This is a genomic window from Pseudomonas sp. NPDC088890 (assembly GCF_044900155.1).
Taxonomy (GTDB): Bacteria; Pseudomonadota; Gammaproteobacteria; order Pseudomonadales; family Pseudomonadaceae; genus Aquipseudomonas; species Aquipseudomonas urmiensis.
Genome location: NZ_JBJDNG010000008.1, coordinates 176,558 through 233,342, shown reverse-complemented (window position 1 = coordinate 233,342; position 56,785 = coordinate 176,558). Strand labels below are relative to the sequence as shown.

Sequence of the window (56,785 nt, the reverse complement as noted above, 5' to 3'; positions counted from 1 at the left end):
GCAGGCTTTCGAGCATCTCGGCCAGCGCCGCATGGCTGCGCTTGAGCAGCTCGAACAGCGCCGCGCTGGGGCCCAGGCGGCGATCCACCAGGCCCTCGTAGAGCAGCGCCAGCTCCTGGGCGAGAATCTCCACCGCGCCTACCGCAGCCATCTGCGCGCCGCCCTTGAGGGTTTGCACCTCATGCTGCAACGCCGACAGGTTCGACGCGCTTTCGCTGTCCTGCTGCCACTGCTGCAGCGCCTGGTCGGCACTGTCGAGGATATCCCCGGCCTCTTCGAGAAACAGTTCCACCAACGCCGGTTCCGTGCTGCTGTCCACAGTCGGCAATGCAGTAACCCCGTCGCGCCCGACCAGCCCGGTAGCATCAGGCGCCAGCGCCGTGTCCAACAGCGCGCGCAGGGCATCGAGGCGTTCTGGACGCGGGGTCACTTCCTGCCCGGCAGCGACCTCGTCGAGCATGTCGATCAGCTCGTCATGGGCTTGTTGGGCCTGGGCAAAGAACGCTGGGTCAGCCGCCAGGCTGCCCTCTTCCACCGCCCCGTACAGATCGAGCAGGCCTTCGCAGAGCTCATCCAGCTGCCACAGATCCGCCAGGTGGGCGCCATGGCTGAGCGTGGTCAGCTCGTCGAGCAGGGTCTCCAGCGCCTGGCGTTGCCCCGGATGCTGCTGCCAGCTCGATAGCAACGACTCGGCATCGAGCAGGATGTCCATGCCCTGGGCGAGGAAGTTAGCGATCAGCTGAGGGTCGCGGCGCCGGCGACTGTGATGGGGCTCGTCCTGCAAGCTGGCCAAACGGCCATCGACACCTTGACCGACTTGCTCGATCAGCTCGGCAGCGCCGGGAATGGCTGCCAGCGGCGTGCTGCCCAGTTGGCTCAGGCCCAACTGGAACAGCGTGCGCCCCGCTTCCAGCCAGTCGATCTCGGCCAGCTGCAACGGCAGCTGGTGGCCTTTGTATTCTCGCGCAAGGCGGTCGAAGGCGGTGGCCAGCTCGGCGATCGGCATCACCCCGGCCATCGCGGCGCTGCCCTTGAGCGTGTGCAGGGCGCGCTGCAAGCTGTCGCTGACCGGTGTGTCCTGGCCATGCGTCTCCTGCAAAAACGCCTCGAGGCTGGCCATGTGGCCCTGGGCCTCGTTACGGAAGATCTCCAGCAGCTGCGGGTCGAGCCCGTCTACTTCGGCGGCGCTGCTGGCCTGGTTGTTGGCCAAGCCATGCAAGTGCGCCGACAACGGCTCGACCTCTACCAGCGGTGGTAAATGGCCGACGGCAAAATCAGCGAGCAGGTCTGGCAAACGCACGAACACCTGCTGCAAGGCAACCACACCCTCGCCCGCCAGGCTCACCCGTCCTTCCAGCGCGCGGTTGATCAGGTGCTCGGCCCCCCAGGCCAATTCGGCGAGTGCCTGGGCATGGACCATCCGCCCACTGCCCTTGAGCGTATGCAGCGCACGCCGGACTTCGATCAGGGCGTCGCGCAAGCTGTTGTCGGCGCGCCAGCGCAGCCAGTGCCGCTCAAGGTCTGGCAACAGCTCGTTGGCTTCTTCGAGAAACACCTCGCGCAGCTCGGCATCGATTTCCTCGACCTCATCGGCCAGCCCGCCAATGCGACAAGTCACACCCAGCGCAGCCAGGCTGGCACGGGCCATTTCAATGAATGGCTGAGCATCGGCCAGCGGGTCGGCCACCCGCCATTGCAGGTAGCATTCGCCAGCGCTGAGGGCGTCGGCCAGGTGGGTCAGTTCAGCCTGCGGCGGCTCTTCGTCCAGGTGCGCCAGCCAGCCCTGCACATAGCCTGCCGCACCAGCGAACAGCTCGGCGGCGGCAGGCAGCATGAGCATCGACAGTGCCCCGCGCACCTGGTGCAGCAAGCCCGGCAGCGCCTGCAAGCGCTGGCGGGGCCAGCCGGATTCAAGGCAGTCGCCGATCAGGTCCTTGGCCTGCTGCAGCACCGATACCGCTTCGCTCAGCACCTGCTGGCGAATCTGTGCCAGGTCCGAGCCCGGCATGCTGCCTTGGCCACTCTCTTCCAACGGGCCAACCATGCCGTTGAGGGTCGCCTCGACGTACAGCAGCGCCCCGGCGACGTCCATCAACAGCGCATCATCCACCGGTTGCTGGTCTTGGGCCAGGGCCTGCAAGGCCAGCACCTGGTCGATGATCACCCGCCGCGGCTGTTGGAAATTCAGCACCGCCAAGGTATCGGCGACCTGGCGCAACGGCGATACCAGGGCATCGAGTTGCTCACGCGACTGCTCGCCGCGCACGAATTGGTCCAGGCAATCCTTGATGCGCATGAGGTCGTCGCACAGCGCGCTGACCACCGAGCGCAGGGCATCGCGGCCTTGACCGGCCTGCAATTGTTCGCGCCAGTTGCCCAGCGACAAGTCGAGGTCGGCCAGATCCGCCGCGCCAGCCAGGCGCTGCGCCGCTTCGCCCATCAGGCTGCCCTGGGCCAAGGCCTCGACGCCGCGACACTCGCGCAGGCGGTTGAGCAGCGGCAGCATGACTAGCGGCAGGTCATGGCGGGCGCCGCGCAGGCGTTCAAGATACGGCGGCAGCTGCTCCAGACCACGGAACATCGCGCCCAGGCAATCGCCCCGCGGGGTGATCTGGCCGTCAGCCATGGCCCGGCCAAGCAGCTCGAGTTCTTCGGCCAAACGCGTTGCGCCACGCAGCTCAAGCATGCGCAGGCAGCCATGCACCTGGTGCAGGTTATCCACAAAGAAGGTCAGCATCGACAGATCGCCGGGGTCGCCGGCAAAGCGCTCCAGGGCCTGGCGCGCCTGCGCCAGGCAATCGAGAATCGGCGCCTTGGTCCAGGCCAGGGCGACCGTGTCGTGGCGTTCGGGGCTCACTGCGGCAGAGGCCATGGGTGATTCCTCAACGCGGCTCGGCGGGTGCCGGCAGGGTGAAACCGGAAACCGAGCGGCGCATCTCACTGGCCATGCGCGCCAGGTGGCGAATGCTGTCGGCGGTGGCACCGGAGCCGGCGGAGGTCTGCGCGGTGATTTGCTGGATCACCGCCATGGTGTGGGAAATCTGCCCGGCCGATGAAGTCTGCAACTGAGCGGCGTCGGAGATACTGTGGATAAGATCTGCTAACGTCTGCGAAACGCCCTCGATTTCAGCCAAGGCAACCCCGGCATCCTGGGCCAGGCGCGCACCACGTACCACCTCGGCGGTGGTCTGCTCCATGGAAATCACCGCTTCGTTGGTGTCGTTCTGGATGGTACGCACCAGCGCTTCGATCTGACGGGTGGCCGACGAGGAGCGCTCAGCCAGGCGCTGCACTTCGTCGGCGACCACCGCAAACCCGCGCCCCGCCTCCCCGGCCAGCGAGGCCTGGATCGCGGCGTTGAGCGCGAGGATGTTGGTCTGCTCGGCAATGTCGTCGATTAGGCTGACGATATCGCCGATCTCCTGCGACGACTCCCCTAGGCGCTTGATGCGTTTGGCGGTGTCCTGGATCTGCTCGCGGATGTTGTCCATGCCTTGGATGGTGTTGTGCACCACCTCGTTGCCCTTGTTGGCGATGGCCACCGACCGCTCGGCGACCTTGGCCGACTCATAGGCATGTGCCGAGACGCGGTCGATCGACTCGACCATGTCGCCGACCGCCAGCGACGCTTCGCTGATCTGGTCGGCCTGGTGCTCGGAGGCCTTGGCCAACTGTCGGGCAGTGTTTTGCGTGTCTTGTACCGCAGCGGCCACTTGCACGGCGCTGTGGATGATGGTCGCGACCAGGTCGCGCAACTGGTCGACGGAATAGTTGATCGAGTCGGCGATCGCTCCGGTGAAGTCCTCGGTTACCGAAACCGTCACGGTCAGGTCGCCGTCGGCCAGTTCTTCGATTTCATCGAGCAGGCGCATGATCGCCTGCTGGTTGCGTTCGTTCTTCTCGGCGGTTTCGCGCAGCTGGCGGTTAGTGGCACGAACCATCACCGAACCGATGAGGATGATCGAGGCCAGGGCAATCAGGCCCAGTACGTAGCCGCCGACAGTATCCAGGGTGCGCCCGTTGGCCAGGTTCTCGAAACCGTTGGCCAGGTGCGAGGCCTCATCGAGCAAGGTCTGCGACAGGCTGAAGATGTTGCTCGCGGCCTCGCGCACGCGAAACAGCTCAGGCGAGGTCTGGAGGATTTCATCAACGCTGCCGGCTACGAACTGGAACAACTCGGCGATCTCGGCCAGCCGCGCGCGAGCGTCGGCATCCTCGACCCGGGTGACCTGGATCGCCGGGTTGCCGCCGAGCATGCCTTCGAGCACCTGACCGAAGCGACTGGCATCGCGGCCAAAGGCGTCTGCTGCCTGCACCGCAGTGTCATCGCCGGCCAGCACGGTGTTGACCGAACCGAGAATGCGCTCAGCCAACAGCAACTGACGCTGAGCCACCGCCACCTGACTGGCGGGCGCGCCGCTCTGCAGGAGGATTTCCACCACCTTTTCGTACTCGACCTGCAACTGCGGCACGGTTTCGGCCAGGGTCGCCGCCACCTGGTGCAGCGACAATACGGTCTGCTCGCTGGCCAGGATGGTGTCGGTGTTCTTGCGCAGGTTTTCCCAATCCTGGCGGACCGCCTCCATTTCATCGCGCATTTTCGCCGGAGCTGCTGGCAACGCCGTGGTCTTGTCGCCTTCGCGCAGGTAACTCCAGCGACGCTCGAAGTCGTTGCGCGCATCCGACAGCAACCTGAACGCCAGGGCCTTGCCTGCGGCAGCCTCGGTGGCGTTCTTGGCGATGCGCTGGGACAGCACGCGCAGCTCGCCGGCATGGCCGATGTACTGCTTGTCGTAGTTGGACTGGGTATTGAGGTAGGCGAAGTTGGCGAACAGCAAGACGATCGACAGGATCAGCACCACGAACAGCACGGTGATCTGCGCACTGCTGCGCGCACGCGCAGTCACGGCGGGTGGAGTGACGGGGCTGGCGGGCTTGTTCACGGTCGATCCTCTACAACGCTACATCAAGAAAGCCTGGCGCCTGGGCCAGGGCGAACGGACTGAAGATCGCCCAATTGCGCTCCCGCGGGAAATGCCCCTGAACGAACGGTGCAGCGGCGCGCAACAGCGGCTGCGGCGGCGACAGGTCGAGGCTGCTCAGAGTGAAGTGCTGCAAACCCAGCACCTCATCGACCAACAGCCCGGCGAACAGGTCCTCGTGGTCCAACACCAGCACGCGCCGCTGCTTGCCGGGCGCTACCGGGCCGAGGCCGAAGAAGCTGCTCAGGTCCATCACCGGCAGCAGCCGTCCACGCAGGTTGGCAACGCCGCAGACCCACGGTTGCACCCCCGGCACACGGCTGCTGCGCGGCTCACGCAAGACTTCGGCGACTTCGCCCATCGGCGCCACGAACCACTGCCCGGCAATCCGAAAACCGATCCCGCTCCACTGCTGCAAGCGGTTGTCCTGCAACGGCTGGTCGGCCACCAGCAGGCGGCAGCGCCGGTCGATATCCAGCAGCAACTCGAAGGCGGTCAGCGACGCGCCTTGCGGGCGGGTGGTCAACCTGCGAGCACTTCTTTGAGTTTGGCGATCAGCGCCTCTTCTTCCACCGGCTTGATCAGAAAATCACGGGCGCCCTGACGCGATGCCCAGATGCGGTCGGTATCCTGGTCTTTGGCGGTGATGACAATCACCGGAATGGCGCTGGTCGCCGGGTCCTTGGCCAACTGGCGAGTGGCCTGGAAACCATTGAGGATCGGCATGACGATATCCATTAGGACCACGTCGGGCTTCTCCTGACGGGCCAGGGCTACGCCGTTGGCGCCGTTTTCCGCTTTAAGGACCTCATGGCCATGCTTTACCAGTATTGCGGTCAGTTTGTGCAACTCTGTCGGCGAGTCGTCGACAATCAGAACTCGGGCCATGCTGTTTCCCCATCAAGGAAAAGTGACGCCGCCAGCACCGGCGGGGTCAGGGTGCGTGTTGTTCCTGCGCGGCGAATTCGGGCACATGCGCCCTGATCGCATCGAGCAGTTCTTCTTTGCTGAAGGGTTTGGTCAAGAATTGATCGGAGCCGACCACCCGCCCGCGGGCCTTGTCGAACAGGCCGTCGCGTGACGACAGCAGGATCACCGGGGTGTCCTTGAAGGCGCTGTTGTGCTTGATCACGGCGCAGGTCTGGTAACCGTCCAGGCGCGGCATCAGCACATCGACGAAGATGATCCGTGGCATGTGGTCGACGATCTTGGCCAGCGCATCGAAACCGTCGCTGGCGGTGATCACCTCACAGCCGGCTTCGCTCAGCAGCATCTGGGCGGTGCGGCGGATCGTGCGCGAGTCGTCGATCACCATCACCTTCAGGGGTTGTTCCATAATCGCGTTGAGTCCGCTTATCGCGAGGCTTGCCCGCGATTGAATCGCCCGAAGGCCTATGCAGGCATTTTTAGCACACTCCGGGTGGCCATTCCATCTGCTGCACCCCTTGACCATCCACGCGTGCGGCGCCACCCTGAGCCACTTTTCTTTCCAGTCATCGCGGCCAGGCGCCGCCAAGAGGAAACTACCGATGAGCGTTCGCCTCGGGATTGTCATGGACCCCATCGCGTCCATCTCCTACAAGAAAGACAGCTCGCTGGCCATGCTGCTGGCAGCCCAGGAGCGCGGCTGGACGCTGTTCTACATGGAACAGCAGGACCTCTACCAGAACCAGGGCGTGGCCCGCGCCAAGGTGCGCGGGCTCAAGGTGTTCGCCGACCCGGCGCACTGGTTCGAGCTGGACGCCGAAGCCGATCTGCCCCTGAGCGACCTGGATGTGATCCTGATGCGCAAGGATCCGCCGTTCGACATGGAGTTCGTCTACAGCACCTACCTGCTGGAGCAGGCCGAGGCCGCCGGCGTGCTGGTGGTCAACCGCCCGCAGAGCCTGCGCGATTGCAACGAAAAGCTGTTCGCCACGCTGTTCCCGCAGTGCACCCCGCCGACCTTGGTCAGCCGTCGCCCGGACATCATTCGCCAATTCGCCGCCGAGCATGGCGATGTGATCCTCAAGCCGCTGGATGGCATGGGCGGCACCTCGATCTTCCGCCACCGGGTCGGCGACCCCAACTTGTCGGTGATTCTTGAGACCCTGACTGCGCTGGGCAGCCAGCAGATCATGGCCCAGGCCTACCTGCCGGCGATCAAGGATGGCGACAAGCGCATCCTGATGATCGACGGCGAGCCAGTGCCATACTGCCTGGCGCGCATTCCGGCCAGCGGCGAGACCCGTGGCAACCTGGCTGCCGGTGGCCGTGGCGAGGCGCGCCCGTTGACCGAGCGCGACCGCTGGATTGCCGCCCAGGTCGGCCCGACCCTGCGTGAGAAGGGCCTGCTGTTCGTCGGCCTGGACGTAATCGGCGAGCACCTGACCGAGATCAACGTCACCAGCCCGACCTGCATCCGCGAGATCGACAACGCCTTTGGCACCCAGATTGGTGTGCAACTGATGGACGCCATTGATCGCAAGCTCAAGGCGCGCTGACCACCAACGCGGAGCAAAACCGCGCAGTGGGGTATGATGCGGGTCTTTTTCACCTGACCTGCTGCCCCGCTTTGCGGTTGCTGGATACCTGATGACGCTGCCCGCCGACATCCCTGCCGACATGCTGCCACCCCGCGTTCGCTCGGTGGATCGGCTCGGCTTTACCCTGTTCCTGGCTGCCCTGGTGCACCTGGCGCTGATCCTTGGCGTCGGTTTTACCGTGGTCAAGCCCAGTGAAATCCGCCACACCATGGACATCACCCTGGCCACCTTCAAGAGCGAGAAACCGCCCGAGAAGGCCGACTTCCAGGCCCAGGACAATCAGCAAGGCAGCGGTACCCTGGACAAGAAGGCGGTGCCCAAGACCACCGAGCTTGCACCGTTCCAGGACAGCAAGATCAACAAGGTCACCCCGCCCCCTGCGGCCAAGCCCGAGACTCCGCCGGCGCCACACAAGTCAGCGGTGGCCACGCAGGCGAGCAAGGTGCACAAGGTCGAGCCCAAGCCCAAGGAAAGCAAGCCGCAGCCCAAGCCTGCCGCGGCCACGCCCGACTTCGACAGCTCGCAGCTGTCCAGCCAGATCGCCAGCCTTGAGGCAGAGCTGTCCAACGAACAACAGCTGTACGCCAAGCGCCCACGCATCCACCGCCTCAATGCCGCCTCGACCATGCGCGACAAGGGCGCCTGGTACAAAGAGGAATGGCGCAAGAAGGTCGAGCGGGTCGGCAACCTCAATTATCCAGACGATGCCCGCCGCCAGCAGATCTACGGCAATTTGCGCATGATGGTGTCGATCAATCGCGATGGTTCGCTGTATGAGGTGTTGGTCCTGGAGTCATCTGGCCAGCCAGTGCTCGACCAGGCCGCCCAACGCATTGTGCGCCTGGCAGCGCCATTTGCGCCGTTTACCGGAGATCTGGCCGAGTTCGACCGCCTGGAGATCATCCGCACCTGGCGCTTTGCCCGCGGTGACCGCTTGTCGAGCAATTAGGCCATCACTGAAGCCATGCTGATGGGTTGATCTGACACCCACCCTGTGGGAACGGGCCTGTGGGAGCGGGCTTGCCCGCGAACGAGGGCGAAGCCCTCGCCATCCACAAGGGTGCTCAAACCGGTCTCTGCGCGGGCAAGCCCGCTCCCACAAGGACGGGCAGCGCTGCCAATGACCTATCCAATGCACGACAGTGTGCGGTCGGGACTGGAGACACTGTGCAGCACCTTGTCAGCCTCGCCACCTGGCGCCACACTATCCCCCATGAAAAACCTCACGCCGAGTTACCTCAAGCATCAGTTCCTGATCGCCATGCCACACATGGCCGATCCGAACTTTGCCCAGACCCTGACCTACATCGTCGAGCACAACGCCAATGGCGCCATGGGCCTGGTGGTCAACCGGCCCCAGGAGCTGAACCTGGCCGACATCCTCGAGCAATTGCGCCCGGACGATGAGGCGCCTGCCAGCACCCTGCAGATCCCGATCTACCAAGGCGGCCCGGTACAAACCGACCGCGGCTTCGTCCTGCACACCCCGGAGCGCAGCTTCCAGGCCACCATCGAGCTCGACGGCCTGTCGCTGTCCACCTCGCAGGATGTGCTGTTCGCCATCGCTGAAGGCAACGGGCCGAAACAGAGCCTGATTACCTTGGGTTACGCCGGCTGGGAAGCAGGTCAACTGGAAGCGGAGCTGGCCGACAACGCCTGGCTCAACTGCCCGTTCGATGCCGAGATCATCTTTGGCCTGGCCAGCGAGCAGCGCCTGGAAGCTGCCGCTGCACTGCTGGGGATCAACCTCAGCCTGCTGACCAGCCAGGCGGGCCACGCCTGATGAGTGAGCTACGCCTGCTGCTGGGTTTTGACTACGGCACCAAACAGATCGGCGTCGCGGTGGGTCAGGTGATCACCGGCCAAGCCCGCGAACTGTGCACCCTCAAAGCCCAGGACGGCATCCCCGACTGGGCCCAGGTAGAAAAACTGATCAAAGAATGGAAGCCCGATGCCATCGTCGTCGGCCTGCCATTGAACATGGACGGCACGCCCAGCGACATGAGCGCCCGCGCGCAAAAATTCGCCAATCGCTTGCACGGGCGCTACAACCTGCCGGTGCACACCCACGACGAACGCCTGACCACCTTCGAAGCCAAGGGCGAGCGCATGGCCCGTGGCGGCCAGCGCGGCAGCTACCGTGACAATCCGGTCGACGCCATCGCCGCAGCGCTGCTGTTGCAGGGCTGGCTGGAGGCCAACACCTGATTCCTTCATTCGCTTTGCCGCCGGGCCAACCCGGCGCCCCGAGGAGCACGCAATGAGCCTACCCAATCCCGCCGAGCTGATCCGGCAGATGGCCGTCGACCTACGCGCCCACCTGGCCCGCCGCGCCATTGCCGAGCCACGCTTCATCGGCATCCGTACCGGTGGCGTGTGGGTAGCCCAGGCCCTGCAACAGGAGCTGGCCGACACAAGCCCGCTCGGCACCCTCGACGTGTCGTTCTACCGCGATGATTTCAGCCAGAACGGCTTGCACCCGCAGGTGCGTCCCTCCGAGTTGCCCTTCGAAGTCGAAGGCCAGCATCTGGTGCTGGTCGATGACGTGCTGATGAGCGGTCGCACCATTCGCGCCGCGCTCAACGAACTGTTCGATTATGGCCGCCCCGCCAGTGTCACGCTGGTCTGCCTGCTGGACCTGGATGCCGGCGAATTGCCGATCCGTCCCAATGTGCTCGGTGCCACCCTGTCGCTGGCCGCCCATGAGCGGGTAAAATTGACCGGACCCGCACCGCTCGCCCTCGAGCGCCAGGACCTCGCCACCGCTTCCGCCCTTTAAGAGTCCCCCGCGATGACGCCATTCGACGCCAAGCGCCCGCTGCAGCTCAATGATCAGGGCCAGCTGCGCCACTTCCTCTCGCTCGACGGTTTGCCTCGCGAACTGCTCACCGAGATCCTCGACACTGCCGACTCGTTCCTCGAAGTCGGCGCCCGGGCCGTCAAGAAAGTCCCGTTGCTGCGCGGCAAGACCGTGTGCAACGTGTTCTTCGAGAACTCGACCCGCACCCGCACCACCTTTGAACTGGCCGCCCAACGGCTGTCGGCCGACGTCATCAGCCTGAACGTGTCGACCTCTTCGACCAGCAAAGGCGAGACCCTGTTCGACACCCTGCGCAACCTCGAAGCGATGGCCGCTGACATGTTCGTCGTGCGCCATTCCGACTCTGGCGCGGCGCACTTCATCGCCGAACACGTCTGCCCGGATGTGGCAGTGATCAACGGCGGCGACGGCCGCCACGCGCACCCAACCCAGGGCATGCTCGACATGCTCACCATTCGTCGCCACAAGGGCAGCTTCGAGAACCTCTCGGTGGCCATCGTCGGCGACATCCTGCATTCGCGCGTGGCCCGCTCGGACATGCTCGCGCTCAAGGCCCTGGGTTGCCCGGACATCCGCGTGATCGGCCCGAAGACCCTGATTCCAGTAGGCATCGAGCAATACGGGGTGAAGGTCTATACCGATCTTGCCGAAGGCCTCAAGGACGTCGACGTGGTGATCATGCTGCGCCTGCAGCGTGAGCGCATGGCCGGCGGCCTGCTGCCCAGCGAAGGTGAGTTCTACCGCCTGTTCGGCCTGACCACCGCGCGCCTGGCTGGAGCCAAGCCGGATGCCATCGTCATGCACCCTGGCCCGATCAACCGCGGCGTGGAGATCGAATCGGCCGTGGCCGACGGCCAACACTCGGTGATCCTCAACCAGGTCACCTACGGTATTGCCGTACGCATGGCCGTGCTGTCGATGGCCATGAGCGGACAGAACGCGCAACGACTACTGGACCTGGAGAACGCCCTGTGAGTATCAGCATTCTTGGCGCCCGGGTGATTGACCCCAGCAGCGGCCTGGACACCATCACCGACCTGCACCTGGAAAACGGCCGGATCGTTGCGCTCGGCGCCGCCCCTGCCGGCTTCAGCCCCAGCCGCACGATCCAGGCCGATGGCCTGGTAGCAGCCCCTGGCCTGGTCGACCTCGATGTATCCCTGCGCGAGCCGGGCTACAGCCGCAAGGGCAACATCGCCAGCGAAACCCGCGCCGCAGTCGCCGGTGGCGTCACCAGCCTGTGCTGCCCGCCGCAGACCCGCCCGGTGCTGGATACCTCGGCAGTCGCCGAACTGGTGCTGGACCGCGCCCGCGAGGCCGGCAACAGCAAGGTTTACCCCATCGGCGCCCTGACCAAGGGCCTGGAAGGCGAGCAACTGGCCGAACTGGTCGCCCTGCGCGACACCGGTTGCGTGGCATTCGGCAACGGTTTGAAGGAAATCCCCAACAACCGCACCCTGGCCCGCGCCCTGGAATACGCCGCGACTTTCGACCTGACCGTGGTCTTTCACTCGCAGGATCGCGACCTGTCGCACGGCGGCCTGGCCCATGAAGGCGCCATGGCCAGCTTCCTCGGCCTGCCGGGTATTCCGGAAAGTGCCGAAACCGTGGCCCTGGCGCGCAACCTGCTGCTGGTCGAGCAAACCGGCGTGCGTGCGCACTTCACCCAGATCACCAGCGCCCGTGGCGCGCGGCTGATCGCCCAGGCGCAAGAGCTTGGCCTGCCGGTGACGGCCGATGTGGCGCTGTACCAGTTGATCCTCACCGACGAGGCGCTGCGGGATTTCTCCAGCCTGTACCACGTGCAGCCACCGCTGCGCACTGCGGCCGACCGTGACGGTCTGCGCGAGGCGGTCAAGTCGGGGGTTATCCAGGCGATCTCCAGCCATCACCAACCGCACGAGCGCGATGCCAAGCTGGCGCCGTTCGGCGCTACCGAGCCGGGTATCAGCAGTGTCGAGCTGTTGCTGCCGCTGGCGATGACCCTGGTCGAAGACGGCTTGCTCGATCTACCGACCCTGCTGGCACGCCTGACCACAGGCCCGGCGCAGGCGCTGCGTCTGCCGGCCGGAGAGCTGAAGGTCGGCGGTGCGGCGGACTTGGTACTGTTCGATCCAAAGGCATCGACCGTAGCTGGCGAACAATGGCTGTCACGCGGCGAGAACTGTCCATTCATCGGCCACTGCCTGCCGAGTGCGGTGCGTTATACCTTGGTCGATGGCCACGTCTGCCACGAGGCCTGATCCAGTAATGGGGCCGCGCTGCGGCCCTTCGCGGGCAAGCCCGCTCCCACAGGGTGGGCGCTGCTCTCATGGACGGCGCGGTACCTGTGGGAACGGGCTTGCCCGCGAAGGGCCGCAGCGCGGCCCCAAAGCAGCCTACTCAATCCATAGTGAAGGGCAAAGCACCGACGACCCTACGCCTGCCTTAGTCGACCATTCATCCTCCCCGGTTGAAATTCTTCCCCCCTCCCCCCATATGAGTCTGCATCAGGCATTTTCGCCCCGCTGCGTGGAGACTCTCCCTTGACTACCATCGTTTCAGTCCGCCGCCACGGCAAAGTCGTCATGGCGGGCGACGGCCAGGTTTCCCTCGGCAACACCGTGATGAAAGGCAACGCGAAAAAAGTTCGTCGCCTGTACCACGGCCAGGTCATCGCCGGCTTCGCCGGTGCCACTGCCGATGCCTTCACCCTGTTCGAGCGCTTTGAAGGCCAACTGGAAAAACACCAGGGCCACCTGGTCCGCGCCGCCGTCGAGCTGGCTAAGGAATGGCGTACCGATCGTTCCCTGAGCCGCCTGGAAGCCATGCTGGCAGTGGCCAACAAGGACGCTTCGCTGATCATCACCGGCAACGGTGACGTAGTCGAACCGGAAGACGGCCTGATCGCCATGGGCTCCGGCGGCGCCTTCGCCCAGGCCGCTGCCCGTGCGCTGCTGAACAAGACCGACCTCTCGGCCCGCGAAATCGCCGAGACCGCCCTGAATATCGCTGGCGACATCTGCGTGTTCACCAATCACAACCTGACCATCGAGGAGCAGGACCTGGCCGAGTGATCAGCTGTTTTGGCGCCCAACCCCGGTGGTTGGGCTTTCCCACGCTGACCCACTGCGCCCAAGGACCACATTGATCATGTCCATGACCCCCCGCGAGATCGTCCACGAACTCAACCGCCACATCATCGGCCAGGAAGACGCCAAGCGCGCTGTGGCCATCGCCCTGCGCAACCGCTGGCGGCGTATGCAGCTACCTGCAGAGCTGCGCGCTGAAGTGACGCCGAAGAATATCCTGATGATCGGCCCGACCGGCGTCGGCAAGACCGAAATCGCCCGTCGCCTGGCCAAGCTGGCCAACGCCCCGTTCATCAAGGTCGAAGCGACCAAGTTCACCGAAGTCGGCTACGTTGGCCGTGATGTCGAGTCGATCATCCGTGACCTGGCCGACGCTGCGCTGAAGATGCTCCGCGAGCAGGAAATCATTCGCGTGCGCCACCGCGCCGAAGACGCCGCCGAAGACCGCATCCTCGACGCCCTGCTGCCACAGGCGCGCAGCGCCAGCAGCTTCGCCGAAGAAGCTTCGCACTCGAGCAGCGACTCCAACACCCGTCAGCTGTTCCGCAAGCGCCTGCGCGAAGGCCAGCTGGACGACAAGGAAATCGAGATCGAAGTCGCCGAATCCATGGGCGTCGAGATCGCCGCGCCACCCGGCATGGAAGAGATGACCAACCAGCTGCAAAGCCTCTTTGCCAACATGGGCAAGGGCAAGCGCAAAGCCCGAAAGCTCAAGGTCAAGGAAGCGCTGAAGATGGTCCGCGAAGAAGAAGCGGGCCGTCTGGTCAACGAAGAAGAGCTCAAGGCCAAGGCCCTGGAAGCGGTCGAGCAGCACGGTATCGTGTTCATCGACGAAATCGACAAGGTTGCCAAGCGTGGCAATGTTGGCGGCGCCGACGTCTCCCGTGAAGGCGTGCAGCGCGACCTGCTGCCGCTGATCGAAGGCTGCACCGTCAACACCAAGCTGGGCATGGTCAAGACCGACCACATCCTGTTCATCGCTTCTGGCGCGTTCCACCTGAGCAAGCCGAGCGACCTGGTGCCGGAGCTGCAAGGCCGTCTGCCGATTCGCGTTGAACTCAAGGCACTGACCCCGGGCGACTTCGAGCGCATCCTGCAAGAGCCGCATGCCTCGCTGACCGAACAGTATCGCGAGCTGCTCAAGGTCGAAGGCCTCAACATCGAGTTCGTCGGCGACGGCATCCAGCGTCTGGCCGAGATTGCCTATCAGGTCAACGAGAAGACCGAGAACATCGGTGCGCGTCGCCTGCACACCCTGCTCGAGCGTTTGCTCGAAGAGGTGTCGTTCAGTGCTGGCGACCTGGCCAGCGCGCATGACGAAGCGCCGATTCGCATCGATGCCGCGTATGTGAACAGCCACCTCGGTGAGCTGGCGCAGAACGAAGATCTGTCGCGCTACATCCTGTAACACCTCTCCAGAGGGTAATGGGAGCGGCGCGTGGGAGCGGGCTTGCCCCGCGATAGCGTCGGCAGCAACGCCAGCTATCGCGGGGCAAGCCCGCTCCCACGCCTTCTGAAGGCTCCAGCGAATCAGCCCCCGCTTGAATCTAATCTCTCCAAGCCCGAAGCTTGCAGCATAAAGCCCCGAGAGATTCCGCCCATGGCCCGCCTGCCCACCGCAATCAACCTGCACAAAGCCTCGAAAACCCTGAGCCTGACCTACGGCCCAGATGAGGTCTATCACCTGCCCGCCGAGTTCTTGCGCGTGCACTCGCCCTCCGCCGAGGTCCAGGGCCACGGCAATCCCATCCTGCAATTTGGCAAGATCAACGTCGGCCTCACCGGCCTGGAACCGGCCGGTCAATATGCACTGAAATTGACCTTCGACGACGGCCATGACAGCGGATTGTTCACCTGGGAGTACCTTGAGCAACTGTGCCTGCGCCAAGCGCAGCTGTGGGCGGAGTATCTCGATGAACTGAGCAAGGCCGGAAAATCTCGCGACCCGTCCGAATCAGTGGTCAAACTGATGCTCTAGCTCAGGGCTCTCAAGGATTAGAGCGCATTTTCTAATTTGGTCTGCTTGAATGGCTGCACGAGCGCCAAGCAATGGCTGTCTTGCGCATTACATGAAAGTCGGGTAACCAATGGAGCTGGCAAGTTCCCTGCATTGCTTCTCGGGCAAGCAGGGCCAGGCCGGTTGTTGTAGAGGTCGCGAGCGAAAGCAGGCTGTCTTCACACGCAGAAAAACCCGCAGCTCATCACCGACACGCATCCGGTCGCAGCACCGCTGTTCCTTATCACTGGTCACCCGAGCAAGCAGTACCGGGCAGTCGTCTGTGTACCCGCCACAGCCAACCGGTACTCGTCTCAGGACAACGGAGCGTCGTAGATGAGTAACAAGAACAACGATGAGTTGCAGCGGCAAGCCTCGGAAAACACCCTGGGCCTGAACCCGGTGATCGGGATTCGCCGCAAGGATCTGCTGAGTTCAGCGCGCACCGTTCTGCGTCAAGCCGTGCGCCAGCCGCTGCACAGTGCCAAACATATTGCGCATTTCGGCCTGGAACTGAAGAACGTGCTGCTGGGCAAATCCAGCCTGCACCCCGAGGGCGACGACCGTCGCTTCAACGACCCCGCCTGGAGCCACAACCCGCTCTATCGGCGCTACCTGCAAACCTACCTGGCCTGGCGCAAGGAGCTCAACGACTGGATCAGCGAGAGCGATCTGTCGCCCCAGGACATCAGCCGCGGCCAGTTCGTCATCAACCTGATGACCGAGGCCATGGCACCGACCAACACCCTGTCCAACCCGCAAGCGGTCAAGCGCTTCTTCGAGACCGGCGGCAAGAGCCTGCTCGATGGCCTGTCCAACCTGGCCAAGGACATGGTCAACAACGGCGGCATGCCCAGCCAGGTCAACATGGACGCCTTCGAGGTCGGCAAGAACCTCGGCACCAGCGAAGGTGCAGTGGTCTATCGCAACGATGTGCTGGAGCTGATCCAGTACCGCCCGATCACCGAGCAGGTGCACGCCCGGCCGCTTTTGGTGGTGCCGCCGCAGATCAACAAGTTCTACGTCTTCGACCTTAGCCCGGAGAAGAGCCTGGCGCGCTTCTGCCTGCGCTCGCAGCAGCAGACCTTCATCATCAGCTGGCGCAACCCGACCAAGGCCCAGCGCGAGTGGGGCCTGTCGACCTACATCGATGCGCTCAAGGAAGCGGTCGACGCGGTGCTGGCGATTACCGGCGCCAAGGACCTGAACATGCTCGGCGCCTGCTCCGGTGGCATCACCTGCACCGCGCTGGTCGGCCACTACGCAGCCCTTGGCGAGAACAAGGTCAATGCCCTGACCCTGCTGGTCAGCGTGCTCGACACCACGGTCGACACCCAGGTCGCGCTGTTCGTCGACGAGCAGACCCTGGAAGCGGCCAAGCGCCACTCCTATCAGGCCGGCGTGCTCGAAGGCAGCGACATGGCCAAGGTGTTCGCCTGGATGCGCCCCAACGACCTGATCTGGAACTACTGGGTCAACAATTACCTGCTCGGCAATGAGCCGCCGGTATTCGACATCCTGTTCTGGAACAACGACACCACGCGCTTGCCGGCCGCCTTCCATGGCGACCTGATCGAGATGTTCAAGAACAACCCGCTGACCCGCTCCGAGGCCTTGGAGGTGTGCGGCACGGCCATCGACCTCAAACAGGTCAAGTGCGACATCTACAGCGTCGCCGGCACCGCCGACCACATCACGCCCTGGCAGTCGTGCTACCGCTCGGCGCACCTGTTCGGCGGCAAGATCGAGTTCGTGCTGTCCAACAGCGGGCACATCCAGAGCATTCTCAACCCACCAGGCAACCCCAAGGCGCGCTTCCTGACCGGTGAAGACCGGCCCAACGAGCCGCTGGTCTGGCAAGAGAACGCGAGCAAGCACGCCGACTCCTGGTGGCTGCACTGGCAGAGCTGGCTGGGCGAGCGCGCGGGTGAATTGAAAAAGGCCCCGACGCGCCTGGGCAACCGCGCCTACGCCGCTGGCGAAGCAGCGCCGGGCACCTACGTTCACGAGCGTTGAGCAGGACGCCGTGGCCGCTGCTGGGCGCCACGGTGATTGACCCCTTACCGAGTGTCGCGCATGTCGCAACCCTATGTTTACAGGACCGTCGAGCTGGACAACCAGTCCATCCGCACCGCGGTCCGCCCAGGCAAACCGCACCTGACGCCGCTGCTGATCTTCAACGGCATCGGCGCCAACCTGGAGCTGGTGTTCCCGTTCATCGAGGCGCTTGATCCGGACCTGGAAGTCATTGCCTTCGACGTGCCCGGCGTCGGCGGCTCCTCCACCCCGCGCCACCCCTATCGCTTTCCTGGGTTGGCCAGGCTGACCGCGCGGATGCTCGATTACCTGGACTACGGTCAGGTCAACGTCATAGGCGTGTCCTGGGGAGGCGCGCTGGCCCAGCAGTTTGCCTACGACTACCCCGAGCGCTGCAAGAAACTGGTGCTGGCTGCCACCGCGGCCGGGGCGGTGATGGTGCCGGGCAAGCCCAAGGTGCTGTGGATGATGGCCAGCCCGCGGCGCTACGTGCAGCCGTCCCATGTGATCCGCATCGCGCCAATGATTTATGGCGGTGGTTTTCGCCGCGACCCGGACCTGGCCATGCACCACGCGGCCAAGGTTCGCTCGGGCGGCAAGCTGGGCTACTACTGGCAGCTGTTCGCCGGGCTCGGCTGGACCAGCATTCACTGGCTGCACAAGATCAGCCAGCCGACCCTGGTGCTGGCCGGCGACGACGATCCGCTGATCCCGTTGATCAACATGCGCCTGTTGGCCTGGCGAATTCCCAATGCCCAGCTACACATAATCGACGACGGCCACTTGTTTCTGATCACCCGGGCCGAGGCCGTGGCCCCGATCATCATGAAGTTCCTCCAGCAAGAGCGTCAGCGTGCGGTCATGCATCCCCGTCCCGCCTCCGGTGGTTGAGTGGGGCGCTGTGCTTGGAGGCGCCAACTGGCTTGGTTGTGTCAGTGCCGGCCTTATCGCGGGGCAAGCCCGCTCCCACGCTAACCTGCTTCATCGCGGACTGCGTGGGAGCGGGCTTGCCCCGCGATGAGGCTGGGACGACCGACACCGTAACGACGAGGGAGTGTTGTCATGAAGGAAAAGCCGGCCAAAGGGACCGCACAGGTCCCCGCCACGATCATGAACGTGCAGAACGCCATCACTGGCCTGCGCGGCCGCGATCTGATCAGCACATTGCGCCACGTCGGCCGCCACGGCTTGACCAACCCCTTGCACACCGCCCGCCACTTGCTGGCCCTGGGCGGCCAACTAGGCCGGGTCATGCTGGGTGATACCCCTTACCAGCCGCACCCGCGCGACAGTCGCTTCAAGGACCCCACCTGGAGCCAGAACCCCTTCTACCGGCGCGGCCTGCAGGCCTATCTGGCCTGGCAGAAACAAACCCGGTTGTGGATCGAGGAAAGCTCGCTGTCCGATGACGACCGCGCCCGCGCGCATTTTCTGTTCAGCCTGATCAACGATGCCCTGGCCCCGAGTAACTCGCTGCTCAATCCGTTAGCGGTCAAGGAGCTGCTCAACACTGGCGGGCAGAGCCTGGTGCGCGGGTTGAGCCATCTGCTCGATGACCTGCGCCATAACGACGGCCTGCCGCGGCAGGTCGACGAACGCGCCTTCGAGGTCGGCGGCAATGTCGCCACCACCCCAGGTGCGGTGGTGTTTCGCAACGACCTGCTGGAGTTGATCCAGTACAAGCCGATGAGCGAAAAGCAGTACGCCCGGCCGCTGCTGGTGGTGCCACCACAAATAAACAAGTACTACATCTTCGACCTCAGCCCTAGCAACAGCTTCGTCCAGCACATGCTCAAGAATGGCCTACAGGTGTTCATGGTCAGCTGGCGCAACCCCGATCCGCGCCACCGCGAGTGGGGCCTGTCGAGCTACGTGCAGGCGCTGGAAGAAGCACTCAACGCCTGCCGCAGCATCAGCGGCAATCGCGATCCCAACCTGATGGGCGCCTGTGCCGGCGGCCTGACCATGGCCGCGCTGCAAGGCCACCTGCAGGCCAAGAAGCAGCTGCGCAAGGTGCGCAGCGCCACCTACCTGGTCAGCTTGCTCGACAGCCAGTTCGACAGCCCCGCCAGCCTGTTCGCCGATGAACAGACAGTCGAGGCGGCCAAGCGTCGCTCCTATCAACGCGGCGTGCTCGATGGCGGCGAGGTGGCGCGAATTTTCGCCTGGATGCGGCCCAACGACCTGATCTGGAACTATTGGGTCAACAACTACCTGCTCGGCAAGACGCCACCGGCTTTCGACATCCTCTACTGGAACGCCGACAACACCCGCCTGCCCGCCGCCCTGCATGGCGACCTGCTGGATTTTTTCAAACACAACCCGCTGACCCACCCCGACGGGCTGGAGGTGTGCGGCACGCCGATCAACCTCAAGCAGGTCGGGCTGGACAGCTTTCACGTCGCCGGCAGCAACGACCACATCACCCCGTGGGATGCGGTGTACCGCTCGGCGCAACTACTCGGTGGCGAGCGGCGCTTCGTACTGGCCAACAGCGGCCACATCCAGAGCATTATCAATCCGCCTGGCAACCCCAAGGCCTACTACCTGGACAACCCCAGGCTACCCAGCGATCCCCGGGCCTGGTTCCACGATGCCACACGCAGCGAAGGCAGTTGGTGGCCGCTGTGGCTGGAATGGATCAGCCAGCGTTCAGGGCCGCTCAAGGAGCCGCGCGTCGAGTTGGGCAACACCACCTATCCACCCCTGGAGTCGGCACCGGGCACTTACGTATTGGCGCGCTGAACGCATGAAGACCCGTGATCGTATCCTTGAATGCGCCTTGCAGTTGTTCAACCAGCAAGGCGAGCCGAATGTCTCGACCCTGGAAATTGCCAATGAGCTGGGGATCAGCCCAGGCAACCTGTACTACCACTTCCACGGCAAGGAGCCGTTGGTCCATGGCCTGTTCGAGCGCTTCGAAGAGGCATTGATGCCGCTGCTCGACCCGCCGCTGGATGTGCGCCTGGATGCCGAGGACTACTGGCTGTTCCTGCACCTGATCGTCGAACGCATGGCGCAGTACCGGTTTCTGTTTCAGGACTTGTCCAACCTGACCGGGCGCCTGCCCAAACTGGCGCGCGGCATGCGCAGCCTGATCAATGCGATCAAGCGCACGCTGGCGGCGCTGCTGGCCAGCCTCAAGTCGCAAGGACAGGTAACCAGCGAGACCCAGGCGCTGGGGCAACTGGTGGAGCAGATCACCTTGACCTTGATGTTCTCCCTGGATTACCAGCGTGTGCTGGGCCGTGAGGGCGATGTCGGGGTAGTGGTGTATCAGGTGATGATGCTGGTGGCGCCGCACTTGCAGGCACCGGCGCGCAAGGCCGCCGAGCAGTTGGCGATGAAGTATCTGGAGGGGTGAGCCTCAGCGGCATAGCGCCTGAAAGCATCGCGGGGCAAGCCCGCTCCCACGCAGCCCCGGATGAGTTGGGACTAACGTGGGAGCGGGCTTGCCCCGCGATAAGGACGACCCGGTATCAGGCCTGAGTGACCGCGCTCACCGGTGCCGACGGCGCGCTGCTAGCGGTAGCTGCGCTTGGCGCGGGTGCAGCAGTGGCGGCGGGTGCCGCGCTGGCTGCCGGAGCGGCTGGCTTGGCTGCTGCCGGTTTAGGCGCTGCCTTCTTCGCTGCTGGCTTTTTCGCCGCAGCAGGTTTGGCAGCAGCAGGCTTGGCTGCTGATTTCGCCGCAGCAGGCTTGGCTGCTGGTTTCGCCACAGCAGGTTTGGCCGCCGCGGTTTTCGCCGCAGGCTTGGCCGCAGGTTTCGCCGCGGCGGTCTTGGCAGCAGGTTTCGCCGCAGCCTTGGCCAGTGGTTTGGCGGCAGTCTTGCTCGCCGCCGTCTTGGACACCGGCGTAACCGAAGCGCCAGTCAGCTTCTCGATCTGCTTGGTCAGCGTATCGACCTGCTGATGCAGGGCCTTGATCTCGTTGCGGCTCGGCACACCCAGGCGCGAGATGGCGCTGTTCAGGCGTTTGTCGAAGGCCTCTTCAAGCTCGCTCCACTTGCCCAGCGCACGCTCTTTGACATCCGACACCCGCGAAGTGGTGGCAGACTTGGCGCCATCAGCGGCCGAGTCGACAGTCTTCTTCGCCTGCTTCTCGGCTTTCTCGCCATCCTTGACCAGTTGATCGAACAGCTTGGGGCCGTCTTGATCGACCTTGGAGTAGATACCCAGGCCAGCCAACCAGATCTTGCGGGAGTACTTCTCGATTCCGCCGATCCAGGAGCTGCCTTCTTTTTCGGTGTTCTTCTTGCCAGCCATCCTGCTCTCCTTATGGTTTGCGCGCGACACGCTCGAGCAACTCGTGCAGTTGTTCCAACTTGATGGACAACGCCTCAACGTCATGTTTAGACGGAATGCCGAGGCGATTCAAGCCACGAGCGACACGTGCATCGAAAGCTTTTTCGATCTTGTCGAGCTGAACCTCGACCTTGCCGCGTACGCGACTGACTTCTTCACCGGCTTCGTCGATCTGGTGATTGGCGGCATCGAGCTTCTTGTCGAGGGTTTTCTTGCCACGCTTCTCGACGCTTTCGCCAGCCTTCACCAGCTCTTTGAAGTACTCGCTGCCTTCCTGTCCGACACGGGCGTACGCACCAATGCCTGCCAGCCAGATTCGGCGCGCATAGCTACGCACCTCGCCCAGGGTGCCCTGGGCGTCGTCTTTTTTCTTCAAATTGATTTTGGCCATGCTCTGCACCTCACGCTCATAGGGGATGGAGGAACTGCCCATGGATTCAGGGCTTGAGCACAAAGGTAGGGAGAAAAATTAGAATCATCACCCTAAGCGGTGTTGGCTGACAGATTTTGGAGCTGCGTGGCAGCCCCAATACACGGACTCAGGCCAGCGCCTTATCCAGCGCCCGCTCGATCTCGCCCTTGATCGTGCCGCTCATCATCGACAGCATCATGCCCAGTTTGAGCTCGACGCGAATGCTGTCCTCACCAATGTGCACACTGCCATTGGCGCCGCTGCGCGACACATCCACCCGGTCGCCATTCCACTGGGCCTTGAGGTCGTATTCGCGGGTCAGCTTGTCCACCAGCGCCTCGGCCTTGGCGCGGGCGGCGTCGCGGCCGAGGGCGTGTTTGCGTTCAACGCTGATCTGGGTCATGCGGGCAATCCTGAATATGAAGACAATGCCCTCATTATGCCCGCCCCCGCCGCACGGCACACCCCGCCAAGACAAATCCGCCCGTTGCCCCTAGAATGGCGGTAATTTTTTCCGGTGATGCGATATGAACGACCAGCGCAAAGGCGAACACGCCGAACCCACCACTCATTTCGGCTTCAAGGACGTCCCAGAAAGCCAGAAGGCGAAGAAAGTCGCCGAGGTGTTCCACTCGGTGGCCGCCAAATACGACCTGATGAACGACGTTCTCTCCGGCGGCATGCACCGTCTGTGGAAGCGTTTCACCATCGAGCTGTCCGGCGTGCGCAGTGGCAATCGAGTGCTGGACATCGCCGGTGGCACCGGTGACCTGGCAGCCAAGTTCTCGCGCCTGGTCGGCCCTACCGGCCAAGTGGTGCTGGCAGACATCAACGAGTCGATGCTCAAGGTCGGCCGTGACCGCCTGCTCGACCGTGGCGTTGCCGGCAACATCGAGTTCGTCCAGGCCGACGCAGAAAAGCTGCCATTCCCGGACAACCATTTCGACTGTGTGACCATCGCCTTCGGCCTGCGCAACGTGACCCACAAGGACGAAGCCATTCGCTCCATGCTGCGCGTGCTCAAGCCAGGTGGCCGCTTGCTGGTGCTGGAATTCTCCAAGCCGACCAACAAGCTGATGTCCAAGGCCTACGACGCCTACTCGTTCGCCTTCATGCCGCTGGCAGGCAAGCTGATCACCAATGATTCGGAGAGCTACCGCTACCTGGCCGAGTCGATCCGCATGCACCCTGATCAAGAGACCTTGAAGGCCATGATGGTCGATGCCGGCTTCGACCGCGTCACCTACCACAACATGACCAGCGGCATCGTTGCCGTACACCGGGGGATCAAACCCTGATGCTGTTGGCCGGCCTTCTTGCCAGCGTCGAGCATGGCCTTAACCGCATCCTGCGCATGGACAGCACGGCCCTGCCGCGCCTGGCCGCGCTGGAAGGCAAGGTGATCGCCATCGACTGCGTGCAGCCGGCCTTGCAGCTGTACATCCTGCCCGACGCAGACGGTCTGATGCTTGCCGCTCACTGGGAAGGCGAAGCCGACTGCACCCTGCGCGCGCCTGCCGGCAGCCTGGTGCAATTGGCCTTGGCCAAGGACAAGAGCGCCGTGCTGCACAGCCCGCAAGTCCAGCTCCATGGCGACAGCGCCGTGCTGCTCGACCTGGTTGCGGTGCTGCAGGACCTGGAGCTGGACTGGGAGTACGAGCTGTCGCGCTGGCTAGGCCCAGTGCCCACGGCCATGCTCGCCGGCCACCTGCGCCTACGCGCACGCTGGACCCGCCAGGGCCTGGCGCGGTTCAGCCAGAACCTGTCCGAGTACCTCGCCGAAGAATCCCGTACCCTGGTCGGCCGCCGCGAAGCCGAAGCTGCATTCAGCGAGCTCGATACCGTGAAAATCGACATAGAACGCCTCGAGGCGCGCATCCGCCGCCTTGCCCGATCCCTTGATACCAGCGATAACGCATGAAGCTGCTCGCCGTCCGCCGTCTGTTGCGCATCCAGCGCGTCGTGATCCGCTACCGCCTCGATGACCTGCTGTTCGACCTGCCCCTGCCTTGGTGGCTGCGCAGCCTGCGCCTGCTCATGCCTTGGCGCTGGCTGCCGCGCAAGGCCTCCGAGCTCAGCCGCGGCGCGCGCCTGCGCCTGGCCCTGCAGGATCTGGGGCCGATCTTCATCAAGTTCGGCCAGTTGCTGTCGACCCGCCGCGACCTGCTGCCAATCGACATCGCCGATGAGTTGATGCTGCTGCAGGACCGCGTCCCGCCGTTCGACCCCAAGCAAGCGGTAGCACTGATCGAAGAGCAGCTCGGGGCCAAGGTCGGTGAAGTGTTCAGCCGCTTCGACGTCGAGCCGCTGGCTTCGGCATCCGTGGCCCAGGTACATGCGGCGCGCCTGAAAACCGGTGAAGAGGTGGTGGTCAAAGTGGTGCGTCCAGGCTTGAAGCCGGTGATCGCCCAAGACCTCGCCTGGCTGTTCCTGATCGCCAAGGGCGCCGAGCGGGTCTCCGCCGATGCCCGCCTGCTGCACCCGGTGGAAGTGGTCGGCGACTACGAAAAAACCATCTACGACGAGCTCGACCTGCTGCGTGAGGCGGCCAACGCCAGCCAACTGCGACGCAACTTCGAAGGCTCGGAGCTGATGTACGTGCCGCAAGTGTATTGGGACCTGTGCCGGCCAAAAGTGCTGGTGATGGAACGCATCTATGGGGTGCCGGTCACCGACATGGTGACCCTGGCCGACCAGCGCACCGACATGAAACTGCTGGCCGAGCGTGGCGTGGAGGTGTTCTTCACCCAGGTGTTCCGCGACAGTTTCTTCCATGCCGACATGCACCCAGGCAACATCTTCGTCAGCACGGTCAAGCCGTGGAGCCCGCAGTACATCGCCATCGACTGCGGCATCGTCGGCAGCCTCACCGCCGAAGACCAGGACTACCTCGCGCGCAACCTGATCGCCTTCTTCAAACGCGATTACCGCCGCGTAGCGCAGCTGCACATCGACTCCGGCTGGGTGCCAGCGCATACCAAGGTCAACGAATTCGAAGCGGCGATTCGCACCGTGTGCGAGCCGATCTTCGAAAAACCGCTCAAGGACATCTCCTTCGGCCAGGTGCTGATGCGCCTGTTCCAGACCGCCCGGCGCTTCAACATGGAAGTCCAGCCGCAGCTGGTACTGCTGCAAAAGACCTTGCTCAACATCGAAGGCCTGGGCCGCCAGTTGTACCCCGACCTGGACCTGTGGAGCACGGCCAAGCCGTATCTGGAGCGCTGGATGCGTGACCGCATGAGCCCCAAGGCCGTGCTCGGCAACCTGTACAGCCAGGCCGAGCAACTGCCACACCTGGCCGACATGACCCGCGACCTGCTCGAACGCCTGTCGCAGCCGCACCTGCACAACCCGCAACTGCCCGAGCGCCGTCGCCAAACCGACAACTGGGCGCTGCGCCTGCTCGGCGCCGGCCTGCTCGGCGGCGGCGCGACCCTGGCAGCCGGCGCGGTCAGCCTCAGCGCCCCCGCTGCCTGGCCGGCCTGGCTGATGCTCGCGGCGGGCCTTTACCTGATCGTGCGCCGATAGCCAGCCGCGCCGCTGGCTGGCACACTAGCGCAACAGGCCCGGTACAGGAGCGGGCCCGGTTTTGGAGTCGACGATGAAAGACTGGCTGAACGAGATCAAGTGGAACAGCGATGGCCTAGTACCGGCGATCGCCCAGGACCACCAGACCGGACGCGTGCTGATGATGGCCTGGATGAACCGCGAATCGCTGGCCTTGACCGCCGCCGAGCAGCGCGCCATCTACTGGTCGCGCTCGCGTGGCAAGCTGTGGCGTAAAGGTGAGGAGTCTGGCCACGTGCAGAAACTGCATGAAATGCGCCTGGACTGCGACGCCGACGTGATCATCCTGATGGTCGAGCAACTGGGCCAGATCGCCTGCCATACCGGCCGCGAAAGCTGCTTCTACCGGGTCTATGAAAATGGCCAGTGGAACACCGTCGACCCAGTCCTGAAAGATCCCGATGCAATTTACAGCGCAGGACACTGACATGAGCGATACCCTGACTCGTCTGGCCGAAGTGCTGGAGGCCCGCAAAGGCGCGGCCCCGGACAGCTCGTATGTGGCCAGCCTGTACCACAAGGGCCTGAACAAGATCCTTGAGAAAGTCGGCGAAGAATCGGTAGAAACCATCATCGCGGCCAAAGACGCCGAACGCAGCGGTGATTGCAGCGATGTCATCTACGAGACCGCAGACTTGTGGTTCCATAGCCTGGTGATGCTCAGCGCGCTGGGCCAACATCCACAAGCGGTGCTGGACGAACTGGACCGCCGCTTCGGCCTGTCCGGCCACGACGAAAAAGCCGCCCGGCAAAGCTGACCCGTGGGAGCGGGCTCGCCCCGCGATAGCGTCGGCTCGGCCAACACATCATTCAAGGGAGTACACCATGGGTATTTTTGACTGGAAACACTGGATCGTCCTGCTGGTCGTCGTGGTCCTGGTGTTCGGCACCAAGAAGCTGAAAAACTTCGGCGGTGACCTGGGCGAGTCGATCAAGGGCTTTCGCAAAGCCATGAGCGACGAAGAGAACAAGCCCACCGAGCAGACCCCACCACCGGTGCAGCCCGTGCCACCCACCCAGCAGCCGCACAACACCGCGCCGCTGAACCAGACGCACACCACCATCGAAGGCCAGGCCCAGCCGGTCCAAGAGCCACAGCGGAAAGACTGACCCATGTTTGGCATCAGCTTCAGCGAGCTGCTGCTCGTCGGCCTGGTCGCCCTGGTGGTGCTCGGCCCCGAGCGTCTGCCGGGCGCCGCGCGCACTGCGGGGCTGTGGATCGGGCGGCTCAAGCGCAGCTTCAACAGCATCAAAATGGAGGTCGAGCGCGAAATCGGTGCCGACGACATCCGCCGCCAGCTGCACAACGAGCACATCCTGTCGATGGAACAGGAGGCACGGCGCATCCTCAATCCGCTGGCCGAGCCCGCCAAGCCAGCCGAAACGCCGGCCGCCGCCAGCACCCCTGCAGCCGCTGCGCCAGAGCAAGGCGCAGCGCCAGCCGGCGCCCACGCGGCCACACCAGCCGATGCCAGCACGCCCGCCAGCTCTGCTACCCCTCCTGAGCCACCCCAGACGCCACGAGTCCAATGAGCGATAGACCGGAACACGATCAGCCAATGCCGCTGGTTTCGCACCTGACCGAATTGCGTACGCGCCTGCTGCGCTGCGTTGTCGTTGTCTTCCTGATCTTCGCCGGGCTGTTCTCGTTCGCCCAACAGATCTACACCCTGGTCTCGGCGCCGCTGCGCGATCACTTGCCGGCCAATGCAACGATGATCGCCACCGACGTGGCCTCGCCGTTCCTCACGCCGTTCAAGCTGACCATGATCGTCGCGCTGTTCCTAGCGATTCCGTTCATTCTCCAGCAGATCTGGGGCTTCATCGCGCCGGGCCTGTATCGCCACGAGAAGCGCATCGCCATTCCGCTGCTGATTTCCAGCATCCTGCTGTTCTACGCCGGGATGGCCTTCGCCTACTTCCTGGTGTTCCCGCTGATCTTCGGCTTCTTCGCCAGCGCCACGCCGGAAGGGGTGTCGATGATGACCGACATCGCCAGTTACCTCGATTTCGTCATGACCTTGTTCTTCGCCTTCGGCGTGGCCTTCGAAATCCCGGTGGCGGTGGTGCTGCTGGTGTGGATTGGCGTAGTCGACGTCAAGTACCTGAAGAAGATTCGCCCGTACGTGATCATCGGCTGCTTCGTGGTCGGCATGGTCCTGACCCCGCCAGACATCTTCTCGCAGACCCTGCTCGCCGTGCCGATGTGGCTGTTGTTCGAGATCGGCGTGCTGTGCGGCGGCCTGATCCGCAAGCGCGGCCATGTCGACGAGGCTGGCGCAGACGACCACAACGACCAGCCGCCAGCGACCCAGCCATGAACCTGTTGTTGCTCGAAGAGGCCGATTTCATCGCGGCCGACCGCGTCGTGCTGGCTGATCGTCGCTTCACCCACATGCAGGAAATCCACCGCGTTGCAGTGGGTGACAGCCTGCGCGTGGGGCGTATCAACGGGCTGATGGGCCAGGCCACGGTGGTCCGCCTGGAGGGCCACGAGGCCGAATTGCAGGTCGCCTTCGACCAGCAACCCCCAGCCAAACTGCCACTGACCCTGGTGCTGGCGGTACCGCGCCCGAAGATGCTCCGGCGCTTGTTCCAGACCGTCGCCACCCTGGGTGTGCCCCGGCTGATCCTGGTCAACAGCTACAAAGTCGAGAAGAGCTTCTGGCAGACGCCGTTTCTCAACCCCGAGACGATCCGTGACAACCTGATCCTCGGCCTTGAGCAGGCTCGCGATACGGTACTGCCGCAAGTGATCATCGAGAAACGCTTCAAGCCGTTCGTCGAAGACCGCCTGCCCGCCATCGCCGCAGGTACCCTCGGTTTGGTCGGTCATCCCGGCCCCTACCCTGCCTGCCCCCGCGCCGTGAACGAGCCGGTAACCTTGGCGATTGGCCCCGAAGGCGGCTGGATCCCCTACGAAGTCGAGCTATTGGGCAAGGCTGGCCTGGCACCGGTGCAACTGGGCGAACGCATCCTGCGCGTAGAGACTGCCGTCACGGCGTTGCTGTCACGAATTTTCTGACGCATCAGTCAGACCTTTCCCCCCATCAAGTTTCCCCGGCGCAAGCCGATGGCCTTTGCAGCACAACAATAATCTGCGCTGCCAAACGCCGGGGAGTCGAACATGTACCAGTGGTTTGCCCAGTCTCTGGGAAATATGAGTGTCAGCCGCAAGCTGGGCTTTGGATTTGGCCTGGTCTTGCTGTTGACCTTGGCCATCACCCTGACCGGATGGTTCGGTGTGGACAGTGTCACCAGCCGCGGCGATAAGCTCGGCAACATCTCGGTGATTCACCAAGGCACCCAGGAGTTGCGCATCGCCCGTCAGCATTACGCGCGTGATCGCAATGAAGCCTCGGTAGCCGAGCTGGAAAAAGCCCTGAGCAGCTTGCAGAACCAGGTGCAGTTCATGCTCGGCCAGATCGAGCTGCCCGACGACCTCAAGCGCCTGGAACAGCAGCGCGAAGCGGTGCGGCAGTACCAGCAGGCATTCCAGCAGCTCAGACAGGCAGATCAACAGCGCACTGCTGGCCGCCAAGTGCTGGGTGACAGCGCCGACAAGGCCGCCGAGCTGATCAGCAAGGTCCAGCAAAGCCTGCTGCAAGGCGGCGATATCGGCCAATACCAGGAGGCCGTCGAAGTCAGCGCCCAACTGCAACAGGCGCGCTTCCAGGTCCGCGGCTACACCTACAGCGGTAAAGCAGAGTTCCAGCGCACCGCGCTCGATGCCATTGACCAGGCCGTGGCCATTCTCAAGGCACTGCCGGGCAAAGTCGGCGCCGAGCACGCCGCCAGCCTGGACGACGCAGCGAGCGCGCTGGCCGCCTATCGGGATGCCGTGATACAGGTCGGCAATGCCCAGGATGCCAGCGAGCAGGCACTCAAGCACATGGCCGAGCAAGGCACGATCCTGCTCGACACTGCGCAGCAGATGACCCGCTCGCAAACCCAGGTTCGCGACCAAGGCACCCAACAGGCCAAGACCCTGCTTGCCGGCGCCACCGCCCTGGCGCTGTTGCTCGGGCTGATCGCGGCCTGGGCGATCACCCGGCAGATCATCGTACCGCTGCGCCAGACCCTGACCGCCGCCGAGCGGGTAGCGGCAGGCGACCTGACCCAGAACCTGCAAGTGGACCGCCGCGACGAGCTGGGCCAATTACAAGCCAGCATGCAGCGCATGACCCTGAGCCTGCGCGAGCTGATCGGCGGCATCGGTGACGGCGTCACCCAGATAGCCAGTGCTGCCGAGGAGCTTTCGGCGGTGACCGAACAGACCAGCGCGGGGGTCAACAACCAGAAGGTCGAGACTGACCAGGTCGCCACTGCGATGAACGAAATGGCCGCCACCGTGCATGAGGTCGCGCGCAATGCCGAGCAGGCCTCGGAGGCAGCCCTGGTAGCCGACCAGCAGGCCCGTGAAGGCGACCGCGTGGTTGGCGAAGCCATCGCCCAGATCGAGCGCCTGGCCGGCGAGGTGGTCAACTCCAGCGAGGCGATGAACCAGCTCAAGGCCGAAAGCGACAAGATCGGCAGCGTGCTCGATGTGATCAAGGCAGTGGCCCAGCAGACCAACCTGTTGGCGCTCAACGCCGCCATCGAGGCTGCCCGCGCAGGCGAGGCCGGGCGCGGCTTTGCCGTGGTCGCCGACGAAGTGCGCAGCCTGGCCCAACGCACCCAACAATCGACCGAAGAGATCGAGGAGCTGATTGCCAGCCTGCAGACCGGCACGCAACGCGTGGCCAGTGTCATGGACGCCAGCCGCGGCTTGACCGACAGCAGCGTCGAACTGACCCGCCGTGCCGGTGGTTCTCTTGAAACCATTACCCGCACGGTGTCGTCGATCCAGGCGATGAACCAGCAGATTGCTACCGCCGCAGAACAGCAGAGTGCGGTGGCCGAGGAGATCAACCGCAGCGTGATGAACGTGCGGGATATTTCTGACCAGACCTCAGCGGCTAGCGAGGAGACCGCCAGTTCCAGCGTTGAGCTGGCCAGGCTGGGTACCCACTTGCAGGGGTTGGTGGGTAAGTTCCGGCTCTGATGGGTGTCGTTGAGGGCCTCTCGCGGGCAAGCCCACTCCTACAGGGCTTGCCCGCGAAGAGGCCCTCGATCACAGCACAACACCCAAGTTAATTCCCGCTCGCTTTAGCGACTTTTCCTACACAACTTACAGGTCCAGTCCCACACCCCCTCTGCCGATGAGCAGGCATGGCCATATCACGGGGCCATCACTCTATTGGACGGAGGCATACCATGTTCGCAAACTTCAATCGCAGGTTAGGCAACCTGAGCGTAGGACTGAAGCTCGCCCTGGGCTTCGCGATCGTACTGCTGCTCACCCTGGCCACCACGGTCAGTGGCTGGCGCGCCCTCGATGAGGCCATCACCCGCTCGCAACAGTTGAGCGAGATCGTTCGGATCAATGAGCTGAGCAAAGACTTGCGCGCCGAGCGCATTACCTTCCGCGTCCTTGCCGATGACACCAGCAAGGCGCGCATTGCCCACATCCTTGAACAGTTGCAGCACATGCTCAGCACCTTGCAACAACGCAGCAGTGTCGAAGCGTCACAGCAGCTGCTCACGCAGAAACTGCAACAACTGCAGCGGCTGCGCGACGATTTCGCCGCCCTGCTACGTGCGGTCGATCTGCGCAGCCAGACTCGCAGCACCTTGCAGGCGCAGGCCGAGAAGCTCGATGAGGTGATCGACGAGTTACAGACCCAAGCCCTGCTGCGAATGCCCGCTGACAAACAGCAAGGAGGTGTACTGGGGCTGATGGACAGCCTGTCGCGCCATATCGACAATGCCGCTCAACAAAGCCGGGTGCCGGCCTACACCTTCTCCCCCATCGAAGACTTCGCCAAGGTTGGCGATACGGCCCTGAATGCTGCCGACGTCGCGCTCGATCAGCTCCTAAGGGCCTTGGCCCGGCTCGAATTGCCGCGCAGCCTAATGGAGCAGCCTGCTGCGCAGCTAGCAAGGTATCGCAGCAGCCTTGAGCAATATCGCCGCGCGGCAATCAACGTCGAACAGTTGCAGAACAACATGGAGAAGATCGGCGACGAACTCAGCGCAGCGAGCATCGCGCTGGGCGAACAGAAGGTCGAGCAGCGGGACCATGAAGCGCTGGCGGCGCGCTCGCTGCTGACCACGGTCGCTTTGCTGGCCTTGCTGCTGGGTATCGCCGCCGGCTGGGTGATCACCCGGCAGATTACCCAGCCGCTACGCCAGACCCTGGCCCAGGCTGCGCGCATCTCCCGCGGCGACCTAAGCCAATTGGAGCCGGTCACACGCCGCGATGAAATGGGCCAGTTGCAGGCGAGCATGCGCGACATGACCCTGAGCTTGCGTGAGCTGATCGGCGGCATCGACCAAGGTGTCAGCCAGTTATCCAGTGCAGCCTCACAACTGGCAAATGCCAGCGAAGACACCAAAGAGCGGATCAACCAACAGCGCGAAGAGACCGACCAGGTGGCCACCGCGATGAACCAGATGAGCGCCACGGTGCAAGAAGTGGCACAGAATGCCGAGCAGGCCTCGCAAGCCGCGACCACCGCCGATCATCAGGCGCAGCTGGGCGATGAAGTGGTGGCCCAGGCGGTCGCGCAGATCGAGCAGTTGGCCGGGCAGATGGATCACTGCCTACGGGCCATGCATCACCTGGCGGAGGAAAGCCTGCGCATCGGCAGCATCCTCGGTGTGATCAAGTCGGTGTCAGAGCAGACCAACCTGCTCGCGCTCAATGCCGCCATCGAGGCTGCACGCGCGGGTGAAGCGGGGCGCGGCTTCGCGGTAGTCGCTGATGAGGTCCGAGGTTTGGCCCAGCGCACCCAGCAATCGACCGAAGAGATCGAGCAACTGATCGCCAGCTTGCACAGTGGCACAGACGAGGTCACTGGCCTGCTCGACAGCAGCAAGCAACTTACCGAACAAAGCGTGGAGCTAAGCCGTAAGGCCGGTGACGCGCTGGGGCAAATCACCCAGACAGTTTCCAGCATCCAGGGCATGAACCAGCAGATTGCCACGGCCAGCGAGGAGCAAAGTGTGGTGGCCGAGCAGATCAATCGCAGCGTGATCAATGTGCGGCAAGTGTCGGATCAGACCAGTGCTGCCAGTGAGCAGACGGCGGCTTCCAGTGGCGAGCTTGAGCAGTTGGGACAGCAACTGCGCGGGATGGTAGGGCGGTTCAATCTTTAACAACGCCTATCAACGTGGGAGCGGGCTTGCCCCGCGATAGCGTCAGCGCTAACTACGCTATCGCGGGGCAAGCCCGCTCCCACGCTAACTCTCGTTGGCCTTAGAGCACCTGACGCAAGGCGAGTTGGAGCAGCAATTGCGAAGCATGGCGGCGCGGCGCAGTCTTTAGCAACGCCTATTAACCTGGGAGCGGGCTTGCCCCGCGATAGCGTCATCGCCAACCACGCTATCGCGGGGCAAGCCCGCTCCCACGCAAATGCTCTCTGCGTCTTATAGCACCTGACGCAAGAACGCCTGCGCGCGTGGATCCTTCGGCGAATCGAAGAACGCCACCGGCGCCGAGTCTTCCAGCAATTTGCCGTGATCGAAGAACAGCACCCGATCAGCCACTTCGCGGGCAAAGCCCATCTCGTGGGTCACGCAGACCATGGTCATGCCCTCTTGCGCCAGGGTCTTCATGACGTCCAGCACTTCGCCAACCATCTCTGGGTCCAGCGCCGAGGTCGGCTCATCGAACAGCATCACCTTCGGGTCCATCGCCAGCGCCCGAGCAATCGCTACCCGCTGTTGCTGGCCACCGGAGAGCCGCGATGGGTACTCGTTGGCTTTCTGGCCGATGCCCACCTTTTCCAGCAGCGCCCGCGCCTTGGCTTCGCGGTCCGCCTTGTTGCGCTTGCGCACGACTTTCTGCGCCAGGCACAGGTTCTCCAGCACGGTCATGTGCGGGAACAGGTTGAAATGCTGGAACACCATACCGACTTCGCGACGATAGGCGTTGATGTCGGTCTTGGGGTCATCCAGTTGCAGGCCATTGATCGACACATGACCGGCATCGAAGTGCTCCAGGCCATTGAGGCAGCGCAGGAAGGTCGATTTACCGGAACCCGACGGGCCCAGCACCACCACCACTTCGCCCTTGGCCACCTGCGTGGTGACGTTGTCCACCGCACGCACCACCTGGCCGCGGGTGTCGAACACTTTCAACAGATCACGGACTTCAATCACTTTGCGCAAGCCTCCGCTCGAGCCGGCTGGCAAGGTGCGACAGCGGCAGGTTGATTAGCAGGTACAGGCCTGCCACGCAGAACCAGATCTCGAAGGTCGAGAACGAGGTGGTGATCGCCTCGCGACCGCTCTTGGTCAGCTCGGTGATGGCAATGACCGACACCAGCGAGGTGTCCTTGACCAGGCTGATGAACTGCCCAGCCAGCGGCGGCAGTACACGTTTGAACGCCTGCGGCAAAATCACATGACGCATCGACTGCCCGGCATTCAGGCCCAGCGAGCGCGCCGCCTCGTTCTGCCCCTTGGCGATCGACTGCACACCGGCGCGCACGATCTCCGCGACATAGGCGCCCGTGAACAGCGCCAGCGCGGCCACCCCAGCGAACTCGCGAGACAGATTGAGCACAGTGCCGATGAAGAAGTAGAAGATGAAAATCTGTACCAAAAGCGGTGTGCCGCGTACCAGTTCGACGTAGACCGTCGACAGATCACGCAGGGTCGGGTTGTTCGACAACCGGCACAAACCGGCGATCAGGCCGATCACCAGGCCCAACGCACCGGATACCACCGACAGCCACAGTGTCGTCCACAGGCCCCAGGCCAGCGGACCGGCCGCCCAGTGCCGGGTGACACCGATCTGATCGCCTTCGGCGACGTCGTCACCGCGGCTCAGTTGCAGGCTGTCCTTGGCCACGTCCAGCACCTGCTCTTGGCCATCCTCGCCCTTGAGCGTGACGCGGGCGCTGTCGCCTTGCAGGACGATGTCCTGCACGGTGCCATAGCTGGCTGCGCGCTGAGCCTCTTCGGCCTGGTAGGCGAAGTACTGGGGAACGCGGTTCCAGCGCCACTCGTAGGACATCAACGAGGTGGCGAAGTACAGGCTGATCGCCAGGCCCACCAGCACCAGCGCGGTCAGCGCGTGCCAGGGCCACTGGGCTTTCTTGTGTTTGATCACGAGGGGTACTTCCGTAAATGCGAACGCGCAGGGTTTGCCTGCGCGTTGGGGTCAAAGCCTAGGCTTGTGGCCTGCTTATTCCATTTCCTTCAGCCAGTCCTTGTTCTTGAACCACTTGTCGTGGATACGATCGTAGGTCCCGTCATGCTTGATCTGGTGCAGGAAGTTGTTGATGAAGTTAATGCTGTCGTAGTCGCCTTTCTTCAGGCCGAAAGCCAGCGGCTCGTAGGTGAAGGGCTCTTCGAGGAACAGCAGCTTGCCAGCGCCGGCCTTCTCCACCGCCACCACGTTGTACGGCGCGTCATAGACGAAGGCATCAGCCTTGCCGTTGACCACGTCCATCACCGCTTCCTGCTCGTTGTCGTAGCCGTGGTACTTGGCTTTGCTGATCAGCTTCTTGGTGACCATCTCACCGGTAGTGCCGAGCTTGGAGGTAACGCGGTATTTCTCGTTGTTCAGGTCTTTGTACGACTTGATCTCACCCGCCAGCTCCTTGCGGATCAGCAGGGTCTGGCCGACAACGATGAAGGGTTCGCTGAAGTTCAGGCGCAGGTTGCGCTCTTGGGTCAGGGTCATGCCGCTGCCGATCATGTCGAACTTGTTGGTCAGCAGGGCTGGGATGATGCCGTCGTAGGCGGTGGAGACGGTCTCCAGCTTGACGCCCATGGACTTGGCCATGGCCTTGAGGATGTCCACTTCGAAGCCGATGATTTCACCGCGCTTGTTGGTCATCTGGAAGGGCATGTAGGTCGGATCCATGCCGACCCGCAGGGTACCGCTCTTGACCGCGTCGTCGATGGCGCCGGCCTGGGCGCTGGCCACTGCGACCAGCGCGGTGACGCCGACCAGCAGTCGCGACAGGTATTTCTTCATCATCACCAAGTCCCCTAGCAAAAAGAGTACGAATCTTATTGTTGGCAGTAACGGTCCTACAGACCGCTGCGAAATATCGGATGGGATGCTAACGCATGCGCGGCTCGGGACCTAGAGCCTGGGGGGACTTTGTTGGCCAAAATAGGCCTACGGGGCTGCTTTGCAGCCCTTCGCGGGCAAGCCCGCTCCTACAGGTCGTGCATCGAACCCTGTGGGAGCGGGCTTGCCCGCGAAGGGCCGCAAAGCGGCCCCAATGCTGGATCAGGCACCTACCAAGGAAGGCTGTGCCTCATTCTCCGGATGCAACGGCAACAGCGGCGAATGCGGATCGCTGTTGATCGAGTTGCGCCAGACATCGATCCAGGCCGAATTGTGCTCGGCCCAGACCCGCTCATGCAGGCGCGACAGCGCCACCGGATCGCTCAACAGCGCCAGACGGGTATTGCCGTCCAGCCCCTTTGGCCCGACTTCCAACGCCTTGGCGATGCGTTCTTCACGCAGCGCTTCGATCGGTGCCGCCTGGCCATGCCGGGCAGTCCCCATCGCGCAGGCCAAAGCGTTCTGGCGTGGGTCGACCACTGCCCGCACGAAGCCGTCATGCAGCGCATGCCAGCGGTTCTCGTGGGTGTACTGGTCGGTCGCCAACAGCTCGTGCGGGGTCGCGTACTCCTCAGGAATGAGGAACAGCTTCTCGTCCTTGGCCCGCAGGCCCAGGCGCACCCGGCTGGAAATCACCGAAACCGGGATCGACAGTACCAGCGAACCAACGATCGGCGCCAACCACCACAGGAAGCTTGGGTTCAACCAGGCCACCAACGCGGCCCAGGCAAAGCCCAACAGGGTCTGTGGACCATGGCGACGCACCGCTTCGCTCCACGGCGTGGAGTCGTCGTCACGCTGCGGCGAGTTCCAGGTCGCCGCCCAGCCGAGGAAGGCAGCCAGGACGAAGCGGGTATGAAAGATCATCCGTACCGGCGCCAGCAGCATCGAGAACAGCATCTCGATCAGCATCGACAGGGTGACCTTGATCCGCCCACCGAACTCGGTGGCGCCCTTGGCCCAGATCAGGATGATGCTCAGCAGCTTGGGCAGGAACAGCAGCACGATGGTGGTGGAGAACAGCGCAATGGCCTTCTCCGGGTGCCATTGTGGCCACAACGGGTAGAGTTGGAACGGCTCGATGAAGTACTGCGGCTCCATCAGCGTGTTGGTCGCCAGCAAGGCGGTCGACAGCACCAGGAAGAAGAACCACAACGGCGCCGACAGGTACGACATCACCCCGGTAAGGAACACCGCACGGTGTACCGGGTGCATGCCCTTGACCAGGAACAGGCGGAAGTTCATCAGGTTGCCGTGGCACCAGCGCCGGTCGCGCTTGAGCTCATCGAGCAGGTTGGGCGGCAACTCTTCATAGCTGCCCGGCAGGTCGTAGGCGATCCACACACCCCAGCCAGCCCGACGCATCAGTGCCGCTTCGACGAAGTCGTGAGACAGAATCGCACCGGCGAAGGCGCCCTTACCGGGCAACGGCGCCAGGGCGCAGTGCTCGATGAACGGCTTCATCCGAATGATCGCGTTGTGGCCCCAATAGTGCGATTCGCCCAACTGCCAGAAGTGCAGGCCAGCGGTGAACAGCGGGCCGTATACGCGGGTAGCGAACTGCTGCAGTCGCGCATACAGGGTGTCCATGCCCGACGCCTTCGGCGCGGTCTGGATGATGCCGGCATCCGGGTTGGCCTCCATCAGGCGCACCAGGCTGCTCAGGCAGTCGCCACTCATCACGCTGTCGGCGTCGAGTACCACCATGTACTTGTACTCGCTGCCCCAACGACGGCAGAAGTCGTCGAGGTTGCCGCTCTTGCGTTTGACGCGACGGCGGCGACGGCGGTAGAAGATGCGACCAAAGCCCTTGGCCTCGCGGCACACGTCCAGCCAGGCCTGCTGTTCGGCAACGGCGATGTCTGGATCATTGGTGTCGCTGAGTACGAAGAAATCGAAACGATCGAGGTTGCCGGTGGCGGCCACCGACTCGAAGGTCGCGCGCAGACCGGCAAACACCCGTGGCACGTCTTCGTTGCAGATCGGCATTACCAGCGCAGTACGCGCCTCGGCGGCGATCGGCTCGCTACCGGCACTGCTGCCGGAGATCTTGTACTTGTCACGCCCGGTGAGCAGCTCGAGGAAGCCCATCAGCGCGGTCCAGAAGCCCGCCGACACCCAGCAGAAGAGGATACCGAACAGAATCAGGATGGAGGTCTGCAATGCATACGGCCAGACCTGCACGACGGTGTCCCACAGCGACTGGTTCATGATCTCGTCGAGATCGACGAACGACCAGCCCTGGTACGGCAGGATGCCTTTCATGTACCAGCCAGCAACGATGGTCTGACCGAGCATCAGCGCCAGCAGGATATAGCGACGCAGCGAGCCGACCCAGCGCCAGCGCGCTGGCGGCAGTTCGCGTTTGGGCGGCTGCGGTGCGTTGGTGCGACCTGTCATGCGCCGCCACATGCGTACCAGGATGTTGGTGCGCCATGGCTCGGGCAGAACCCGGGTGCGCTTGATCGGCGGGGCGATCTTCAGGCACAGCCGGCCGCTGCCGTCGACGCCGAGCATTTCGGCGTCTTCCAGCTCGGCGGCGCTGCCCACGGTCAGGCGCGGGCCCACCGAGGCCTGTACGGCCTCGGTGGCAGTGGCGGCCGGAGTGGCCGCCAGGCGTTGGTGCAGCTCGCTGAACGAGGCGCAGTTGGCGAGTTCCGCCCGCTGCTCGTCGCTCAGTGGTAAGTGGGCCAGGTACTCGCCAAGCGATTCTGGCCTTGCGCTTGAGTTACTCATCGGCAGGCAACTGATAGCTCCAGGTTTCGGTCAGCACCTTCTCGGTGGTGGCCGGGGCCCCGTTGGTGGACGCCGCATCGGCGGCTGGTTGCTCGGCAGGCTTTTCAGCCTTGGCATGCTTGGCCGCAGCCTTGTCATGCTTGGTGTCCTTGGCCGGCTTAGGTGCTTCGACCGGAACGTCCTGCAGCAGGGCAGCGCGCATCTCGGTGGACTTCTTCGGATCCTGGATCTTCAGGCGCAAGGTCAGGCGCCAGCCCTTGGTCTCTGGGTTATAGCGCAAATTGTTCTCGACCACCTCGGCGTTGTCGCCAACGCTGATCTGGCTACGCACCTTGGCGTCTTCCTTCAACGCAGCCAGGACGGGGCCCGCGAAATCGACCAGGAAAGCCACGCTGCCGTCCGGCTGACGGATCAGGTTGGATTGCTTGACGTCACCGGTCGAACGCAGGGTCTGCTTGACCCAACCCAGCTCTGGGGCCTGGAACTTAGGCTCGTCGATGGTCCAGTGCAGGCGGTAGTCATAGTCGACCGGCTTACCTGGCTCTGGCAGCGTCTCCGGGCTCCAGAAGGCAACGATGTTGTCGTTGGTCTCGTCGGCGGTCGGGATCTCGACCAGATCGACGGTGCCTTTACCCCAGTCGCCCTTAGGCTCGATCCAGGTGCTTGGACGCTTCTGGTAGTTGTCATCGAGGTCTTCATAGTCGCTGAAGGCGCGGTGACGCTGCATCAGGCCGAAACCACGCGGGTTCTCGACGCTGAAGTTGCTCACAGCCAGGTGTTTCGGGTTGTTCAGCGGGCGCCACAGCCATTCGCCGTTGGCGGCATGGATCGACAGGCCTTCGGAGTCGTGCAGGGCCGGACGGTAGTTCATGACCTTGGAGGGCTGGTTAGGGCCAAACAGGTACATGCTGGTCAGCGGCGCGATACCCAGGCGGCTGACGTGATCACGCAGGTAGATGCGCGACTTGACGTCGACGATGGTGTCGTTGCCCGGGCGCACGGTCAGCTTGTAGGCGCCGGTGGAACGCGGCGAGTCGAGCAGGGCATAGATCACCAGGTGCTTGTCGGCCGGCTTGGGCTTTTCGACCCAGAACTCGGTGAACCGCGGGAATTCTTCGCCGGACGGCAGCGCGGTGTCGATGGCCAGGCCACGGGCCGACAGGCCATAGGCGTGGCCCTTGCCGACGACCCGGAAATAGCTGGCGCCAAGCAAGGTCATGATCTCGTCTTGCTTGTCAGCCTTGTTGATCGGATAGAGCACGCGGAAACCGGCGTAGCCGAGGTTCTCGACGGTCTTGGCGTCGTGCGGCACGTCCTGGAACTCGAAGCGGCTCGGGTCGTACTTGATTTCCTCGACCTTGGTGGCGGTGACCTGGTTGATTTTCACCGGTGTGTCGAAGTGCATGCCCTGGTGGTAGAAGGACAGCTTGAACGGCGTCTTGTCCTTGGCCCACTCGGCCTTTTCCTGAAGGAAGCGGATTTTCTGGTAATCGGCGTACTTCATGTCGCGGAACACCGCCGGCAGATTGCTCTTCGGTGCTTCGTACTTCTGGCCGGCCAGATCCTTTGCCTTGGCTGCAACATCGTCAAGATTGAATGCCCACAGCTGGCCAGCGCTCATCAGGCCGACCAGTGCTACGCCAGCCGCCAGGGCCTTGCGCAGCCGATTGCCGGGGATTCTTGGTGCATTACAGGGACTTACAATCACGAGCAACCCTCGCCGAAAACAGATCATGAAACCAACGGCCAGCGACCAATGCCGGGTTGGCGAGCACTGTTCGGACCCCGTGAGGGCGTAATGATTCCCCAAACGGATCCAGACAATGCTCGAGTCAAGGTGAAACGAACCTGCGAACGCAGGTTCACGCAGCGCGCGATTATCCAGCAGGCCGCGTCACAACGCATCAGGCTGTACAAACTATTTATCGTACAAACCCCCTTGTTTTCCTGCAAACAGGGGGTTATTTCGCCTCAGATTTGTAACATAAATGTTACGGGGCCATCATTGACCAGGTGCACCTGCATGTCGGCGCCAAAACGACCGCTGGCAACGTCCTCGTGCGAGGTCCGTGCGCGCGCCAGCAGATAGTCGAACAACTCGGCGCCCAGCGCCGGTGGTGCGGCAGTCGAGAAGCCTGGGCGCATGCCGCTGCGGGTATCAGCCGCCAGGGTGAACTGGGACACCAGCAGCAAGCCGCCGCCGATGTCCTTGAGCGACAGATTCATCTTGCCGTCGGCATCGCTGAACACCCGGTAGTTGAGCAGCTTGTGCAACAGCTTATCGGCATGTTCGCGAGTATCTTCAGGCTCGACTGCCACCAGCACCAGCAAACCCTGGTCGATGGCACCGACGATCTCCCCCTCTACCTCGACTCGCGCCCCGCGCACTCGCTGCAGCAGGCCTTTCATGCTTCTTCCAGGGGCAGGTCGAGCAGGCGCCGGGCCATTTGATCGGCAGCGCGCACCAACGCATCGGTGATACCGGGCTCCGACGCGGCATGACCGGCATCGCGGATAACCTTTAGCTCACTATTGGGCCAGGCCTGATGCAGCTCCCAGGCGTTGTCCAGCGGGCAGATGACGTCGTAGCGGCCATGCACGATCACCGCTGGCAGGTGGGCGATCTTGGGCATGTCGCGGATCAGCTGGTCCGGCTCCAGGAAAGCATTGTTGGTGAAGTAGTGACACTCGATCCGAGCGATCGACAACGCGCGCTGTGGCTCGGAGAAACGATCGACCACCAGCGGATTGGGGCGCAGGGTCGCGGTCCGGCCCTCCCAGGTCGACCAGGCCTTGGCCGCGTGCATCTGGGCGATCTGGTCGTTGCCGGTCAGGCGCTTGTGGAAGGCCTTGACCAGGTCGTCGCGTTCATCGGCGGGGATCGGCGCGATGTAGTCCTGCCAATAGTCAGGGAACAGGCGGCTGGCACCTTCCTGGTAGAACCAGCGGATCTCCTGCGGGCGGCACAGGAAGATGCCGCGCAGGATCAAGCCATGCACGCGCTCGGGGTGGGTCTGGGCGTAGGCCAGGGCCAGGGTCGAACCCCAGGAGCCGCCAAACAGCACCCACTTGTCGATGCCCAAGTGTTCGCGAATGCGCTCCAGGTCCTCGACCAGATGCCAGGTCGTGTTGTTCTCCAGGCTCGCGTGGGGCGTGGAACGGCCGCAACCGCGCTGATCGAAGGTAATGATGCGATACAGGTTTGGATCGAAATAGCAGCGGCTCTGCGCGTCGCAGCCGGCACCTGGGCCACCGTGGATGAACACCACCGGCAGACCTTCCGGCGAACCACTCTCATCGACATACAGCACATGCGGCGCTTGCACGGCCAGATCGTGCCGGGCGTAAGGTTTGATCTGCGGGTACAGGGTCTGCATTGCGCACTCCATGAAGGGCTATTCTTCGGCTGGCGCCATCATAAACCCGAATCATGCCAGGGCGCACCGGCAACGAGTGCTAACAATCGGCGTCGCCCTCTCGGACTCGGCTGCCCTTAAGATAGCGCCCCGCCCATCAACACCGAGGGAGCCCCATGAAAACCTCTGCGCGGCGTCGGCCACGGCGATGGCAGCTAGCAGGTCCAGACGCGGCTCCGGCGGTGCAGCTAGAGTGGAAAAAGACAGCAGTGCGAGAACAGCGATGGTTACTGCTGGGGGCGCTGACGACAGCCTCCGCCCCCTGCGCCATTATTTGCCGTAGCGCTCCCGGCCCCATGCCAGCAGCGTTTCCAGCAAGCCTTTGAGCACCACCTGAGTAGGCCCGGCCAGATCCTCACGGTAAGTGAACGGCTCGACCTCCTCCATATAGGTGCTCTGGGCCAACTCCAGTTGTACCGCATGGATGTGCTGCGCTGGGTTGCCGTAGTGACGGGTGATGTGCCCGCCTTTGAAACGTCCGTTGAGCACGTGGCTGTAACCTCCGGCCCCAGCGCACACCTCCTTGAGCCGCTCGGCCAACTGCGCGTCGCAGCTGGCGCCGTTGAACGTGCCAAGGTTGAAGTCCGGTAGTTTGCCCTCGAACAGATGCGGGATATGCGAGCGGATCGAATGCGCATCCCACAGCAGGGCATAGCCAAACGCTTCGCGTAGACGCGCTAGTTCGTGCTTGATCGTGTCGTGATAGGGGCGCCAGATCTGCTCCAAGTAAGTCGCACGCTCGTCAGCAGAAGGCGTCAGGCCGTCTTTGAACAGTGGCTCGCCCTCGAACAACGTGGCCGGATACAGGCCCGTGGTAGCTCCGGCGTACAACGGCTTGTCATCGTCAGGCCGATTGAGATCGATGACAAATCGCGAGTAGTGCGCCGCTACTACACTTGCGCCCATCTCGCGGGCGAAGTCGTAGAGCTGGGGAATGTGCCAGTCAGTGTCGGGCAGGCTGCGCGCCTGATCGACCAGGCCATCGCGCACAGCCGGCGTCAGGCCAAGGCCTGCATGCGGCATGCTGATCAGCAGCGGCAGCCGACCTTGATGGAAACTCAATACCTTGTGCATGTCTGCCTCGCTCAATTGGAAATCTCGTGGCCGCGGCGCACCACGCGCTTGGGCAAGTCACCGCCGAGCCAGTAGGCCAGGTCGGCGGGGCGTTCGATCTGCCAGGCGATGAAGTCCGCCAACTTGCCGACTTCCAGCGAGCCGTGGCTGGCGCCCAGCCCTAGCGCGGTAGCAGCGTGCAGGGTGACGCCGGCCAGGGCCTCCTCCGGGGTCATGCGGAACAACGTGCAGCCCATGTTCAGCATCAAGCGCAGCGACAGGCCTGGCGAGGTGCCTGGGTTAAGGTCGCTGGCCAGGGCGATCTTCACGCCATGCTTGCGCAGCGCATCCATCGGCGGCAGCTGGGTCTCGCGCAGGAAGTAGAAGGCGCCCGGCAGCAGCACGGCAACAGTGCCGGCCGCAGCCATGGCGATGGCATCCTCTTCGGTCATGAACTCCAGATGATCGGCGGACAACGCCTGGTAGCGCGCCGCCAGGCTTGAGCCACGCTGCGACGACAACTGCTCGGCATGCAGCTTGACCGGCAGGCCCAGTTCATGCGCCTTGATGAACACCCGCTCGACCTGGGCCGGGGAGAACGCCAGGTGCTCGCAGAATGCATCCACCGCATCCACCAGGCCCTCGGCCGCCAGCGCGGGCAGCAGCTCGTCGCAGATGTGCGCGATGTAGTCATCGGCCCTGCCTGCGTATTCCGGCGGCAAGGCATGAGCGGCCAGACAGGTACTGCGCACGGTCAGTGGCAGCTCTTCGGCCAGGCGCCGGGCCACGCGCAGCATCTTGCGTTCGTTGGCCAGGTCCAGGCCGTAGCCGGACTTGATCTCCACGGTAGTGACGCCATCGCGCATCAGCGCTTGCACGCGCTGGCGGGCACTGGCGAACAGCTCGTCCTCGCTGGCCGCGCGGGTGGCCCGCACGGTGCTGGCAATGCCGCCGCCTTGCGCGGCAATCTCGGCATAGCTGACGCCCTGCAGGCGCTGTTCGAACTCGCCGCTGCGGTTACCGCCGAACACCGCGTGGGTGTGGCAGTCGATCAGCCCTGGGGTAACCCAGGCGCCCGCCAGATCCACCGTGCGCTCGGCATCGACCGACGGCAGTTCGCGACGCGGGCCGATCCACTCGATCAGGCCTGCGTTGCTGACGATGGCCGCGTCGTCGATGATCGAGTAGCTGCCTTGGGCCATGCTGGCCACCTGGCAATGCTGCCAAAGGGTTCTCATAGAGCGTCTCCGTTACTAACGATGCAGCTCGGCGTGTTCCCTGGCCAGCTCGCCCTGGCCTGCGCGCGGTTTGCACCACAGCAGGTAGGAGGCCACCAGGAACACCACCCAGACCACACCGACGAGCAATGCCGCCTGGGTATCCGGGAAGTAACCGAGCACCGCAAAGATGAACACCATGAAGGCAATCGCCAGCGCTGGTCCATACGGCCAGAACGGCACCGGGAACTTGAGCTGGGCCGCCTCTTCGCGCGTCATCCGGCGACGCATGGCGACTTGAGTAACCAGGATCATCAGCCACACCCACACCGTAGCGAAAGTGGCGATCGAGGCAATCAACAGGAACACGTTTTCCGGGATCAGGTAGTTGAGCACCACGCCGATCAACAGCGCCGCCCCCATCACCAGCACCGTGAGCCACGGTACGCCGTGTTTCGACAGCTGGGCAAAACCGCGTGGCGCGTGGCCCTGTTGCGCCAGGCCATACATCATCCGGCCAGCGCCGAAGATGTCGCTGTTGATCGCCGACACAGCCGCAGAAATCACCACCACATTGAGCACGGCGGCGGCCGAGCCAATCCCCAGGTTGCTGAAGATCTGCACGAACGGGCTGCCTTGGCTACCGATCTGCGGCCACGGGTACAGGCACATCAACACGAACAGGGTGAGTACATAGAACAGCAGGATGCGCAGCGGCACGGCGTTGATCGCCTTGGGAATCACCCGCTGCGGATCCTTGGCTTCACCGGCGGTGATGCCGATGATTTCAATACCGCCAAAGGCGAACATCACCACGGCAAAGGAGGCGATCAACCCGCCGATACCGTTGGGCATGAAGCCGCCATGCTCGAACAGATTGCCGACCCCCACGGCAGCGCCGTTGCCGACCTGGCCAAAGCCGAAGGCCATGATGCCCAGGCCGGCGAGGATCATCGCCACGATGGCGCCGACCTTGAGCAGCGACAGCCAGAACTCCATCTCGCCGAACACCTTGACGTTGCACAGGTTCAGCCCGCCGATCAGGAAGACGATGCCCAGTACCCAGATCCAGCGCGGCACGTCGGGGAACCAGAAGCCCATGTAGATACCGAAGGCGGTCACGTCGGCAATGCAGACGATGATCATCTCGAAGGCGTAGGTCCAGCCGAGGATGAAACCGGCCATAGGCCCCAGGTAAGTGCTGGCGTAGTGGCCGAAGGAGCCGGCCACCGGGTTGTGCACGGCCATCTCGCCGAGGGCGCGCATGACCATGAACACCGCGGCGCCGCCAATCAGGTAGGCCAGCAGCACGGCGGGGCCGGCCATCTGGATGGCCGAGGCAGAGCCGTAGAACAGGCCCGTGCCGATGGCAGAGCCGAGGGCCATGAACCGAATATGGCGGGACGATAGCCCGCGTTTGAGTCCTTGAGCTTGTTGCATTCTGCGTCCCTTTTATTTTTTTTGGACGAACAACCGCATGTTGGGGCCGCTTTGCGGCCCCAGCTTTTAAAGGCTCGGCAACACTCCAGCCGGCAACAACCCCGTCAGCGTGCCCTCAGCCAGCAGTTCGCTGGCAATCTCGATATCCGGCGAGAAGAACCGGTCACGCTCGTAGTGCGCGACTTTCTCGCGCAGTGCCTTGCGGGCCTGTTCGAGCTTGGCCGAGGTTTTCAGCCCCTTGCGCAGGTCGAGCCCTTGGCACGCGCCCAGCCATTCGATAGCCAGCACGCCACGGGTGTTCTCGGCCATTTCCCACAACCGCTTGCCCGCCGCCGGGGCCATCGACACATGGTCTTCCTGGTTGGCCGAAGTCGGCAGGCTGTCGACGCTGTGCGGATGCGACAGCGCTTTGTTTTCGCTGGCCAGCGCGGCAGCCGTCACCTGGGCGATCATGAAGCCCGAGTTGACCCCGCCGTTTTCTACCAGGAACGGCGGCAGCTGGGACATGTGCTTGTCCATCATCAGCGAGATGCGCCGCTCGCTCAGCGCACCGATCTCGGCAATCGCCAGTGCCAGGTTGTCAGCCGCCATCGCCACCGGCTCGGCGTGGAAGTTACCGCCGGAGATCACATCGCCTTCGGCGGCGAACACCAACGGGTTATCCGACACCGCGTTCGCCTCGATGGCCAATACCTCGGCAGCCTGGCGCAACTGGGTCAGGCAGGCACCCATGACCTGTGGCTGGCAGCGCAGCGAGTAGGGATCCTGGACCTTGCCGCAGTTCTCGTGCGAGCGCGACACCTCGCTGGAATCGCCGAGCAGATCGCGGTAGCAGGCTGCCGCGTCGATCTGCCCGCGCTGGCCACGCACTTCGTGAATACGCGCATCGAATGGCGAACGCGAACCCAGCGCCGCTTCGACGGTGAGGCCACCGCAGGTGATCGCCGCAGCGAACAGGTCTTCGGCGTGGAACAACCCACGCAAGGCGTAGGCAGTCGACGCCTGGGTACCATTGAGCAGGGCCAGGCCCTCTTTGGCTGCCAGGGTCAGCGGCTCGAGACCGGCCACTGCCAGGGCCTCGTTAGCGGGCAACCACTGGCCCTGGTAACGCGCCTTGCCCTCGCCCAGCAGCACCAGCGACATGTGCGCCAATGGTGCCAGGTCGCCCGAGGCGCCTACCGAACCCTTGAGCGGAATGTGCGGATAGACTTCAGCGTTGACCAAGGCGATCAGCGCATCGATGACCTTGCGCCGAATACCGGAGAAACCCCGGCTCAGGCTGTTGATCTTGAGCACCATGATCAAGCGCACCATGGCGTCATCCAGCGGCGCGCCGATGCCGGCAGCGTGCGACAGCACCAGCGAGCGCTGCAGGTTTTCCAGGTCTTCGCGGGCAATGCGGGTCGAGGCCAGCAGGCCAAAACCGGTGTTGATGCCGTAGGCTGTGCGGTCCTCGGCGAGAATCTGTTCGACGCAAGCGACGCTGGCATTGATCGCCGGGCCAGCACTGTCATCCAGGCGCAGTTGCACGGGCGCGGCGTGGATCGCGCGCAGCTGGGCCAGGGTCAGGGTACCGGGTTTGAGGGTCAGTTCGGTCACTTCGCTACTCCATTCGCATGGGGCCCACAGGCCCCTTCTTGTTATTCAGTATCGCCCTTGTTCGGTGTCGATGATCAACCTGTGATCATCGGCAGATCGAGGCCCTGCTCTTTGGCGCAGTCGACAGCGATCGGGTAACCGGCGTCGGCATGGCGCATGACGCCGGTGCCTGGGTCGTTGGTCAGCACGCGGGCAATGCGCTCGGCGGCTTCGTCGCTACCATCGCAGACGATGACCATCCCTGAGTGTTGCGAGAAGCCCATGCCCACGCCGCCACCATGGTGCAGCGAAACCCAGGTAGCGCCGCTGGCGGTGTTGAGCAGGGCGTTGAGCAGCGGCCAGTCGGACACCGCGTCGGAGCCATCGCGCATCGATTCGGTTTCGCGGTTCGGGCTGGAGACCGAGCCGGAATCAAGGTGGTCGCGGCCAATGACGATCGGCGCCGACAACTCACCGCTACGCACCATTTCATTGAAGGCCAGGCCCAGCTTGGCCCGCAGGCCCAGGCCAACCCAGCAGATACGCGCCGGCAGGCCCTGGAAGCTGATGCGCTCACGGGCCATGTCCAGCCAGCGGTGCAGGTGGGCGTCGTCAGCGATCAGCTCTTTGACCTTGGCATCGGTTTTGTAGATGTCTTCGGCTTCGCCCGACAGCGCGGCCCAGCGGAATGGACCCACGCCGCGGCAGAACAGCGGACGGATATAGGCCGGAACGAAGCCTGGGAAGTCGAAGGCATTGCTCACGCCCTCTTCCTTGGCCATCTGGCGAATGTTGTTGCCGTAGTCGAAGGTCGGCACACCTTGCTTCTGGAAGTCGAGCATGGCCTGCACGTGCACGGCCATGGACTGCTTGGCAGCCTTGACCACTGCCGCCGGTTCGGTCTGGGCGCGGTCGCGGTACTGCTCCCAGGTCCAGCCAGCGGGCAGATAGCCGTTGAGCGGGTCGTGGGCGCTGGTCTGGTCAGTCACCATGTCCGGACGCACGCCACGCTTGACCAGCTCCGGCAGGATTTCGGCGGCGTTGCCCAGCAGGGCGATGGAGATGGCCTTGCCTTCAGCGGTGTATTTGCCAATGCGCGCCAGCGCATCGTCCAGATCGGTGGCTTGCTCGTCGACATAGCGGCTGCTCAGGCGGAAATCGATCCGGCTCTGCTGGCACTCGATGTTCAGCGAGCAAGCGCCGGCCAGGGTCGCCGCCAGTGGCTGGGCGCCGCCCATGCCGCCAAGGCCGGCGGTCAGCACCCACTTACCCTTGAGGCTACCGTTGTAGTGCTGGCGACCGGCTTCGACGAAAGTTTCGTAGGTGCCTTGGACAATGCCCTGGCTGCCGATGTAGATCCAGCTGCCGGCGGTCATCTGGCCGTACATGGCCAGGCCCTTGGCATCCAGTTCGTTGAAGTGCTCCCAGTTGGCCCAGTGCGGCACCAGGTTGGAGTTGGCGATTAGTACGCGCGGGGCGTTGCTGTGGGTCTTGAACACGCCGACAGGCTTGCCAGACTGCACCAGCAGGGTCTCGTCGTCTTCCAGGCGGGTCAGGGTCTCGACGATCTTGTCGTAGCACTCCCAGTTACGCGCGGCGCGGCCGATGCCGCCGTAGACCACCAGCTCCTTGGGGTTCTCGGCCACCTGCGGGTCGAGGTTGTTCATCAGCATGCGCAGCGGCGCTTCGGTCAGCCAGCTTTTGGCGGTCAGCTTGTTGCCACGCGGGGCACGGATTTCTACGTCACGGTATTTGTTGTTGTCAGTCACGGGGAAGGTCCTCTGCGGTCATCCGACGGCGGTGTGTCGATGGACAATATACAAACACACCTTTACTTGTATGTACAAGCATGGACAACTAAAAATATTGTGCCTTTCCCTTAAATGATTAGGGCCGCTTTGCAGCCCATCGCGGGGCAAGCCCGCTCCCACGCAAGCCTGTAGTGCGCACGTGGGAGCGGGCTTGCCCCGCGATGGGCTGCAAAGCGGCCCTGGTAATCGTTATCTCAGCGCGCAGTCAGCTCAATCAGGCAAAACCGCCCCTGCACATCCAACCCCAGCAAGCCATCATTGCCTTCCAGCCGCAGGCAGTCGTACAACCCCAGGCTCTGCGACTCATGCCCGGCCAGCCCGACTTCGACATGATTGCTGCCAGCAAACAGCAACACCGTCGGCGCCGAACTGAATAACCGGCTGCTGCCATCGAACCACTGCAAGCGCGCCCGATAGCGCTGCGGCGCATAGATCAGGTTGAAATCCCTGATAGGGCCACCCAGCAGCTTGCAGCTGACCTGGCTCTCGCCATTGAAGGCGAAGGCATCGAAGCTAAGTAGCGGTCGGCTAGCCTGGCCATCGACCAACAAGCGCATGCCGTCGCCTTGCAGCACGGTGATGATCCGCTGATAACCGCTGAAGCTGGAGAAACCGCCGGACTCTTCGATATCGGCAATCGACAGGCGCCAGCCAAATCCTTCCAGGCTATCGCCCGCGTCGCGGGCAATCTCCTCGGTGAAACCGCCGCCGTTCTTCCACGGCATGCGTGGGTAGTCGCGGGCACGCAACAACTGCAACTGGCTCATTTGCTGAAACGTCCTTCCAAGCGATGACGGGAGCCGGGGTGGATCAATCGCGCAGCAGTAACTGGCTGGCGACCGGACCAGGTACGCCGGCGAATCAACAGGCACGGCTCGCCACGTTCGATCTGCAGCAAACGGCACTCTTCGGGCTCGGCAAGAATGGCTTCGACCACGTGCTCGCCCTCGGTCAGCGGAGCGACTTGGGACAAGTAGGCGTAGGGCGTCTGCCGGGTGAAGTCCTGGCTCAGGTAATCCGGGGCGATCAGGGCGTTGACGTAACGGTCTTCGATCTGCACCGGGATGCCGTTCTCGTAATGCACGATCAGCGAATGGAACACCCGCTGACCTTCGCGCATGTCCAGCGCCAGGGCGCGCTCGGAGCCTGCCGCTTCTTCGGCCAGGGTAATCACTTGGCAGCTATGCTGATGGCCACGGCTGGCGATCTCGTCGGCGATGTTGTTGACCTCGAACAGCGCCGAACGGGTCTTGGGTTCGGCAACGAAAGTGCCTACCCCTTGCATGCGGACCAACAGGCCATCGGCGGTCAGTTCGCGCAGGGCGCGGTTGATCGTCATGCGGCTGAAGCCCAGCTGGCTGACCAGCTCGCTCTCGGAGGGCACCCGGTGGTGGGGCGGCCACGTGCCGTTTTCGATCTGCTGGATGATCATCTGTTTGACCCGGGCGTACAGCGGCGCCGGCCCTTCGCCCATCTGGGCCACCAGCGCGGAGACAGGAGGTGTCGGCACGGCTTTTATCCTTGTGCGGTATGAGTGAACGGTAGCTTGCCGGAGTTTACCGGGCAGGCAAACGCCTGTATATGTATATACAAGCTAACAAGAACAGGAAAAACCCATGCCCGTCTTCTTCGCCGAGCGCGCCCTGCTGTCCACTGGCTGGGCGCGCAACGTCCGTCTTGAGGTCGCCGCCGATGGTCGACTGTCCAGTCTCCAGGCCGACGCCTCGGCCGAGGGCGCCGAGCGTCTGGCCGGCCCGCTACTGCCGGGCATGCCCAACTTGCACTCGCACGCCTTCCAGCGCGCCATGGCAGGCCTGGCTGAGGTGGCGGGCAATCCCAACGACAGTTTCTGGACCTGGCGCGATCTGATGTACCGCCTGGTCGGTCGGATCAGCCCGGAGCAACTGCAAGTCATCGCCCGCCAGCTGTACATCGAAATGCTCAAGGCCGGCTACACCTCGGTGGCAGAGTTCCACTACGTGCATCACGACCGCGATGGCCAGGCGTATGCCGACCCCGCCGAGCTGTCCCGGCGTATCAGCGCCGCCGCGAGCAGCGCCGGGATTGGCCTGACGCTGCTGCCGGTGCTGTATAGCCATTCGGGCTTCGGTGGCCAGGCGCCCAGTGACGGCCAGCGCCGCTTCATCAACTCAAGCGAACAGTACCTGCGCTTGCAGGAGCAGCTACAGCCGCTGTTGGCCGCTCAACCAGCGCAACAGCTAGGCCTGTGTTTCCACTCCCTGCGCGCGGTGACCCCGGCGCAGATTGCCGGTGTCGTGGCGAACGGTGACCAGGCCTGCCCGATCCACATCCACATCGCCGAGCAACAAAAGGAAGTCGACGATTGCCTGGCCTGGAGCGGCCTGCGTCCGCTGCAATGGCTGTATGAACATGTCGATGTCGACCGCCGTTGGTGCCTGGTGCATGCCACCCATGCCGACCCAGATGAAGTTCGCGCCATGGCTCATAGCGGCGCGGTGGCCGGGTTGTGCCTGAGCACCGAAGCGAACCTGGGGGACGGGATCTTCCCTGCGGTGGACTACCTGGCCCTGGGTGGCCGCATGGGGATTGGCTCGGACAGCCATGTATCGCTCAGCGTGGTCGAGGAGCTGCGCTGGCTGGAGTATGGCCAACGGCTGCGTGACCAACGACGTAACCGGCTGTACCGGGGCGATCAACCGATGGTTGGCAGAACCCTCTACGATGCCGCGCTCAGTGGTGGCGCGCAGGCGCTGGGGCAGCCGATTGGCGAGCTCAGCGTGGGCAAGCGCGCCGACTGGCTGGTGCTCGACGGGCAGGATCCGTACATTGCCACCGCCGAGGGCGACGCCATTCTCAACCGCTGGCTGTTTGCCGGCGGTGATCGCCAGGTGCGTGATGTGATGGTCAACGGGCAGTGGGTGGTGCGCCAGGGGCGGCATGCGCAGGATGAGGACAGTGGGCGAGCGTTCGTCGAGGTGCTGCGCCAGCTGCTGGACTGATTAAACGCAGTTCCACCGCTATCGCGGGGCAAGCCCGCTCCCACGCTATCTATCTAGGGTCTGTATGAAAAGTCTTGAGACGCCGGTCAGGCAAGGCGAAAACAGCCGAGGAACGGTCGGAGTCGCGCTCGACTTTACTGGAGTAAATGAGCATTCCGAGGCTGTTTTCAACGCAGCATGACAAGTATCAAGGCTTTTCGTACAGAGCCTAGGCAAGCGTGGGAGCGGGCTTGCCCCGCGATGACAACCGCATTACCTGGCGGCGATATCCCGATCCGCCACCCGCCAGATCAAGCGATTGGTGTCATACCCTTGCTGGCGCGCCTTGGCCAACAGGTTTTCACGCTGCCACGCCGGCAACGATGGGGTGCGCGACAGAATCCACAGGTACTTGCGATCAGGGCTGCCGACGATGGCCGTGCGGTAATGGGCATCCACATACAGCACCCAATACTCACCCTTGGCCACGCCCGGCGCCAGACGGGTAAACCAGTTATCGAACTCGACCCATAGCTTGTCGGTATGCCCCACTTCCTGCGGCTTGGCATTGCCTTCGGCACGAATCCACTCGCCATCGAGCATCCGGCAGCGGTTCAACACACCAAGGGTGCCATCGGGCTTGGCGTTGTAATGCGCCTCGGACTGGGCACAGTCGCGCTGAAAGTACATCGGCAGGCGCGCCAGCTCATACCATTTGCCCTGGTAGCGCTTGAGGTCCACCGTGCCAGCCGTCTTCGGCGCCAGCGGGTCGACGCTGGAGCTGGCACAGCCGCCCAGCAGCAGCGCCAGGCAGACGCCCAGCAGCAGGGTCAGCCGCCTCATTTGAGGCCCTGCCCGGAGTACATCAACACCTTGTCCGCCGCGTACTGCACGCTGATGAAGCTCTTCTCGTCACCCCAGGTGCAGCTGCTCATGCCCAGCGCTCCGGAGCATTCGGTTGGCGTACCCAGCAGTTGCTCGACCTCGACCTTGTTCATGCCGGCCTTGAGCTTGGAATAGTTTTCCTGATTGATCTTGCTGCACGCGGTCAGGACGACGCACAAGGACAACAGGGCGAGGGAACGCAACGACATGAAGGGACACTCCTGGGACATGGGGCTCAGGCGAGGCGCCTGTGGAGAGCTTAGAAGGCAAAAAGCCTCCTCGGTTCCCTGCCCAGGGTGCTTTGACCCCCTGCCATTGGTCGACTGGTTCGCAATTGATTAATGTTTTACCCACGCAGGTCGACACAGCTCCCAGCGGTGTGGCCGATTGCCGCACCCTCCCTTCGACGTGCTTCCCTGCGCAGACTTTGCCATGACCAACAACCTCAAGTTCAGCCACAAGATCCTGCTGGCCGCTGCCCTCGTGGTGGCCGTTGCCTTTACCTGCTTCGTGCTGTTCAACGATTACCGACAACGCCAGTCCCTGCGTAGCGATACCGAGTCGACCCTGCAGGACCTGGGCAACCTGACTGCCGGCAACATCCGTAACTGGCTCGACAGCCGTATCCAGCTGCTCGACACCTTCGCCCAGCAGATTGCCGTCGACGGCAAGCCCGGCCTGGACCGCGCCCTGGCGCTGCCGGTGTATGCCAGCAACTTCCAGCTCACCTACTTTGGCGGCCAGGACGGCAGCATGCAGTCGGTGCCGGTAGGCAACCGCGCCGCCGACTACGATCCGCGCGTGCGCGGCTGGTACAAAGCCGCCAGCGCCGCCAACCAGACCATCGTCACCGAGCCGTACGTCTCGGCCTCGGCCGGCAAGCTGGTGATCACCCTGGCAACCCCCGTGCAGCAAGGCGGCCGACTGATTGGCGTCAGCGGCGTCGACACCGACCTGCAGACCATCAGCAACCTGATCAACGCGCTGGACTTCGATGGCAGTGGCCACGCGTTCATCGTCAATGGCGAAGGCAAGATCCTGATTCATCCCAAGGGAGAGCTGGCGCTCAAGAGCCTCGCCGATATCTACCCGACCGACACCCCACGCATCGGCCGCGGCCTGAAGGAGGTCGAGTTCGAGGGGCGCAAGCAGTTCATCAGCTTCACCCATGTCGACGGCGTGCCCTCGGCTGACTGGTACGTGGCGCTGGTGCTCGACCAGGACGCAGCCTTCGCCATGCTCAGCGAACTGCGCACCTCGGCAGTGGTGGCGACGCTGATCGCGGTGGTGGCGATCATCGCCCTGCTGGGCCTGCTGATCCGCGTCTTGATGGAACCGCTGCACATCATGGGCCGCGCCATGCACGACATCGCCCAGGGCGAAGGCGACCTGACCCGGCGCCTGACCATCCACGCCCAGGACGAGTTCGGCAGCCTCGGCCAGTCGTTCAACCGCTTCGTCGAGCGCATCCATGAGTCGATCCGCGAAGTGTCCTCGGCCACAGGTCAGGTCAATGCGGTGGCTAGCCAGGTGATTACGGCCTCCAACGCCTCGATCCACAATGCCGACCAGCAGTCGAGTCGCACCAGCAGCGTTGCCGCAGCGATCAACCAGCTTGGTGCCGCCGCCCAGGAAATCGCCCAGAACGCCGCCCTCGCCTCGCAGCACTCAAGCGATGCGCGCAGCCTGGCCGAGGACGGCCAGCAGGTGGTCGGCCAGACCATCGAGGTGATGAACCAGCTGTCGGCGCGGATCAGCGATTCGTGCGGCAACATCCAGACGCTCAACTCACACACTGCCAACATCGGTCAGATTCTCGATGTGATCAGCGGTATTTCCCAGCAGACCAACCTGCTGGCACTCAATGCCGCCATCGAAGCTGCCCGTGCCGGTGAGGCCGGGCGCGGCTTTGCCGTGGTCGCCGACGAAGTGCGCAACCTTGCGCATCGCACGCAAGAGTCGGCGCAGCAGGTTCAGCGCCTGATCGAAGAGCTGCAAGCGGGCGCCCAGGTGGCGGTGAGCACCATGAACCAGAGCCAGCAGCAGAGCGAGCACAGCGTGGGCATCGCCAACCAGGCCGGTGAACGGCTGGGCAGCGTGACCCAGCGCATTGGCGAGATCGACGGCATGAACCAGTCGGTGGCGACTGCCACTGAAGAGCAGACAGCCGTGGTCGAGTCGATCAATGTCGACATCACCGAGATCAATACGCTGAATCAGGAAGGAGTGCAGAACCTGCAGAGCACCTTGCGCGCCTGCAATGACCTGGAGCACCAGGTGGACCGTTTGAAGCAGTTGGTGGGCAGTTTCAGGATCTGATCCTGCAACTGCTGGTAACAGCGAGATCATGCGCGGGAGCGGGCTTGCCCTGCGATGGCGATGGTGAATTCACCACTACTATCGCGGGGCAAGCCCGCTCCCACGTTCGATCCAAACGATGGTGCGCCCTTAGAACCTGGAGCCAGGCTCGAGGAGAAAATCCATCTCTTCACTGGTACTAGGGCGTCCCAGCATCAGGTTGCGATGCGGGAAGCGCCCGAACCGGGCAATCACCCGCTGATGCTGTTCGGCATAATCCAGAAAACCTTCGAACAACCGGCGGTTAGCCTCCGGTTGCTCTTCGAGCAGGGTCTGGTAACGCTCGACGCTCAGGTTCTGCCAATCGAGCACCTCGGCATGCTCCAGCACCAGCAGCACGAACACGCGCTGGATCGGCAGCAGCTGGTAATCCCAGCCTTTCTGCAAGCCCTGCATCGCCACCACTTGGGCACGGCGGTCGCCTTCGAAAGCCAACGGCGTGTCGCGGTGGATCATGCGCGGCAGCTGGTCGAGCAGCAGGATCAGCCCCAGCCAGCCCTGCGGGCTCTGCTGCCACTCATCCAGGCCACCGGCCAAGGCTTGCTCGCATAGATCGCCGAAGCGCTCGCGCGCTTCGTCGTCATGGTGCTTGCCAAACCACAGCGTACTCTTCTCGTCAGCCACGGCCTGGGCACTGGTGCCCCAACCGAACCACCATTCCAACAACGGCTGCCAAGGTGCGAGCATGACTTACTCCTTGTGGTAGGCGGTGACGCGCTCCACCTCTTCCTTCGAGCCAAGGATTACCGACACACGCTGGTGCAGGCTTTCTGGCTTGATGTCGAGGATACGCTCGTAACCGTTGGTGGAGGCGCCGCCGGCCTGCTCGATGATGAACGACATCGGGTTGGCTTCGTACATCAGGCGCAGCTTGCCCGGCTTGCTCGGCTCGCGGGCATCGCGCGGGTACATGAACAGGCCGCCACGGGTGAGGATACGGTGCACGTCGGCCACCATCGAGGCGATCCAACGCATGTTGTAGTTCTTCTTCAGCGGGCCGGTCTCACCTGCCAGCAACTCGCCGACGTAACGCTGCACCGGGGCTTCCCAGTGGCGTTGGTTGGACATGTTGATGGCGAACTCGGCGGTGCTGGTCGGCACCTGGATGTTTTCGTGAGTCAGGACGAAGCTGCCCAGCTCGCGGTCCAGGGTGAAGCCCTTGACGCCATTACCCAGGGTCAGGATCAGCATGGTCTGCGGACCATAGATCGCGTAACCGGCGGCGACCTGCTCGGTGCCAGGCTGGAGGAAGGCGTTCTCGTTGAGGGTTTCGTTCTGGCTCAGGTATTCGTTGGGGCAGCGCAGGACCGAGAAGATGGTGCCGACCGAGACGTTGACGTCGATGTTCGACGAACCGTCCAGTGGGTCGAAGACCAGCAGGTAGGCGCCTTTGGGGTATTTACCGGGGATCTGGTAGGCATTGTCCATTTCTTCGGACGCCATGCCGGCCAGGTGACCGCCCCATTCGTTGGCTTCGAGCAGGATCT

Annotated in this window: 53 protein-coding genes and 3 pseudogenes (2 of these 56 cut by a window edge); 30 read left to right on the top strand and 26 right to left on the bottom strand. The window is 63.5% G+C overall.

The window, feature by feature from the left end:
• The 5 genes in view from ACI2JX_RS18595 to ACI2JX_RS18575 are tightly spaced (at most 46 nt apart) and all read right to left on the bottom strand, a layout consistent with a single transcriptional unit that may run on beyond the window.
• Positions 1-2,872: the 5' portion of an Hpt domain-containing protein gene (locus tag ACI2JX_RS18595; RefSeq protein WP_404690691.1), read on the bottom strand. 2,405 nt of this gene lie to the left of the window's left edge; only the first 2,872 of its 5,277 coding nucleotides appear in the window; its start codon is at positions 2,870-2,872; its stop codon lies off the left edge, out of view.
• Positions 2,873-2,882: 10 nt separating this feature from the next.
• Positions 2,883-4,943, bottom strand: coding sequence for a methyl-accepting chemotaxis protein (locus ACI2JX_RS18590; RefSeq protein WP_264236682.1), 2,061 nt, complete (start codon positions 4,941-4,943; stop codon positions 2,883-2,885).
• A 10-nt stretch (positions 4,944-4,953) separates the two neighbouring features.
• Entirely contained in the window at positions 4,954-5,508 is a 555-nt protein-coding gene (locus ACI2JX_RS18585; protein ID WP_264236681.1) for a chemotaxis protein CheW, read from the bottom strand.
• Positions 5,505-5,870: a twitching motility response regulator PilH gene (gene pilH, locus ACI2JX_RS18580; RefSeq protein ID WP_186557371.1), complete on the bottom strand. Its 366-nt coding sequence runs from the start codon at positions 5,868-5,870 to the stop codon at positions 5,505-5,507. The genes ACI2JX_RS18585 and pilH overlap by 4 nt, the downstream gene beginning before the upstream one ends.
• Positions 5,871-5,916: 46 nt before the next feature.
• Positions 5,917-6,318, bottom strand: a complete 402-nt coding sequence (locus ACI2JX_RS18575) for a PleD family two-component system response regulator (protein WP_186557370.1) — start codon at positions 6,316-6,318, stop codon at positions 5,917-5,919.
• Positions 6,319-6,511: 193 nt separating this feature from the next.
• On the opposite strand from ACI2JX_RS18575, the gene gshB reads away from it, so the two are divergent.
• The 14 genes from gshB to ACI2JX_RS18505 all read left to right on the top strand — a co-directional run bounded on the left by gshB (position 6,512) and on the right by ACI2JX_RS18505 (position 20,796).
• Positions 6,512-7,465, top strand: a complete 954-nt coding sequence (gene gshB / locus ACI2JX_RS18570) for a glutathione synthase (protein ID WP_404690690.1) — start codon at positions 6,512-6,514, stop codon at positions 7,463-7,465.
• 91 nt (positions 7,466-7,556) lie between these two features.
• Positions 7,557-8,456, top strand: a complete 900-nt coding sequence (locus ACI2JX_RS18565; protein ID WP_264236679.1) for an energy transducer TonB — start codon at positions 7,557-7,559, stop codon at positions 8,454-8,456.
• A 264-nt stretch (positions 8,457-8,720) separates the two neighbouring features.
• On the top strand, positions 8,721-9,290 hold the full coding sequence (locus tag ACI2JX_RS18560; protein ID WP_264236678.1) for a YqgE/AlgH family protein: 570 nt from the start codon (positions 8,721-8,723) through the stop codon (positions 9,288-9,290).
• A complete protein-coding gene (gene ruvX / locus ACI2JX_RS18555) occupies positions 9,290-9,715 on the top strand; it encodes a Holliday junction resolvase RuvX (protein WP_264236677.1) in 426 nt (141 codons plus the stop codon). The genes ACI2JX_RS18560 and ruvX overlap by 1 nt, the downstream gene beginning before the upstream one ends.
• A 52-nt stretch (positions 9,716-9,767) precedes the next feature.
• Positions 9,768-10,286, top strand: coding sequence for a bifunctional pyr operon transcriptional regulator/uracil phosphoribosyltransferase PyrR (pyrR, locus tag ACI2JX_RS18550; protein WP_186557366.1), 519 nt, complete (start codon positions 9,768-9,770; stop codon positions 10,284-10,286).
• Positions 10,287-10,298: 12 nt separating this feature from the next.
• Complete coding sequence (locus ACI2JX_RS18545) at positions 10,299-11,303, top strand: aspartate carbamoyltransferase catalytic subunit (protein WP_186557365.1); 1,005 nt, start codon at positions 10,299-10,301, stop codon at positions 11,301-11,303.
• The gene (locus ACI2JX_RS18540; protein ID WP_264236674.1) at positions 11,300-12,571 is read left to right on the top strand and encodes a dihydroorotase; all 1,272 of its coding nucleotides are present in this window, start codon (positions 11,300-11,302) and stop codon (positions 12,569-12,571) included. The genes ACI2JX_RS18545 and ACI2JX_RS18540 overlap by 4 nt, the downstream gene beginning before the upstream one ends.
• 282 nt (positions 12,572-12,853) lie before the next feature.
• Positions 12,854-13,384: an ATP-dependent protease subunit HslV gene (gene hslV / locus ACI2JX_RS18535; RefSeq protein ID WP_158458616.1), complete on the top strand. Its 531-nt coding sequence runs from the start codon at positions 12,854-12,856 to the stop codon at positions 13,382-13,384.
• A 76-nt stretch (positions 13,385-13,460) separates the two neighbouring features.
• The gene (hslU, locus tag ACI2JX_RS18530; protein ID WP_404690689.1) at positions 13,461-14,807 is read left to right on the top strand and encodes an ATP-dependent protease ATPase subunit HslU; all 1,347 of its coding nucleotides are present in this window, start codon (positions 13,461-13,463) and stop codon (positions 14,805-14,807) included.
• Positions 14,808-14,999: 192 nt separating this feature from the next.
• Positions 15,000-15,377 carry a gamma-butyrobetaine hydroxylase-like domain-containing protein gene (locus ACI2JX_RS18525; protein ID WP_186557362.1) on the top strand — a complete coding sequence of 126 codons (378 nt, stop codon included), beginning with the start codon at positions 15,000-15,002 and terminating at the stop codon, positions 15,375-15,377.
• A 354-nt stretch (positions 15,378-15,731) separates the two neighbouring features.
• The gene (phaC, locus tag ACI2JX_RS18520) at positions 15,732-17,411 is read left to right on the top strand and encodes a class II poly(R)-hydroxyalkanoic acid synthase (protein WP_312155204.1); all 1,680 of its coding nucleotides are present in this window, start codon (positions 15,732-15,734) and stop codon (positions 17,409-17,411) included.
• Between the two features lie 60 nt (positions 17,412-17,471).
• Positions 17,472-18,323, top strand: a complete 852-nt coding sequence (gene phaZ, locus ACI2JX_RS18515; protein ID WP_264234359.1) for a poly(3-hydroxyalkanoate) depolymerase — start codon at positions 17,472-17,474, stop codon at positions 18,321-18,323.
• A 171-nt stretch (positions 18,324-18,494) separates the two neighbouring features.
• The gene (gene phaC / locus ACI2JX_RS18510) at positions 18,495-20,177 is read left to right on the top strand and encodes a class II poly(R)-hydroxyalkanoic acid synthase (protein WP_404690688.1); all 1,683 of its coding nucleotides are present in this window, start codon (positions 18,495-18,497) and stop codon (positions 20,175-20,177) included.
• Between the two features lie 4 nt (positions 20,178-20,181).
• A complete protein-coding gene (locus ACI2JX_RS18505; RefSeq protein ID WP_186557358.1) occupies positions 20,182-20,796 on the top strand; it encodes a TetR/AcrR family transcriptional regulator in 615 nt (204 codons plus the stop codon).
• Positions 20,797-20,911: 115 nt separating this feature from the next.
• On the opposite strand, the gene ACI2JX_RS18500 is transcribed toward ACI2JX_RS18505, so the two are convergent.
• The 3 genes from ACI2JX_RS18500 to ACI2JX_RS18490 form a co-directional block, all read right to left on the bottom strand.
• Positions 20,912-21,694, bottom strand: a complete 783-nt coding sequence (locus tag ACI2JX_RS18500; protein ID WP_404690687.1) for a phasin family protein — start codon at positions 21,692-21,694, stop codon at positions 20,912-20,914.
• A 10-nt stretch (positions 21,695-21,704) separates the two neighbouring features.
• Positions 21,705-22,124: a phasin family protein gene (locus ACI2JX_RS18495; RefSeq protein ID WP_264234356.1), complete on the bottom strand. Its 420-nt coding sequence runs from the start codon at positions 22,122-22,124 to the stop codon at positions 21,705-21,707.
• Between the two features lie 148 nt (positions 22,125-22,272).
• Positions 22,273-22,548, bottom strand: coding sequence for a polyhydroxyalkanoic acid system family protein (locus ACI2JX_RS18490; protein ID WP_186557355.1), 276 nt, complete (start codon positions 22,546-22,548; stop codon positions 22,273-22,275).
• A gap of 124 nt (positions 22,549-22,672) precedes the next feature.
• Between ACI2JX_RS18490 and ubiE the strand changes: the two genes are divergently transcribed.
• The 13 genes and pseudogenes from ubiE to ACI2JX_RS18425 all read left to right on the top strand — a co-directional run bounded on the left by ubiE (position 22,673) and on the right by ACI2JX_RS18425 (position 32,912).
• Positions 22,673-23,443, top strand: a complete 771-nt coding sequence (ubiE, locus tag ACI2JX_RS18485) for a bifunctional demethylmenaquinone methyltransferase/2-methoxy-6-polyprenyl-1,4-benzoquinol methylase UbiE (protein ID WP_186557354.1) — start codon at positions 22,673-22,675, stop codon at positions 23,441-23,443.
• On the top strand, positions 23,443-24,066 hold the full coding sequence (locus ACI2JX_RS18480) for an SCP2 domain-containing protein (protein ID WP_264234355.1): 624 nt from the start codon (positions 23,443-23,445) through the stop codon (positions 24,064-24,066). The genes ubiE and ACI2JX_RS18480 overlap by 1 nt, the downstream gene beginning before the upstream one ends.
• Positions 24,063-25,673, top strand: coding sequence for a ubiquinone biosynthesis regulatory protein kinase UbiB (gene ubiB, locus ACI2JX_RS18475; protein WP_264234354.1), 1,611 nt, complete (start codon positions 24,063-24,065; stop codon positions 25,671-25,673). The genes ACI2JX_RS18480 and ubiB overlap by 4 nt, the downstream gene beginning before the upstream one ends.
• Before the next feature lie 73 nt (positions 25,674-25,746).
• Positions 25,747-26,139 carry a phosphoribosyl-AMP cyclohydrolase gene (gene hisI, locus ACI2JX_RS18470; protein ID WP_404690686.1) on the top strand — a complete coding sequence of 131 codons (393 nt, stop codon included), beginning with the start codon at positions 25,747-25,749 and terminating at the stop codon, positions 26,137-26,139.
• A 1-nt stretch (position 26,140) separates the two neighbouring features.
• Complete coding sequence (locus ACI2JX_RS18465; protein WP_264234353.1) at positions 26,141-26,470, top strand: phosphoribosyl-ATP diphosphatase; 330 nt, start codon at positions 26,141-26,143, stop codon at positions 26,468-26,470.
• A gap of 67 nt (positions 26,471-26,537) precedes the next feature.
• On the top strand, positions 26,538-26,822 hold the full coding sequence (locus ACI2JX_RS18460; RefSeq protein WP_264234352.1) for a twin-arginine translocase TatA/TatE family subunit: 285 nt from the start codon (positions 26,538-26,540) through the stop codon (positions 26,820-26,822).
• A 3-nt stretch (positions 26,823-26,825) separates the two neighbouring features.
• Positions 26,826-27,245, top strand: a complete 420-nt coding sequence (tatB, locus tag ACI2JX_RS18455) for a Sec-independent protein translocase protein TatB (protein ID WP_264234351.1) — start codon at positions 26,826-26,828, stop codon at positions 27,243-27,245.
• Complete coding sequence (gene tatC / locus ACI2JX_RS18450; RefSeq protein WP_264234350.1) at positions 27,242-28,033, top strand: twin-arginine translocase subunit TatC; 792 nt, start codon at positions 27,242-27,244, stop codon at positions 28,031-28,033. Before tatB ends, tatC begins: the two co-directional genes overlap by 4 nt.
• Positions 28,030-28,737, top strand: a complete 708-nt coding sequence (locus ACI2JX_RS18445; protein ID WP_186557346.1) for a 16S rRNA (uracil(1498)-N(3))-methyltransferase — start codon at positions 28,030-28,032, stop codon at positions 28,735-28,737. Before tatC ends, ACI2JX_RS18445 begins: the two co-directional genes overlap by 4 nt.
• A 102-nt stretch (positions 28,738-28,839) precedes the next feature.
• Positions 28,840-29,901, top strand: a pseudogene (locus tag ACI2JX_RS18440) (methyl-accepting chemotaxis protein); the annotation flags it as partial.
• Entirely contained in the window at positions 29,884-30,756 is an 873-nt protein-coding gene (locus ACI2JX_RS18435; RefSeq protein ID WP_372353299.1) for a methyl-accepting chemotaxis protein, read from the top strand. The pseudogene ACI2JX_RS18440 and the gene ACI2JX_RS18435, both read left to right, overlap by 18 nt.
• Before the next feature lie 167 nt (positions 30,757-30,923).
• A pseudogene (locus ACI2JX_RS18430) lies at positions 30,924-32,057 on the top strand (methyl-accepting chemotaxis protein); the annotation flags it as partial.
• Positions 32,040-32,912: a methyl-accepting chemotaxis protein gene (locus ACI2JX_RS18425; RefSeq protein WP_404690705.1), complete on the top strand. Its 873-nt coding sequence runs from the start codon at positions 32,040-32,042 to the stop codon at positions 32,910-32,912. The pseudogene ACI2JX_RS18430 and the gene ACI2JX_RS18425, both read left to right, overlap by 18 nt.
• Before the next feature lie 270 nt (positions 32,913-33,182).
• Here the strand turns inward: ACI2JX_RS18425 and ACI2JX_RS18420 are convergent, their stop codons facing one another.
• The 14 genes from ACI2JX_RS18420 to hutC all read right to left on the bottom strand — a co-directional run bounded on the left by ACI2JX_RS18420 (position 33,183) and on the right by hutC (position 50,569).
• Entirely contained in the window at positions 33,183-33,917 is a 735-nt protein-coding gene (locus tag ACI2JX_RS18420) for an amino acid ABC transporter ATP-binding protein (protein ID WP_392464755.1), read from the bottom strand.
• On the bottom strand, positions 33,910-34,872 hold the full coding sequence (locus tag ACI2JX_RS18415; RefSeq protein ID WP_186557343.1) for an amino acid ABC transporter permease: 963 nt from the start codon (positions 34,870-34,872) through the stop codon (positions 33,910-33,912). Before ACI2JX_RS18415 ends, ACI2JX_RS18420 begins: the two co-directional genes overlap by 8 nt.
• A gap of 75 nt (positions 34,873-34,947) precedes the next feature.
• Positions 34,948-35,745: a transporter substrate-binding domain-containing protein gene (locus ACI2JX_RS18410; RefSeq protein WP_186557389.1), complete on the bottom strand. Its 798-nt coding sequence runs from the start codon at positions 35,743-35,745 to the stop codon at positions 34,948-34,950.
• Between the two features lie 261 nt (positions 35,746-36,006).
• Positions 36,007-38,580, bottom strand: coding sequence for a glucans biosynthesis glucosyltransferase MdoH (gene mdoH, locus ACI2JX_RS18405; RefSeq protein ID WP_264235618.1), 2,574 nt, complete (start codon positions 38,578-38,580; stop codon positions 36,007-36,009).
• Complete coding sequence (locus tag ACI2JX_RS18400; protein WP_319004519.1) at positions 38,573-40,288, bottom strand: glucan biosynthesis protein G; 1,716 nt, start codon at positions 40,286-40,288, stop codon at positions 38,573-38,575. Before ACI2JX_RS18400 ends, mdoH begins: the two co-directional genes overlap by 8 nt.
• A gap of 263 nt (positions 40,289-40,551) precedes the next feature.
• On the bottom strand, positions 40,552-40,989 hold the full coding sequence (gene dtd, locus ACI2JX_RS18395) for a D-aminoacyl-tRNA deacylase (RefSeq protein WP_186557635.1): 438 nt from the start codon (positions 40,987-40,989) through the stop codon (positions 40,552-40,554).
• Positions 40,986-41,957 carry a prolyl aminopeptidase gene (gene pip / locus ACI2JX_RS18390; protein ID WP_264235619.1) on the bottom strand — a complete coding sequence of 324 codons (972 nt, stop codon included), beginning with the start codon at positions 41,955-41,957 and terminating at the stop codon, positions 40,986-40,988. Before pip ends, dtd begins: the two co-directional genes overlap by 4 nt.
• 309 nt (positions 41,958-42,266) lie before the next feature.
• Positions 42,267-43,070, bottom strand: a complete 804-nt coding sequence (hutG, locus tag ACI2JX_RS18385; RefSeq protein ID WP_404690685.1) for an N-formylglutamate deformylase — start codon at positions 43,068-43,070, stop codon at positions 42,267-42,269.
• 11 nt (positions 43,071-43,081) lie between these two features.
• Positions 43,082-44,287 (bottom strand): imidazolonepropionase, encoded by a 1,206-nt coding sequence (gene hutI / locus ACI2JX_RS18380; protein ID WP_404690684.1) that lies wholly within the window; start codon positions 44,285-44,287, stop codon positions 43,082-43,084.
• Between the two features lie 15 nt (positions 44,288-44,302).
• On the bottom strand, positions 44,303-45,706 hold the full coding sequence (locus ACI2JX_RS18375) for an amino acid permease (RefSeq protein WP_264235622.1): 1,404 nt from the start codon (positions 45,704-45,706) through the stop codon (positions 44,303-44,305).
• Positions 45,707-45,772: 66 nt separating this feature from the next.
• A complete protein-coding gene (hutH, locus tag ACI2JX_RS18370) occupies positions 45,773-47,305 on the bottom strand; it encodes a histidine ammonia-lyase (protein WP_264235623.1) in 1,533 nt (510 codons plus the stop codon).
• A gap of 74 nt (positions 47,306-47,379) precedes the next feature.
• Complete coding sequence (gene hutU / locus ACI2JX_RS18365) at positions 47,380-49,053, bottom strand: urocanate hydratase (protein ID WP_264235624.1); 1,674 nt, start codon at positions 49,051-49,053, stop codon at positions 47,380-47,382.
• A 236-nt stretch (positions 49,054-49,289) separates the two neighbouring features.
• Entirely contained in the window at positions 49,290-49,862 is a 573-nt protein-coding gene (locus tag ACI2JX_RS18360; RefSeq protein WP_186557627.1) for a HutD family protein, read from the bottom strand.
• Positions 49,859-50,569, bottom strand: coding sequence for a histidine utilization repressor (gene hutC, locus ACI2JX_RS18355; protein ID WP_186557637.1), 711 nt, complete (start codon positions 50,567-50,569; stop codon positions 49,859-49,861). Before hutC ends, ACI2JX_RS18360 begins: the two co-directional genes overlap by 4 nt.
• 142 nt (positions 50,570-50,711) lie before the next feature.
• Here hutC and ACI2JX_RS18350 point away from each other — a divergent pair, with 142 nt between their 5' ends.
• Positions 50,712-52,076 (top strand): formimidoylglutamate deiminase, encoded by a 1,365-nt coding sequence (locus ACI2JX_RS18350; RefSeq protein ID WP_368972540.1) that lies wholly within the window; start codon positions 50,712-50,714, stop codon positions 52,074-52,076.
• Positions 52,077-52,328: 252 nt separating this feature from the next.
• On the opposite strand, the gene ACI2JX_RS18345 is transcribed toward ACI2JX_RS18350, so the two are convergent.
• Complete coding sequence (locus ACI2JX_RS18345; protein ID WP_264235627.1) at positions 52,329-52,898, bottom strand: lipocalin family protein; 570 nt, start codon at positions 52,896-52,898, stop codon at positions 52,329-52,331.
• A complete protein-coding gene (gene bamE, locus ACI2JX_RS18340) occupies positions 52,895-53,149 on the bottom strand; it encodes an outer membrane protein assembly factor BamE (RefSeq protein ID WP_264235628.1) in 255 nt (84 codons plus the stop codon). The genes ACI2JX_RS18345 and bamE overlap by 4 nt, the downstream gene beginning before the upstream one ends.
• A gap of 223 nt (positions 53,150-53,372) precedes the next feature.
• On the opposite strand from bamE, the pseudogene ACI2JX_RS18335 reads away from it, so the two are divergent.
• Positions 53,373-54,404 (top strand): annotated as a pseudogene (locus ACI2JX_RS18335) (cache domain-containing protein); the annotation flags it as partial.
• A 24-nt stretch (positions 54,405-54,428) separates the two neighbouring features.
• Positions 54,429-55,259, top strand: coding sequence for a methyl-accepting chemotaxis protein (locus tag ACI2JX_RS18330; protein WP_404690704.1), 831 nt, complete (start codon positions 54,429-54,431; stop codon positions 55,257-55,259).
• 129 nt (positions 55,260-55,388) lie between these two features.
• Here the strand turns inward: ACI2JX_RS18330 and ACI2JX_RS18325 are convergent, their stop codons facing one another.
• Together ACI2JX_RS18325 and ACI2JX_RS18320 are read right to left on the bottom strand one after the other, a co-directional pair.
• Positions 55,389-55,985 (bottom strand): DUF924 family protein, encoded by a 597-nt coding sequence (locus tag ACI2JX_RS18325; protein ID WP_264235630.1) that lies wholly within the window; start codon positions 55,983-55,985, stop codon positions 55,389-55,391.
• A 3-nt stretch (positions 55,986-55,988) separates the two neighbouring features.
• Positions 55,989-56,785, bottom strand: partial view of a class 1 fructose-bisphosphatase gene (locus ACI2JX_RS18320; protein ID WP_186557622.1) — the 3' portion only. The gene runs 214 nt beyond the window's last position; the window shows 797 of its 1,011 coding nt (coding positions 215-1,011); the start codon falls outside the window, past its right edge — the gene reads right to left on this strand; the stop codon is at positions 55,989-55,991.

What these genes read in the sequence shown, in the direction of transcription:
- ACI2JX_RS18375 (WP_264235622.1), bottom strand. Translation starts at nt 45,706, where the DNA reads ATGCAACAAGCTCAAGGACTCAAACGCGGGCTATCGTCCCGCCATATT.
- tatC (WP_264234350.1), top strand. Translation starts at nt 27,242, where the DNA reads ATGAGCGATAGACCGGAACACGATCAGCCAATGCCGCTGGTTTCGCAC.
- pilH (WP_186557371.1), bottom strand. Translation starts at nt 5,870, where the DNA reads ATGGCCCGAGTTCTGATTGTCGACGACTCGCCGACAGAGTTGCACAAA.
- ACI2JX_RS18325 (WP_264235630.1), bottom strand. Translation starts at nt 55,985, where the DNA reads ATGCTCGCACCTTGGCAGCCGTTGTTGGAATGGTGGTTCGGTTGGGGC.
- ACI2JX_RS18360 (WP_186557627.1), bottom strand. Translation starts at nt 49,862, where the DNA reads ATGAGCCAGTTGCAGTTGTTGCGTGCCCGCGACTACCCACGCATGCCG.
- ACI2JX_RS18435 (WP_372353299.1), top strand. Translation starts at nt 29,884, where the DNA reads ATGCAGCGCATGACCCTGAGCCTGCGCGAGCTGATCGGCGGCATCGGT.
- hutC (WP_186557637.1), bottom strand. Translation starts at nt 50,569, where the DNA reads ATGGGCGAAGGGCCGGCGCCGCTGTACGCCCGGGTCAAACAGATGATC.
- mdoH (WP_264235618.1), bottom strand. Translation starts at nt 38,580, where the DNA reads ATGAGTAACTCAAGCGCAAGGCCAGAATCGCTTGGCGAGTACCTGGCC.
- ACI2JX_RS18350 (WP_368972540.1), top strand. Translation starts at nt 50,712, where the DNA reads ATGCCCGTCTTCTTCGCCGAGCGCGCCCTGCTGTCCACTGGCTGGGCG.
- ACI2JX_RS18345 (WP_264235627.1), bottom strand. Translation starts at nt 52,898, where the DNA reads ATGAGGCGGCTGACCCTGCTGCTGGGCGTCTGCCTGGCGCTGCTGCTG.
- hslU (WP_404690689.1), top strand. Translation starts at nt 13,461, where the DNA reads ATGTCCATGACCCCCCGCGAGATCGTCCACGAACTCAACCGCCACATC.
- ACI2JX_RS18575 (WP_186557370.1), bottom strand. Translation starts at nt 6,318, where the DNA reads ATGGAACAACCCCTGAAGGTGATGGTGATCGACGACTCGCGCACGATC.
- ACI2JX_RS18505 (WP_186557358.1), top strand. Translation starts at nt 20,182, where the DNA reads ATGAAGACCCGTGATCGTATCCTTGAATGCGCCTTGCAGTTGTTCAAC.
- hutI (WP_404690684.1), bottom strand. Translation starts at nt 44,287, where the DNA reads ATGAGAACCCTTTGGCAGCATTGCCAGGTGGCCAGCATGGCCCAAGGC.
- ACI2JX_RS18545 (WP_186557365.1), top strand. Translation starts at nt 10,299, where the DNA reads ATGACGCCATTCGACGCCAAGCGCCCGCTGCAGCTCAATGATCAGGGC.
- ACI2JX_RS18495 (WP_264234356.1), bottom strand. Translation starts at nt 22,124, where the DNA reads ATGGCCAAAATCAATTTGAAGAAAAAAGACGACGCCCAGGGCACCCTG.
- ACI2JX_RS18490 (WP_186557355.1), bottom strand. Translation starts at nt 22,548, where the DNA reads ATGACCCAGATCAGCGTTGAACGCAAACACGCCCTCGGCCGCGACGCC.
- pip (WP_264235619.1), bottom strand. Translation starts at nt 41,957, where the DNA reads ATGCAGACCCTGTACCCGCAGATCAAACCTTACGCCCGGCACGATCTG.
- tatB (WP_264234351.1), top strand. Translation starts at nt 26,826, where the DNA reads ATGTTTGGCATCAGCTTCAGCGAGCTGCTGCTCGTCGGCCTGGTCGCC.
- pyrR (WP_186557366.1), top strand. Translation starts at nt 9,768, where the DNA reads ATGAGCCTACCCAATCCCGCCGAGCTGATCCGGCAGATGGCCGTCGAC.
- ACI2JX_RS18500 (WP_404690687.1), bottom strand. Translation starts at nt 21,694, where the DNA reads ATGGCTGGCAAGAAGAACACCGAAAAAGAAGGCAGCTCCTGGATCGGC.
- phaZ (WP_264234359.1), top strand. Translation starts at nt 17,472, where the DNA reads ATGTCGCAACCCTATGTTTACAGGACCGTCGAGCTGGACAACCAGTCC.
- hutG (WP_404690685.1), bottom strand. Translation starts at nt 43,070, where the DNA reads ATGCACAAGGTATTGAGTTTCCATCAAGGTCGGCTGCCGCTGCTGATC.
- ACI2JX_RS18465 (WP_264234353.1), top strand. Translation starts at nt 26,141, where the DNA reads ATGAGCGATACCCTGACTCGTCTGGCCGAAGTGCTGGAGGCCCGCAAA.
- phaC (WP_312155204.1), top strand. Translation starts at nt 15,732, where the DNA reads ATGAGTAACAAGAACAACGATGAGTTGCAGCGGCAAGCCTCGGAAAAC.
- phaC (WP_404690688.1), top strand. Translation starts at nt 18,495, where the DNA reads ATGAAGGAAAAGCCGGCCAAAGGGACCGCACAGGTCCCCGCCACGATC.
- ACI2JX_RS18560 (WP_264236678.1), top strand. Translation starts at nt 8,721, where the DNA reads ATGAAAAACCTCACGCCGAGTTACCTCAAGCATCAGTTCCTGATCGCC.
- ACI2JX_RS18425 (WP_404690705.1), top strand. Translation starts at nt 32,040, where the DNA reads ATGCGCGACATGACCCTGAGCTTGCGTGAGCTGATCGGCGGCATCGAC.
- dtd (WP_186557635.1), bottom strand. Translation starts at nt 40,989, where the DNA reads ATGAAAGGCCTGCTGCAGCGAGTGCGCGGGGCGCGAGTCGAGGTAGAG.
- hisI (WP_404690686.1), top strand. Translation starts at nt 25,747, where the DNA reads ATGAAAGACTGGCTGAACGAGATCAAGTGGAACAGCGATGGCCTAGTA.
- ACI2JX_RS18460 (WP_264234352.1), top strand. Translation starts at nt 26,538, where the DNA reads ATGGGTATTTTTGACTGGAAACACTGGATCGTCCTGCTGGTCGTCGTG.
- ubiB (WP_264234354.1), top strand. Translation starts at nt 24,063, where the DNA reads ATGAAGCTGCTCGCCGTCCGCCGTCTGTTGCGCATCCAGCGCGTCGTG.
- ACI2JX_RS18410 (WP_186557389.1), bottom strand. Translation starts at nt 35,745, where the DNA reads ATGAAGAAATACCTGTCGCGACTGCTGGTCGGCGTCACCGCGCTGGTC.
- ACI2JX_RS18525 (WP_186557362.1), top strand. Translation starts at nt 15,000, where the DNA reads ATGGCCCGCCTGCCCACCGCAATCAACCTGCACAAAGCCTCGAAAACC.
- ruvX (WP_264236677.1), top strand. Translation starts at nt 9,290, where the DNA reads ATGAGTGAGCTACGCCTGCTGCTGGGTTTTGACTACGGCACCAAACAG.
- ACI2JX_RS18445 (WP_186557346.1), top strand. Translation starts at nt 28,030, where the DNA reads ATGAACCTGTTGTTGCTCGAAGAGGCCGATTTCATCGCGGCCGACCGC.
- ubiE (WP_186557354.1), top strand. Translation starts at nt 22,673, where the DNA reads ATGAACGACCAGCGCAAAGGCGAACACGCCGAACCCACCACTCATTTC.
- ACI2JX_RS18480 (WP_264234355.1), top strand. Translation starts at nt 23,443, where the DNA reads ATGCTGTTGGCCGGCCTTCTTGCCAGCGTCGAGCATGGCCTTAACCGC.
- ACI2JX_RS18565 (WP_264236679.1), top strand. Translation starts at nt 7,557, where the DNA reads ATGACGCTGCCCGCCGACATCCCTGCCGACATGCTGCCACCCCGCGTT.
- bamE (WP_264235628.1), bottom strand. Translation starts at nt 53,149, where the DNA reads ATGTCGTTGCGTTCCCTCGCCCTGTTGTCCTTGTGCGTCGTCCTGACC.
- gshB (WP_404690690.1), top strand. Translation starts at nt 6,512, where the DNA reads ATGAGCGTTCGCCTCGGGATTGTCATGGACCCCATCGCGTCCATCTCC.